The organism is Pseudomonas poae (assembly GCA_028869255.1).
GTDB classification, from domain to species: domain Bacteria; phylum Pseudomonadota; class Gammaproteobacteria; order Pseudomonadales; family Pseudomonadaceae; genus Aquipseudomonas; species Aquipseudomonas poae_C.
The window spans coordinates 1,096,681-1,154,351 of sequence record CP110972.1 but is presented as its reverse complement, the minus strand read 5'-3'; the positions used below and the strand labels follow the sequence as shown (position 1 = coordinate 1,154,351).

The 57,671-nt window shown below is 59.6% G+C and carries 50 protein-coding genes, 8 tRNA genes and 4 pseudogenes (2 of these 62 only partly in view); 19 read left to right on the top strand and 43 right to left on the bottom strand.

Annotated features, from left to right (window positions below):
* From LRS56_05430 to LRS56_05420, 3 genes and pseudogenes are all read right to left on the bottom strand, one after another.
* Positions 1 to 718 carry the 5' portion of an ABC transporter permease gene (locus LRS56_05430; protein ID WDU63960.1) on the bottom strand. It extends 260 nt beyond the left edge of the window, so only the first 718 of its 978 coding nucleotides appear in the window; the start codon lies at positions 716 to 718; the stop codon falls past the left edge of the window.
* Positions 715 to 2,267: pseudogene (locus LRS56_05425) on the bottom strand (sugar ABC transporter ATP-binding protein). The gene LRS56_05430 and the pseudogene LRS56_05425 overlap by 4 nt, the downstream one beginning before the upstream one ends.
* Before the next feature lie 57 nt (positions 2,268 to 2,324).
* Positions 2,325 to 3,284, bottom strand: a complete 960-nt coding sequence (locus LRS56_05420) for a sugar ABC transporter substrate-binding protein (protein ID WDU63959.1) — start codon at positions 3,282 to 3,284, stop codon at positions 2,325 to 2,327.
* A 549-nt stretch (positions 3,285 to 3,833) separates the two neighbouring features.
* Between LRS56_05420 and LRS56_05415 the strand changes: the two genes are divergently transcribed.
* The 3 genes from LRS56_05415 (at position 3,834) to LRS56_05405 (ending at position 6,058) form a co-directional block, all read left to right on the top strand.
* Positions 3,834 to 4,922: an asparaginase gene (locus LRS56_05415; protein WDU63958.1), complete on the top strand. Its 1,089-nt coding sequence runs from the start codon at positions 3,834 to 3,836 to the stop codon at positions 4,920 to 4,922.
* A gap of 190 nt (positions 4,923 to 5,112) precedes the next feature.
* Complete coding sequence (locus LRS56_05410; GenBank protein WDU63957.1) at positions 5,113 to 5,364, top strand: DUF1654 domain-containing protein; 252 nt, start codon at positions 5,113 to 5,115, stop codon at positions 5,362 to 5,364.
* Between the two features lie 4 nt (positions 5,365 to 5,368).
* Positions 5,369 to 6,058: an endonuclease I family protein gene (locus tag LRS56_05405; protein ID WDU63956.1), complete on the top strand. Its 690-nt coding sequence runs from the start codon at positions 5,369 to 5,371 to the stop codon at positions 6,056 to 6,058.
* A gap of 31 nt (positions 6,059 to 6,089) precedes the next feature.
* On the opposite strand, the gene LRS56_05400 is transcribed toward LRS56_05405, so the two are convergent.
* Positions 6,090 to 6,455, bottom strand: coding sequence for an SPOR domain-containing protein (locus LRS56_05400; GenBank protein ID WDU65694.1), 366 nt, complete (start codon positions 6,453 to 6,455; stop codon positions 6,090 to 6,092).
* Between the two features lie 262 nt (positions 6,456 to 6,717).
* On the opposite strand from LRS56_05400, the gene csrA reads away from it, so the two are divergent.
* From csrA to LRS56_05385, 3 genes are all read left to right on the top strand, one after another.
* Positions 6,718 to 6,912, top strand: a complete 195-nt coding sequence (gene csrA / locus LRS56_05395) for a carbon storage regulator CsrA (protein WDU63955.1) — start codon at positions 6,718 to 6,720, stop codon at positions 6,910 to 6,912.
* A gap of 196 nt (positions 6,913 to 7,108) precedes the next feature.
* Positions 7,109 to 7,360: a hypothetical protein gene (locus LRS56_05390; GenBank protein WDU63954.1), complete on the top strand. Its 252-nt coding sequence runs from the start codon at positions 7,109 to 7,111 to the stop codon at positions 7,358 to 7,360.
* A 94-nt stretch (positions 7,361 to 7,454) separates the two neighbouring features.
* Positions 7,455 to 7,748: a hypothetical protein gene (locus tag LRS56_05385; protein ID WDU63953.1), complete on the top strand. Its 294-nt coding sequence runs from the start codon at positions 7,455 to 7,457 to the stop codon at positions 7,746 to 7,748.
* Between the two features lie 20 nt (positions 7,749 to 7,768).
* On the opposite strand, the gene LRS56_05380 is transcribed toward LRS56_05385, so the two are convergent.
* Positions 7,769 to 8,446, bottom strand: a complete 678-nt coding sequence (locus tag LRS56_05380; protein WDU63952.1) for an HAD family hydrolase — start codon at positions 8,444 to 8,446, stop codon at positions 7,769 to 7,771.
* A gap of 209 nt (positions 8,447 to 8,655) precedes the next feature.
* On the opposite strand from LRS56_05380, the gene LRS56_05375 reads away from it, so the two are divergent.
* From LRS56_05375 to LRS56_05355, 5 genes are all read left to right on the top strand, one after another.
* A complete protein-coding gene (locus LRS56_05375; protein WDU63951.1) occupies positions 8,656 to 9,426 on the top strand; it encodes an alpha/beta hydrolase in 771 nt (256 codons plus the stop codon).
* A 111-nt stretch (positions 9,427 to 9,537) separates the two neighbouring features.
* Positions 9,538 to 9,783 (top strand): DUF2790 domain-containing protein, encoded by a 246-nt coding sequence (locus tag LRS56_05370; GenBank protein ID WDU63950.1) that lies wholly within the window; start codon positions 9,538 to 9,540, stop codon positions 9,781 to 9,783.
* Between the two features lie 42 nt (positions 9,784 to 9,825).
* Positions 9,826 to 10,497, top strand: coding sequence for a heavy metal response regulator transcription factor (locus LRS56_05365; protein WDU63949.1), 672 nt, complete (start codon positions 9,826 to 9,828; stop codon positions 10,495 to 10,497).
* Entirely contained in the window at positions 10,494 to 11,894 is a 1,401-nt protein-coding gene (locus LRS56_05360; protein WDU63948.1) for a heavy metal sensor histidine kinase, read from the top strand. The genes LRS56_05365 and LRS56_05360 overlap by 4 nt, the downstream gene beginning before the upstream one ends.
* Positions 11,895 to 12,038: 144 nt before the next feature.
* Positions 12,039 to 12,263, top strand: a complete 225-nt coding sequence (locus tag LRS56_05355) for a hypothetical protein (protein ID WDU63947.1) — start codon at positions 12,039 to 12,041, stop codon at positions 12,261 to 12,263.
* 6 nt (positions 12,264 to 12,269) lie between these two features.
* Here LRS56_05355 and pcp read toward each other — a convergent pair whose 3' ends face one another.
* The 4 genes from pcp to LRS56_05335 form a co-directional block, all read right to left on the bottom strand.
* Entirely contained in the window at positions 12,270 to 12,911 is a 642-nt protein-coding gene (gene pcp, locus LRS56_05350) for a pyroglutamyl-peptidase I (GenBank protein ID WDU63946.1), read from the bottom strand.
* Positions 12,912 to 12,918: 7 nt separating this feature from the next.
* Complete coding sequence (locus LRS56_05345) at positions 12,919 to 13,869, bottom strand: DUF979 domain-containing protein (GenBank protein ID WDU63945.1); 951 nt, start codon at positions 13,867 to 13,869, stop codon at positions 12,919 to 12,921.
* Positions 13,866 to 14,582 (bottom strand): DUF969 domain-containing protein, encoded by a 717-nt coding sequence (locus tag LRS56_05340; GenBank protein WDU63944.1) that lies wholly within the window; start codon positions 14,580 to 14,582, stop codon positions 13,866 to 13,868. The genes LRS56_05345 and LRS56_05340 overlap by 4 nt, the downstream gene beginning before the upstream one ends.
* A 313-nt stretch (positions 14,583 to 14,895) precedes the next feature.
* Entirely contained in the window at positions 14,896 to 15,321 is a 426-nt protein-coding gene (locus tag LRS56_05335) for a GNAT family N-acetyltransferase (protein ID WDU65693.1), read from the bottom strand.
* A 130-nt stretch (positions 15,322 to 15,451) separates the two neighbouring features.
* Here LRS56_05335 and LRS56_05330 point away from each other — a divergent pair, with 130 nt between their 5' ends.
* A complete protein-coding gene (locus tag LRS56_05330; GenBank protein ID WDU63943.1) occupies positions 15,452 to 16,879 on the top strand; it encodes a DHA2 family efflux MFS transporter permease subunit in 1,428 nt (475 codons plus the stop codon).
* 27 nt (positions 16,880 to 16,906) lie between these two features.
* On the opposite strand, the gene LRS56_05325 is transcribed toward LRS56_05330, so the two are convergent.
* The gene (locus LRS56_05325) at positions 16,907 to 17,341 is read right to left on the bottom strand and encodes a hypothetical protein (protein WDU63942.1); all 435 of its coding nucleotides are present in this window, start codon (positions 17,339 to 17,341) and stop codon (positions 16,907 to 16,909) included.
* Between the two features lie 213 nt (positions 17,342 to 17,554).
* Between LRS56_05325 and LRS56_05320 the strand changes: the two genes are divergently transcribed.
* The 4 genes from LRS56_05320 (at position 17,555) to LRS56_05305 (ending at position 22,024) form a co-directional block, all read left to right on the top strand.
* Positions 17,555 to 18,736, top strand: a complete 1,182-nt coding sequence (locus tag LRS56_05320) for a hypothetical protein (protein ID WDU63941.1) — start codon at positions 17,555 to 17,557, stop codon at positions 18,734 to 18,736.
* A gap of 247 nt (positions 18,737 to 18,983) precedes the next feature.
* A complete protein-coding gene (cysC, locus tag LRS56_05315) occupies positions 18,984 to 19,589 on the top strand; it encodes an adenylyl-sulfate kinase (GenBank protein ID WDU63940.1) in 606 nt (201 codons plus the stop codon).
* Between the two features lie 78 nt (positions 19,590 to 19,667).
* Positions 19,668 to 20,915 carry a hypothetical protein gene (locus LRS56_05310; GenBank protein ID WDU63939.1) on the top strand — a complete coding sequence of 416 codons (1,248 nt, stop codon included), beginning with the start codon at positions 19,668 to 19,670 and terminating at the stop codon, positions 20,913 to 20,915.
* On the top strand, positions 20,912 to 22,024 hold the full coding sequence (locus LRS56_05305; GenBank protein WDU63938.1) for a glycosyltransferase family 2 protein: 1,113 nt from the start codon (positions 20,912 to 20,914) through the stop codon (positions 22,022 to 22,024). The genes LRS56_05310 and LRS56_05305 overlap by 4 nt, the downstream gene beginning before the upstream one ends.
* Positions 22,025 to 22,309: 285 nt before the next feature.
* Here the strand turns inward: LRS56_05305 and LRS56_05300 are convergent.
* A tRNA-Val gene (locus tag LRS56_05300) sits at positions 22,310 to 22,386 on the bottom strand.
* Between the two features lie 184 nt (positions 22,387 to 22,570).
* Between LRS56_05300 and LRS56_05295 the strand changes: the two genes are divergently transcribed.
* On the top strand, positions 22,571 to 23,854 hold the full coding sequence (locus LRS56_05295; GenBank protein ID WDU63937.1) for an FAD-binding oxidoreductase: 1,284 nt from the start codon (positions 22,571 to 22,573) through the stop codon (positions 23,852 to 23,854).
* A gap of 157 nt (positions 23,855 to 24,011) precedes the next feature.
* On the opposite strand, the gene LRS56_05290 is transcribed toward LRS56_05295, so the two are convergent.
* The 19 genes and pseudogenes from LRS56_05290 to leuC all read right to left on the bottom strand — a co-directional run bounded on the left by LRS56_05290 (position 24,012) and on the right by leuC (position 42,997).
* Positions 24,012 to 24,088, bottom strand: a tRNA-Asp gene (locus LRS56_05290).
* A 105-nt stretch (positions 24,089 to 24,193) separates the two neighbouring features.
* Positions 24,194 to 24,270, bottom strand: a tRNA-Asp gene (locus tag LRS56_05285).
* Positions 24,271 to 24,325: 55 nt separating this feature from the next.
* Positions 24,326 to 24,401, bottom strand: a tRNA-Val gene (locus LRS56_05280).
* A 107-nt stretch (positions 24,402 to 24,508) separates the two neighbouring features.
* The gene (locus LRS56_05275; protein WDU63936.1) at positions 24,509 to 25,273 is read right to left on the bottom strand and encodes an SDR family oxidoreductase; all 765 of its coding nucleotides are present in this window, start codon (positions 25,271 to 25,273) and stop codon (positions 24,509 to 24,511) included.
* 11 nt (positions 25,274 to 25,284) lie between these two features.
* Positions 25,285 to 26,496, bottom strand: coding sequence for an O-succinylhomoserine sulfhydrylase (locus LRS56_05270; protein ID WDU63935.1), 1,212 nt, complete (start codon positions 26,494 to 26,496; stop codon positions 25,285 to 25,287).
* A gap of 65 nt (positions 26,497 to 26,561) precedes the next feature.
* A complete protein-coding gene (purF, locus tag LRS56_05265) occupies positions 26,562 to 28,067 on the bottom strand; it encodes an amidophosphoribosyltransferase (GenBank protein WDU63934.1) in 1,506 nt (501 codons plus the stop codon).
* Between the two features lie 41 nt (positions 28,068 to 28,108).
* Positions 28,109 to 28,666: a CvpA family protein gene (locus tag LRS56_05260; protein WDU63933.1), complete on the bottom strand. Its 558-nt coding sequence runs from the start codon at positions 28,664 to 28,666 to the stop codon at positions 28,109 to 28,111.
* A 251-nt stretch (positions 28,667 to 28,917) separates the two neighbouring features.
* Positions 28,918 to 29,576 (bottom strand): annotated as a pseudogene (locus tag LRS56_05255) (SPOR domain-containing protein).
* A complete protein-coding gene (folC, locus tag LRS56_05250; GenBank protein ID WDU63932.1) occupies positions 29,560 to 30,867 on the bottom strand; it encodes a bifunctional tetrahydrofolate synthase/dihydrofolate synthase in 1,308 nt (435 codons plus the stop codon). Before folC ends, LRS56_05255 begins: the two are co-directional and overlap by 17 nt.
* On the bottom strand, positions 30,864 to 31,784 hold the full coding sequence (gene accD, locus LRS56_05245) for an acetyl-CoA carboxylase, carboxyltransferase subunit beta (GenBank protein WDU63931.1): 921 nt from the start codon (positions 31,782 to 31,784) through the stop codon (positions 30,864 to 30,866). The genes folC and accD overlap by 4 nt, the downstream gene beginning before the upstream one ends.
* Positions 31,785 to 32,029: 245 nt before the next feature.
* Positions 32,030 to 32,662, bottom strand: a complete 633-nt coding sequence (locus tag LRS56_05240) for a phosphoribosylanthranilate isomerase (protein ID WDU63930.1) — start codon at positions 32,660 to 32,662, stop codon at positions 32,030 to 32,032.
* A 64-nt stretch (positions 32,663 to 32,726) separates the two neighbouring features.
* Positions 32,727 to 33,551 carry a tRNA pseudouridine(38-40) synthase TruA gene (truA, locus tag LRS56_05235; protein ID WDU65692.1) on the bottom strand — a complete coding sequence of 275 codons (825 nt, stop codon included), beginning with the start codon at positions 33,549 to 33,551 and terminating at the stop codon, positions 32,727 to 32,729.
* A 183-nt stretch (positions 33,552 to 33,734) separates the two neighbouring features.
* Positions 33,735 to 36,290, bottom strand: coding sequence for a peptidoglycan-binding protein (locus LRS56_05230; GenBank protein WDU63929.1), 2,556 nt, complete (start codon positions 36,288 to 36,290; stop codon positions 33,735 to 33,737).
* A 161-nt stretch (positions 36,291 to 36,451) separates the two neighbouring features.
* Positions 36,452 to 37,462 (bottom strand): aspartate-semialdehyde dehydrogenase, encoded by a 1,011-nt coding sequence (locus tag LRS56_05225; GenBank protein ID WDU63928.1) that lies wholly within the window; start codon positions 37,460 to 37,462, stop codon positions 36,452 to 36,454.
* A 238-nt stretch (positions 37,463 to 37,700) separates the two neighbouring features.
* Positions 37,701 to 38,813 (bottom strand): aspartate-semialdehyde dehydrogenase, encoded by a 1,113-nt coding sequence (gene asd / locus LRS56_05220; protein ID WDU63927.1) that lies wholly within the window; start codon positions 38,811 to 38,813, stop codon positions 37,701 to 37,703.
* Positions 38,814 to 38,877: 64 nt separating this feature from the next.
* Positions 38,878 to 39,960, bottom strand: a complete 1,083-nt coding sequence (gene leuB / locus LRS56_05215) for a 3-isopropylmalate dehydrogenase (protein WDU63926.1) — start codon at positions 39,958 to 39,960, stop codon at positions 38,878 to 38,880.
* A gap of 53 nt (positions 39,961 to 40,013) precedes the next feature.
* Positions 40,014 to 40,778: a class I SAM-dependent methyltransferase gene (locus LRS56_05210; GenBank protein WDU63925.1), complete on the bottom strand. Its 765-nt coding sequence runs from the start codon at positions 40,776 to 40,778 to the stop codon at positions 40,014 to 40,016.
* Positions 40,779 to 40,922: 144 nt separating this feature from the next.
* A pseudogene (gene leuD / locus LRS56_05205) lies at positions 40,923 to 41,568 on the bottom strand (3-isopropylmalate dehydratase small subunit).
* 10 nt (positions 41,569 to 41,578) lie between these two features.
* Positions 41,579 to 42,997, bottom strand: coding sequence for a 3-isopropylmalate dehydratase large subunit (gene leuC / locus LRS56_05200; protein WDU63924.1), 1,419 nt, complete (start codon positions 42,995 to 42,997; stop codon positions 41,579 to 41,581).
* A gap of 147 nt (positions 42,998 to 43,144) precedes the next feature.
* On the opposite strand from leuC, the gene LRS56_05195 reads away from it, so the two are divergent.
* Together LRS56_05195 and LRS56_05190 are read left to right on the top strand one after the other, a co-directional pair.
* Positions 43,145 to 44,035 carry a LysR family transcriptional regulator gene (locus tag LRS56_05195; protein ID WDU63923.1) on the top strand — a complete coding sequence of 297 codons (891 nt, stop codon included), beginning with the start codon at positions 43,145 to 43,147 and terminating at the stop codon, positions 44,033 to 44,035.
* Positions 44,036 to 44,101: 66 nt separating this feature from the next.
* On the top strand, positions 44,102 to 47,380 hold the full coding sequence (locus LRS56_05190; GenBank protein ID WDU63922.1) for an EAL domain-containing protein: 3,279 nt from the start codon (positions 44,102 to 44,104) through the stop codon (positions 47,378 to 47,380).
* On the opposite strand, the gene LRS56_05185 is transcribed toward LRS56_05190, so the two are convergent.
* From LRS56_05185 to uvrB, 13 genes and pseudogenes are all read right to left on the bottom strand, one after another.
* Positions 47,361 to 48,800 carry a hypothetical protein gene (locus tag LRS56_05185; protein ID WDU63921.1) on the bottom strand — a complete coding sequence of 480 codons (1,440 nt, stop codon included), beginning with the start codon at positions 48,798 to 48,800 and terminating at the stop codon, positions 47,361 to 47,363. The two genes, LRS56_05190 and LRS56_05185, sit on opposite strands and share 20 nt — an antisense overlap.
* A 128-nt stretch (positions 48,801 to 48,928) precedes the next feature.
* Positions 48,929 to 49,669: a hypothetical protein gene (locus LRS56_05180; protein ID WDU63920.1), complete on the bottom strand. Its 741-nt coding sequence runs from the start codon at positions 49,667 to 49,669 to the stop codon at positions 48,929 to 48,931.
* 349 nt (positions 49,670 to 50,018) lie between these two features.
* A complete protein-coding gene (locus LRS56_05175) occupies positions 50,019 to 51,278 on the bottom strand; it encodes a hypothetical protein (protein WDU63919.1) in 1,260 nt (419 codons plus the stop codon).
* A gap of 549 nt (positions 51,279 to 51,827) precedes the next feature.
* Positions 51,828 to 52,799 (bottom strand): tRNA-dihydrouridine synthase, encoded by a 972-nt coding sequence (locus LRS56_05170; GenBank protein ID WDU63918.1) that lies wholly within the window; start codon positions 52,797 to 52,799, stop codon positions 51,828 to 51,830.
* Positions 52,800 to 52,854: 55 nt separating this feature from the next.
* Complete coding sequence (locus LRS56_05165; GenBank protein WDU63917.1) at positions 52,855 to 53,289, bottom strand: thioesterase family protein; 435 nt, start codon at positions 53,287 to 53,289, stop codon at positions 52,855 to 52,857.
* A gap of 40 nt (positions 53,290 to 53,329) precedes the next feature.
* Positions 53,330 to 54,163 (bottom strand): alpha/beta fold hydrolase, encoded by an 834-nt coding sequence (locus tag LRS56_05160; GenBank protein WDU63916.1) that lies wholly within the window; start codon positions 54,161 to 54,163, stop codon positions 53,330 to 53,332.
* A 16-nt stretch (positions 54,164 to 54,179) separates the two neighbouring features.
* A complete protein-coding gene (locus tag LRS56_05155) occupies positions 54,180 to 54,719 on the bottom strand; it encodes a TetR/AcrR family transcriptional regulator (protein WDU63915.1) in 540 nt (179 codons plus the stop codon).
* Between the two features lie 182 nt (positions 54,720 to 54,901).
* A tRNA-Glu gene (locus LRS56_05150) sits at positions 54,902 to 54,977 on the bottom strand.
* A gap of 88 nt (positions 54,978 to 55,065) precedes the next feature.
* Positions 55,066 to 55,141 (bottom strand) — tRNA-Ala (locus LRS56_05145).
* A 49-nt stretch (positions 55,142 to 55,190) separates the two neighbouring features.
* Positions 55,191 to 55,266 (bottom strand) — tRNA-Glu (locus LRS56_05140).
* Between the two features lie 78 nt (positions 55,267 to 55,344).
* Positions 55,345 to 55,420, bottom strand: a tRNA-Ala gene (locus tag LRS56_05135).
* A gap of 147 nt (positions 55,421 to 55,567) precedes the next feature.
* Positions 55,568 to 57,049, bottom strand: coding sequence for a glutamate--tRNA ligase (gltX, locus tag LRS56_05130; protein WDU63914.1), 1,482 nt, complete (start codon positions 57,047 to 57,049; stop codon positions 55,568 to 55,570).
* A gap of 188 nt (positions 57,050 to 57,237) precedes the next feature.
* Positions 57,238 to 57,671, bottom strand: a pseudogene (gene uvrB / locus LRS56_05125) (excinuclease ABC subunit UvrB) (it continues 1,581 nt past the right edge of the window).

Below are 57,671 nucleotides of genomic sequence, written 5' to 3'. Positions count from 1 at the left end.
CCAGGCGCGAAATCTGGAACAGTGCCGCCACGCCGGCCAGCAGGCCCATCAGGCTGAACACCAGGATCTTGTAGGGTTTTGGATTGATCCCCGCCAGGCGCACGGCCTCTTCGTTGGTACCGATACCGATCAGGTAACGGCCGAACACCGTGCGGGTCAATACCAACTGCGCGGCGATGATCACCAGCAGCGCAATGATAAACGACGGTGAAATACCGAAGGCAATCGGGTTGGACAGCCAGGCGAACGAATCACCGATGTAGGCCGTGCGCGAGCCGGTCATCTGATACGCCACGCCACGGGCCATTTCCAGCACGCCCAGGGACACGATAAACGACGGGATCCGCCAGGCCACAGTGATCGAGCCGGTAAGGGTGCCGGCCAGTGCCGCGCAGCCCATGCCGAGCAAGGCCGCCGGCAACACGCTCCAGCCCCAGCCGAGAATCGCCACGCTGACGGCGGAAGCGGCCAACGCCAGCACCGACCCTACCGACAGGTCGATGCCGCCGATGATCAGGATAAAGGTCATGCCCACCGCCAGCACCATCAGGTCCGGGATCTGGTTGGCCAGGGTGCTGAAGGTGTCGTAGGACAGGAAGTGATCGCTGAGCACCGAGAACAGCGCAATCATCGCCAGCAACGCGCCCGCCAGCCCGAGGTAGGTACCCAGGCCATAGAAGTTGCCGCCAGTTTTACCGGGGGAAGTTGTGGTTTTCATGGGGTATCCCTAAGCACTGCGTCATTGAGCAGCGCATCACGTTTCTGATAGCCGGCAAAGGCGGCGGCGAGCAATTCGTCCTGGGTCCAGCTGTCGCGCTCGAAGGTCTCGATCAGCTTCCCGGCGGACAGCACGCCGATACGGTCGCAGATCAGCATGAGTTCACGCAGATCGCTGGACACCACCACCAGCGCTTTGCCCTGGCGGGTCAATTCGCCCAGCAAGGCATAAATGTCGAACTTGGCACCGACGTCGATGCCACGGGTCGGCTCGTCGAACAGCATCACTGAGCAGTCGCGCTCCAGCCAGCGGCCGATCACCACTTTCTGCTGGTTGCCGCCCGACAGCTCCGACACCAATTGGGCCGGGCTGGAACTGCGAATACGCATGGCATCGATCTGGCGCTTGGCCAAGGCGGTTTCGTCGCGGCTGTTGACCACGCCGCCGCCGGAGATTTCCGGCATGTTGCCCAAGGCGATATTGGCGCTGATGGACTGGGTCAGCAGCAAGCCTTCGCCCTTACGGTCCTCGGTAATCAGCGCGATGCCATGCCCCACCGCGTCCACCGGCGAGCGAATGCTCACCACTTGGGCGGGCGAGCCCAAGGCAACGGTACCGCTGTCGGCCAGGTCGGCGCCGAAGATCAGGCGCAACAACTCCGTTCGGCCAGCACCGATCAGGCCGGAAATGCCGTAGATCTCACCGGCGCGCACTTCAAAGGACACGTCGCGGACCTTGTCCGAGCGGGTCAAGCCTTTACCGTCAGGGCCGGGCCGCCGATGGTGCGCGGGCCCAGGTCGATCTGTTCGCCCAGCTCGCGGCCGACCATCAAGGTCACCAGTTGCTCGCTGTTGTAGTTGGCCATCGGCTCGACACACACCAGCTTGCCGTCACGCAATACCGCAATGCGTTGGGCCACGCGAGCCAGCTCTTCAAGCCGATGCGAAATATAAATGATCGCCACGCCCCGGGCCTGCAGGCGGGTGATTTGCTCAAACAGCATCTCGACTTCGCGGGCGGTGAGCATGGCCGTGGGTTCGTCGAGGATCAGTACATGACAATCGCCGATCAGGTTGCGGGCAATTTCGACCATCTGCTGATGGCCGATGCCCAGGCTGCCGACCAGGGTGTCCGGGTCGATCGCATCCAGGCCGACCTGGGCCATGGCCTCGATCGCGGCCTTGCGCAGCTGCTTGCGGTTGATCCAGCCACAGTTTCTGGGCAGGTTATCCAGGAACAGGTTTTCGGCCACGGTCAGCGTTGGCAGCAGGTTGAGTTCCTGCATGACCATCCGCACGCCCAGCTCTTCTGCCTGGGTGCGGCTGCCTGGGCGGTAGTCCTGACCGTTGAACTGCATATGCCCGGCAGTCGGCGGGACCAGCCCGCCGATGATCTTCGACAAGGTGCTTTTGCCTGCGCCGTTTTCGCCGGTCAGCGCCAGCACTTCCCCGCGATTGAGCGTCAGGGTGATGTCCGACAGAACCGGTTGGGCATAGGTCTTGCCGATACCGCTGACCGAGAGGACAGCGTTCGGGGCGGAAGATGACATAGGAAAATCTCCAGGCGCCCGCCCAGGACGAGCGAGCGCTGTTGGGTGCTGCCAGGATTACTTCTTGAGGACGAGTTCGACCGGGGTTTCGATCACGCCGTCTTTGGCATCGACTTTTTCACCCTTGACCAGCTTGAGCGCGTTCTGGATACCGAACACGGCTTGCTGGGCGGCGGCCTGGTCGGCGGTCGCCAGGATACGGCCGTCTTTCAACATCGGCTTGATGGCTTCAATGTTGTCGTAGCCCACCACCAACACTTTGCCGGCCTTGCCTGCCGCACGCACGGCAGAGACAGCGCCCAGGGCCATGTTGTCGTTACCGGCCAGCAGAGCCTTGAGGTCCGGGTATTCACTCAACATGGCGGAGGCAACTTTCTGGCCCTGGTCGATTTCCCAGTTGCCGGATTGAGTGGAGACGATTTTCATGCCGGCAGCGTCCATCGCGTCCTTGAAGCCAGCGGTGCGCTGCTGGGCGTTGGTGGTGGTCGGTACGCCTTCGATGATGCCGACCTTGTCACCCGACGCCAGTTGCTTGGCCAGGTAATCGCCCACCAGCTTGGAGCCTTTGCGGTTGTCGGGGCCGACGAAGGGGATATTCAGGTTTTTGCTTTTCAGTACGTCCGGGTCCAGGCGGTTGTCGATGTTGACGACTTTGATTCCGGCATCGGAGGCTTTCTTCAACACGGTGACCAGCGCCTTGGAGTCGGCAGGTGCGATGACGATAGCGTTGACCTTGGCGAGGATCATCTGATTGACGATATCGATTTGCGCGCTGGTATCGGTTTCGTTCTTGATACCGTTGGTGATCATGTCGAAATCGGCGGCGTGGTCTTTCTGATAAGCCTTGGCGCCGTCCTGCATGGTGACGAAAAATTCATTGGCAAGGGATTTCATGACCAGGCCGACCTTGGGTTTGGCGGCGGCATCATCAGCGAATGCAGAAGAAAGAGGTAAAGCGACGGATGCGGCAGCAAGCACAGCGACAGCAAGAAGACGTCCAGCGAATGGCAGCTTCATGGGTTCACTCCGATCTTATGATTATTGTGAGCAACGCTTGCACCGAAGAGTGCTTCGGCAGCCGTCCCACCCGGGTGGCTGATACGAGCGGTCACGACACTCCAGGAGAATGTCGAGAAACATCTCGCAAACGTTTGCGTTATTCAAACTATGAGAACCTTGTCGAGATTTGTCAACGGTAGAAAACAGCCTTTCAGCCAAGCCATGCCCCCCCTTGCCGTCAACGTGATTAAACATTGCCCTCGCCCGGTCGTTCTCTAAAACGACAGGTGTTGCGCGCGTTTCATACCCCCCGGTAATAATCTCGTCAGAGTTTTCGGACAACCGAACGCAAAAGTACTCATCTGTTCGGAAAGCCGGACAGACGCTTACACGAACACTTTATAACCTCGGCAGAAATTGTTTTAAATCAACACGTTAATTTATAAACACGAGCATTATCGGCTTGGTACAAATCCTGCTCTTTCTCAGCACCTCGAGCGTTCAGAACCGCCCGGGTGTTCTAGATGAACCTGCTACAGCACTCATCAAAAACCAGAGAGAAAAATAATGAAATCTGCACTGAAAACTATTGTTCCGGGCGCTTTGGCCCTCCTGCTGTTGTTCCCCGTTGCCGCTCAGGCAAAAGACGTTGAAACCAAGACCAAGCTGTCCAACGTGGTGATCCTCGCCACCGGCGGCACCATTGCCGGCGCTGGCGCCAGCGCGGCCAACAGTGCTACTTACCAGGCCGCTAAAGTCGGCATCGAGCAATTGATCGCTGGTGTTCCTGAGCTTAGCCAGATCGCGAATGTGCGCGGCGAGCAAGTGATGCAAATTGCGTCCGAAAGCATCAACAACGAAAACCTGCTGCAACTGGGTCGCCGCGTCGCCGAACTGGCCGACAGCAAGGATGTGGACGGCATCGTGATCACCCACGGCACCGACACCCTGGAAGAAACCGCCTACTTCCTGAACCTGGTGGAGAAAACCGACAAGCCAATCGTTGTCGTCGGCTCCATGCGCCCAGGCACCGCGATGTCGGCCGACGGCATGCTCAATCTGTACAACGCGGTGGCCGTAGCCGGCAGCAAAGATGCGCGTGGCAAAGGCGTGCTGGTGACCATGAACGACGAGATCCAGTCGGGTCGCGACGTCAGCAAGATGATCAATATCAAGACCGAAGCGTTCAAGAGCCCATGGGGCCCGCTGGGCATGGTGGTTGAAGGCAAATCCTACTGGTTCCGCCTGCCTGCCAAGCGCCACACCATGGATTCCGAGTTCGACATCAAGAACATCAAGAGCCTGCCGGATGTTGAAATTGCCTACGGTTACGGCAACGTGAGCGACACCGCCTACAAGGCCCTGGCCCAGGCAGGCGCAAAAGCCATCATCCATGCCGGCACCGGCAATGGTTCGGTGTCATCCAAGGTAGTCCCTGCCCTGGTGGAGTTGCGCAAGCAAGGCGTGCAGATCATTCGCTCTTCCCACGTGAATGCCGGCGGCATGGTCCTGCGCAATGCCGAACAGCCTGACGACAAGTACGACTGGGTCGCTGCCCTCGACCTGAACCCACAGAAAGCCCGCATCCTGGCAATGGTCGCCCTGACCAAAACCCAGGACAGCAAAGAGCTGCAACGGATGTTCTGGGAATATTGATTGCTGGTAACACCTCGGCAGGGGCGGCTAATGCCGCCCTGCCCTCCCCGCAAAACCTGCGATACAAACACCTTTGCCCTACGCCGAACTACCCAAACAGCTGTCAGACGAACTTCTTGAAATTTAAGCAGTTGCGAAATCGCCCGCAGTTAAATACTGTATGTGCGTACAGCTTATTAAGGAATACTCCGTGGCAAAGTCCTCTTCCGCAGTGCAAGCCCCTCCTGGTGCCTACGAACGCCTGGCCGTTCGTGTGCAAAAGATCATCAATTCGAGCAACGCTCAAAAAGCCAAGGCAGCCTTGATCTTCCGTTTACCGGATGAGCCGGAGGATGAATGGGCGCGTTTGCTTGAAGAAATTGCGGAGAACGACAACGTCACCCTCGCCTATCGGGACGACGGTGGTGTGCAGATTTTCTGGGTTGTGCCGAAGGAAGATTGATTCAATGAGTGTCCGTTTAATCGCGGTCTGCTGCCTGTTTTTTGCCGTTGCCGCCCATGCCCAGGCGCCTCGCACGTTCAGCGAAGCCAAGAAAGTTGCGTGGAAGCTCTACGCCCCGCAATCCACGGAGTTCTACTGCGGCTGCAAATACACCGGCAACCGCGTGGACCTTAAAGCCTGCGGCTACATCCCGCGCAAAAACGCCAATCGCGCTGCGCGTATCGAGTGGGAGCACATTGTTCCGGCCTGGCAGATCGGGCATCAGCGCCAGTGCTGGCAGAACGGTGGGCGCAAAAACTGCACGCGCCATGATGACGTATTCAAGCGCGCCGAAGCGGACCTGCATAACCTGGTGCCGAGCATCGGCGAGGTCAATGGTGACCGTAACAACTTCAGTTTCGGTTGGCTGCCTGTGCAAAGCGGGCAGTACGGCTCATGCCTGACCCAGGTGGACTTCAAGGCCAAGAAGGTCATGCCACGCCCGTCCATTCGTGGAATGATCGCGCGCACCTATTTCTACATGAGCAAGCAGTACGGTTTGCGCCTGTCGAAACAGGATCGCCAGCTGTATGAAGCCTGGAGCAAGACCTACCCGGTGCAACCCTGGGAGCGCCAGCGAAACCAGACGGTGGCCTGCGTGATGGGGCGTGGAAATGAGTTTGTCGGCCCGGTAAACCTTAAAGCCTGCGGCTGAATATGGGCGGGACTCCCGCCCAATCGGCCCATTACTGCGCGGCGTTATGCTCGATGATCTCCGACACTGTGTCGGTTTTCTTGGCCCGTGCCATTTTCTCGTTAAGCAATGCCTGCTTGGCCTCGGCTTCAGCCTTGGTTGCAAACGGTCCCAACAGCACGTCGTCCTTGCCGTCCACCTTCACGATATAAAAATTGAAACCATGTTCCAGCAACCAGGCCGTGAGGTCGGTGATCGCCTGCAATTTGTGGTCCGGCGGGCCTACCCGCACATCCCACTCTTGAGCGGCAATCGCGCCTGTTTGTGGCTGGCTTTGGGTGGTGACAGGCTTGGCCTTGGGGGCATCGACGCTTTTGCCTTCGCCGCAACCGGCCAATGCCAACACCGCAATTGCCATCGCTACTTTACGCACTGCCCTGCTCCTTTGAGGATAAAGAGGCAACTTTATCATTCACTGTCTATTCTGGCCGTCATAAACGTTGGCTTAAACAATGCGAATGATGTATCGCAGACCTGTATGATGCCGCCATGGGAATTAATGCCGCCTCTATGCGTCCTAAAAGAGGCAGTCACAGGGAAGCGCTTAGCAGTAAGCTACACACATCCGACATCTGCCCTGTCTGAAACATGTGTCCTTAAAAGTAATCAAGGAGAAGTCCATGCTTATACTCACCCGCAAAGTCGGTGAAAGCATAAACATCGGTGATGACATCACGATCACCATCCTGGGCGTCAGCGGCCAGCAAGTACGAATCGGCATCAACGCACCCAAGGATGTTGCCGTGCATCGCGAGGAGATCTACCAGCGCATCCAGGCCGGCCTGACTGCCCCGGATAAAAACCAGACGCCTTGAAGCACCTCAGTAGCCAGCCCTTTCGTTCACTGTAACGGCTGGCGAAGACCCCTTCGAACTGCTCTTGCCCTGGTGGCGTGATCGCTCATCTTAGCCCCAAGATGAAACTGTCTTCACGCCCGGAACTTGTGGCGCCCTTCACAGCCGAATCACCTGACTGAACCCTTGCCATCCGTGTGCGCTCAGGAGCACGTCGATGAGGCCTACCACCGCGCAGCCATATGCCTCCGTTTCCTGGGTGATCGCCCTGTTGATCGGGCTGGCCTTTGTGGGTCTGGAATATGGTTTGAGGCTTGAGATCCAGGGCGCCGACTCCTCCAAGTCCCATTCCTGGCTGGACCTGGCGCTGTTGCTGTGTACCTACCTCTTCATGTTCTGCCTCAAGCCGATTCAGAAGGCCGTGCAGCGTAAAATGTGTCGACAAACTGCGCACAAGACAGCCCGCTGATGGCCCGCTAATCGCTATCGGATCGCCGGCATTTACAGCCGTGCTACACGGCCTATGCTTGGATCTGCACGGTTACTGAAAGGCCCGCAAGCTGATGGACACACTGTCTAAATCCCAAATCGAATCTGCGCTGGCAGCGCGCCTGCCCAGCTATAAGATCACCTGCACACTGCACGCCGACGGTACGCTTTCGGCCGTACTCAGCGGCCCGGAAACCGACCATTTCGCAATTACCGGAATCGTGCGGGCGCAGTATCGCGGCGCCGAAGCGATTGCCCGGCTGGCCAATGAAATTCTCAGGGAGATGGTGCTGTCACGCCAGGCGATGAGGAATGATCGAATGCAGCCGCCTGCCGCCGCCACCTGCGAACAAGGCCGAGACCGATAGAGGGCTCGGCCTTTTTACTGTCAGCCCGCGTCATTGTGCAAATACAACAAACCGTCGTCTGCGCGCTGCACCCGTACCTGTTCATACCCGCCTATCGAAGGATGCTCTGTGACCATCGGCTTGAGGTGTGTCGCCGTCACGACCATCACATCCGCCCCGGCGGCCTCGCCCGCACGAATGCCCACCGTCGCATCTTCAAATACCAGGCAATCCTGCACCGGCACGCCCAGGCGCTGCGCGCCCAGCACATAACAGGCCGGGTCTGGCTTGCCGACGGCGACGTCTTCGGCCGTGACCAGCACCGCCGGCGGCGCAATGCCGGCCGCTTGCAGGCGACGCAACGCCAGCTCCCTGGGCGCAGACGTGACCTGCGCCCATTGATCGCTCGGCAGGCTGTTCAAAAACGCGACCGCACCGGGAATCGCTATCACACCGTCGACATCATTGATCTCAGCCTCGGTGATCCACTGCGCCTCAGCCTCAGGATCGACGCCCGGCAATGCCTGGCGGGCGATGGTATCGATCGCACGGGCGCCATGAATGGTCGCCAGAAAAGCCGCCACATCCAGCCCGTGGCGTTCAGCCCAGATGCTCCACACCCGCTCGGCGGCGGCGATAGAGTTGAGCAGGGTCCCGTCCATATCGAACAGAAAGGCGCGGTAACGGCGGGCAAATACAGCTGAACCTCGGATGGACACTGCGTGGTTTCCTCGTGGGCTGTTACAAATAATCGGCCCGATGCAATCTACGGATCACCTTTGTGCTTGTAAACGCCACCTGATCAATCGATTGCATTACAGGTTTGTAATCAAGCTGTAAGTCTGCACAACCCCCTCACTTCATACAGTGGAGTCGTCAGTCACCCACAGCGGTTGACGCTACTTCCTACTGATGAAAAGGGTCCTCCATGAAACCTGCAAGCAAACTCTGCCTGATCGCCGCGAGCCTGTTGATGCTCGGCACCGGCACCGCCATGGCCGACACTGTCGCTCCGGTCAAAGCCAATAACGTGGTGCTGGTGCACGGCTCATGGGCCGACGGTTCAAGCTGGTCCGAAGTGATCACCCGCCTCCAGGCTGCCGGCCTGCATGTGACCGCGGTACAAAACCCACTGACCTCGGTAGCCGATGACGTCGCCGCCACCAACCGCGTGCTGGACCAACAGGATGGCCCTACCGTGCTGGTTGGCCATTCCTACGCCGGCACCGTGGTGAGCGACGCCGGGGCAAACCCGAAAGTCAGCTCACTGGTGTACGTGGCGGCCCGTGCGCCGGACGCCAACGAAGATTTCGTCGCCCTCTCCGCCAAGTTTCCGACCACCCCCGTGCGCGAAGGCGTGGTGGAACACGACGGTTACCTCAGCCTCAACCAGGACGCGTTCCTCAAGTATTTCGCCGCCGACGTACCAAGAGCCAAAGCCCTGGAGCTGTACGCCGTGCAACAACCGATCGCCAAGAGCCTGTTCAGCGGCCGCACCGTGAACGCCGCCTGGCACACCAAGCCATCCTGGTACGCCGTGTCGAGCAACGACCAGACCATCAACCCGGATTTCGAACGCTTCCTCGCCAAGCGCATGAATGCCACCACGATCGAGCTGCCGTCGAGCCACTTGTCGCTGGTGTCGCACGCCAAGGAAATCACGGACCTGATCCTCGAAGCCTCCGGCCGCCAGCCTTAAACCCTTCATTACAAACTTGTCATCAACCTGTTGGTTGGCTGTTCGGGGCGCCTGGTTACCGTGAATGCACTGCCATGACCTGGCAGCCACCCCTTAAAGAGAGATACCGCCATGAAACTGTTTATCCTTGGTTTTACCGCATTGCTGGCCACCGGCTCAGTGTTCGCCGCCGAACCCGTTATTCACGATAAAACCGGCTTTTTCGTACATCTGGATGTGGACAAAGTAGTGTCGAGCACCGACACCTACGGCCAATGCGGCATCGTGCCAGCCCGCCTCGACTACCTGGACAGCCAGGGCCGTGAACACGTGCTGGACTATCAAGTCCAGGCCATCGGTTGCCCGAGCGACAATTGATCGGACTACACTTGCGCCACGCATTAAGACAGGACACTTCCCATGAACATCCTCGTAGTCGAAGACGAACCCAAGGCCGGCAATTACCTGCTTAACGGCCTGCAGGAACTGGGCTACTCCGTGAGCCTCGCCCGTGACGGCGTGGACGGTTTGCACCTGGCCCTGGAAACGCCTTTCGACGTGATCGTGCTGGATGTGATGATGCCGAAAATGGACGGTTGGGAAGTCCTGCGCCGCCTGCGCAAGGAAGCCGACACACCGGTACTTTTTCTGACCGCTCGCGACGACATTTCCGACCGCATCAAGGGCCTGGAACTGGGCGCCGATGATTACCTGATCAAGCCCTTCTCCTTCGCCGAACTGGTGGCACGCTTGCGCACCCTGACCCGTCGCGGACCCAGTCGTGAAGAAGAGCAGCTGCAGATTGCCGACTTGCAGATCGACGTGCTGAAACGCCGCGTTACCCGGGCCGGTACCCGCATCACCCTGACCAACAAAGAGTTCGCGCTGCTGCACCTGTTCGCCACGCACCAGGACCAGGTGCTGTCCCGTTCGCTGATCGCGTCGCGGGTGTGGGACATGAATTTCGACAGTGATACCAATGTGGTGGACGTAGCCGTGCGGCGCCTGCGCCTGAAAATCGACGACCCGTTCCAGCTCAAATTGATCCACAGCGTGCGGGGCATTGGCTACCGCTTCGATACCCAGCCATGAATAATCGCCGCCACTATTCGCTGACACTGCGCCTGGCACTGATCTTCGCGCTGCTGGCCTTTGCCCTGCTGGCGACCCTGGGCGTGGCGCTGTACCGCGAGCTGGAGCGCGAATTGGTCATGCGCGACGACGCCGCGTTGATCTATCGCGTCGATCAACTGCGCAACCTGCTCAATGACAGCAACACCCTGGACCTGATCAAGACCAAGCCGGAACTGTTCCAGAATATGCTGGGCAACCGCGAGTCGGTCCTGAGCATCGCCGCGCCCGGGCAGACGCCGTTGCTGCTGGTAAACCCGGGCAATATCGACTTGCCGGCGATACCACCCGTGCCGAAAAACCATGAACTGGCGTTTGCCGACGTGCACCACTTTCCCGGCAGCAACGGCGTGCCCTTCGCCAGCGTAGCGGCCTCCATCGATTCCGGCGACCTGGGCAGCCTGCAAGTCACCACCGGGCGCCTGATGACCGAACGCACCGCCGTACTCGCCAGCTATCGCTTGAGCGTTTATATCCTGGCAAGCATCGCCGCGATCACCCTGGCACTGGTCGGCTACCTGCTGGTGCATCGCGGCCTGCTGCCGTTGCGGCGCCTGGCCCGGCATGCCCAGGGCATCGGTGTCGGCAACCTCGCCGAACGCCTTGACAGCCACGGTGCGCCAAAAGAGCTGCTACCGATGATCAACGCCTTCAACACCATGCTTGAACGCCTGGCAAAGGGGTTTGTGCAACTGGGCCAAGTGTCCACCGATATGGCCCACGAACTGCGCACGCCAATCAACAACCTGCTGGGCGAAACCCAGGTTGCCCTGCAACAGCACCGCAGCATCGAGAGCTATCAGCAACTGCTGGCATCCAATGTCGAAGAGCTGGAACGCCTGGCGCGGATGCTCGACAACATGCTGTTCCTGGCCCGCACCGACCCTGCCAGCGCCCTGCGCCAACGCCAGGAACTCAGTGCGGCGCAAGAAGTGGAACGCATCGCCGACTACTTTGAAGGCCTGGCCGGTGATGTGGAAATCAGCATTTATGCCAAGGGGCAAGGCGTGATCTGGGCTGAACCGATGCTGCTGCGTCGGGCGCTGGCGAACCTGTGCGCCAACGCCATCAAATATGGCGCGCCGCGCTCCCAGCTGACGATCCAGGCGATCCCGGAGGCCGACGGTATCAACCTGCGGGTGAGCAACCAGGGCGAAACCATCGCGGCCGAGCATCTGCCGCGGCTGTTCGAACGGTTTTACCGGGTGGATGAATCACGCGAGCGGTCGGCCCAGTCCAATGGGCTGGGCTTGTCGATTGTGGCGACCATCATGCAACTGCATAACGGGCGATACAGCGTGAGCAGTGAGGCGGGGGTAACGTGTTTCGAGTTGTTTTTCCCGAGGCGCGAGGACTGAGCGGCAGGCGCTCAGTGTTATTTTGCAAAGGTTTGCCTCTCCCCCTGGGCCCAACTCGCACTAATCTCGGTTTCCCAGCGTTTGAGCACGCTGAATATCCCGGCTCAAGGCAGAGACGGCGCAAGCAATCAAGGAGATTCGGGCATGGAAATACGATTGGGCGTACTGGAAAAGAGGCTGGCGGAGATGAAAGAAAAACTGATCACCGTTTCGAGCAAGGCAGACTCCATGGAAAAGCACTTTGCTTCCAGGGCGGACCTCGCAACCACTGAACTGAATCTCATCAAATGGTACGTGGCAACAGCCTTTGCCATGACCGGCCTGGCCTGCGCCATCACCTTCGGGCTCACCCGGCTGTTTGCGACCTGAGGCAGGTCAACTGACCTGCCCACCGGCTTGTGTTACATCGACGGCTGTTTGCCACGCCGTCAGTACAGCCACCTGCAACCCCTCGACCAACGTGTCCAGCGGCATCGACGGCTGACCCGAAACAACTGCCTGTTCCGGCAGCAACGGCACGTGGATAAACCCACTGCGTACGGTGGTTGCGGCGAGTGCATGCTGCAGCAGATAAAACACCTGGTTACACACAAAGGTCCCCGCCGTCTGCGAAACAGACGCAGCGCCCCCCGCGTCGCGTACAGCCTTGACCATCGCCTTGATCGGCAGCGTCGTGAAATAGGCCGCCGGGCCATCCACCACAACCGGCGTATCAATTGGCTGCTCGCCCAGGTTGTCTGGGATGCGCGCATCATTCACGTTGATTGCCACGCGCTCCACGGAAATAGTACTGCGCCCAGGCCCCAGGCCGACGGCAATGACCATCGCCGGCTGCCATTCGTCGATCAGTTGCGTCAGGCACTTTCCCGCCGTGGCAAATGCACAAGGCAATCGACGCGCAACAATTTGCACATCGGCGCCCAGTTGCAGGCCATCCAACCGGCTCACAGCTTCCCAGGATGGGTTTATGGCATCTTGATCAAAGGGCTCGAAGCCCGTTAGCAACAGCGTTTGCATCGTGGCCTCACATCAACAGGTAAAGCAGGACAATATTGACCACCAGCATCATCAACGCAGTGGGCAGTTGGGCCTTGATGACTGCGTTTTTGTCGGGCAACTCCAGCAACGCCGCCGGCACGATGTTGAAGTTGGCGGCCATCGGTGTCATGAGCGTACCGCAGTAACCGGAGAACATGCCGATCGCCGCCATGACCGCCGGGTTGCCGCCGTAGATCCCCACGAGCACGGGCACGCCGACACCGCCGGTCATCACCGGGAATGCCGCAAAGCCATTGCCCATGATCACCGTGAATAACGCCATGCCCAGCACATAGACCATCACCGCCACCAACTTGAAATCCAGGTTGATATAGGTGGTGGTGACGTGGGCGACCGCCGTGCCGACCCCGGCCTCGTTGAACAGCAGCCCCAACATCGCCAGCATCTGCGGCAACACCATGGCCCAGCCCAGGGCTTCGGTCAGGCGTCGGGATTCGCGCAAGGCTTGCACCGGGGTATCACGGGTCAACCAGCACGCCAGGCCCAGCGCTATCAGGCAGCCGATGCCGAGGGAAACGAAGGTGGTATTTTTTGGGTCCAGCAGCGGTACACCGCCGATCTCGGTGTGCTTGAGCAATACCGAGCCAATCACGGTTGTCAGTGGAATAGCCAGCGCAGGGATAAACAGCTTATGCCCGAGGCGGCCGGCACTGGCGCGGGAAGCCTTGTCATGCAACTCGGCATGCGTACCACGGCCAACGCCGCCCAAGCCTGCGATCAACGCCATCACCACCACACCCGCGCCGATGGCTACTGAAGGCAAGCGCTCGCCCACCAGGAAGGGGATAGCGAATAACAGCCAGAACAAGGCACTCGACCAGCGCTTGGGATGAGTCCGATCCAACAGGATCATACCGGCGGTGATCAGCAGCAAAACCCCGGCCAGCCAGTACAGGTATTGAATGGAGATAATCATCGCGCGGCCTCCACGCCAGTGACGGCAGGCGTCATCTCGCGGGTCAGCCTGCGGTCAAACCGATGCAAGCGAATGGCATGGATGATGAAGGCACAGATCGCCGTAGGAATACCCCACACCGCAATGTGCAACGGCTCCACGTCAATGCCCGACCCGAGCAGGAAGGTGTGCATCAGCGCGATCGCACCAAAGGCGACGAAAATATCCTCACCAAAAAACAGGCCGACGTTGTCCGTCGCCGCGCACATGGCCAGCACCTTGTGGCGCAGCTTGTCCGGCAGTTTGCCGTAGCGCTTTTCCGCCGCGCCCTCGGCCATGGGCGCCAGCAGCGGGCGCACCATCTGCGGATGCCCGCCCAGACTGGTCAAGCCCATGGCAGCCGTGGACTCACGCACAAACAGATAGATGATCAACAAGCGCCCGACCGTAGCGCGCTCAAACCGCGCAATCCAGTTCTGCGCATGCAGGCGCAACCCATGGCGCTCCAGCAAGCCGATGACCGCCAGGGGCAGCAACAGAATCAATTGCAGAGCACGGGTCTGAAGGAAGCCATCACCCATGGTGGAGAGGATTTTTTCCAATGGGAAATGGGCAGCCAGCCCGGTAGCGATAGCTGCAGCGGTAACCACCAACAGCGGATTGAAGCGCAAAACAAAGCCAACCACGATCACAAGTACGCCGATCAACGGCCATAAGTTCACAACAGTTTGCATGGCGGTGAGGTCCTTTAGTGCGCGCTGCGGCGCCATTACGGCAGGATGTGAACAAAGGGTTCACAGCAGGAAGTGGCGTGCAGTCGGCTCGGTTTTTTATTGTTGACCCGGAAGGTCGAGCGTCAGTGGCGGCAACTTTGCTGCTTGGGGCAGGGAGGTGTCCAACAAGAAAAATTGTTGCTGCAAACCAATAAATCTTGTGGGTGTTTGAGGGGCACAGCTAACAAGATGTGGGCAGGCAATAAGGGATTTGCCCGATATCAAGAACGCCAACGCCAAGTGAGCTCCCCACTGGCGATGGCGCCCTCACGTGTCATCCCAAGTGTTTCTGGAAAAAATGCCGCTGGTGGCCTGGAGGGTAATCGGCGATATGGCCGAACTCAGTGAAACCCAGCTTTCGGTAAAACCCCGGCGCCTGGAAGCTGAACGTATCCAGCCAGATCCCCGTGCAACTCCTTTGCCTAGCCAAGTCTTCGGCCGCCTGCATCAAGCGGGTGCCTGCGCCTTGGGTGCGCAGCGAGTCCGGGACGCTCAGCAGCTCAATGAACATCCATCGGTAGGAAATCTTTCCATAGAGACCGCCGACCACTGCTTGGGTGACGGGGTCACGCAGCAAAATGCCGACGCTTTCATAGGGCATTTCTCCGGTGTGGCTGCGGTTATAGGCTACCAAGGGTTTGAGGATTGCCTCGCGATCCTCCAAGGACACGTTGAGCGAAACTTCCATTGTGACTTCCAATTCCATCTCCCTGATTTAAGTTAATCGGCGCTCAGTATGGCGAAAAAAATCAGCCTCAACGAGTGTAGGTTCCAGCCTGACCGGGTATCGTCAAAGCCCTACGACCTTCACTGAACAAGGGGCAGCACCGGTGACCTCTCCCACCCTACCCACCGCCGAAACCGGTCTCAGCGTGCAAACCCGCCTGATCGCCCTGGTGGTCGCTGTCACCTTCTTTATGGAAAACCTCGACGCCACGGTCATCGCCACAGCACTGCCGACCATGGCCACAGCGTTTGGGGTAACGCCGGTCGACATGAACATCGGCATCACCGCCTATATCCTGGCCGTAGCGATCTTCATCCCGCTGTCCAGCTGGGTGGCCGATCGCTTTGGTGCGCGCCGGGTATTTGCCGGTGCAATCATCGTCTTCACCCTCGCCTCCTTGCTCTGCGGGCTGAGCCAAAGTATCGAAATGTTCGTGTTCGCCCGGGTCTTGCAGGGCATCGGTGGCGCGCTGATGGTACCCGTGGGGCGCTTGGCGGTGCTGCGCAATACGGATAAGAAAGACCTGGTAAAAATGATCGCAATCATTACCTGGCCCGGCCTGGTGGCGCCGATTCTGGGGCCATTGGCCGGTGGGTTGATCGTGACTCATGCCTCGTGGCCATGGATCTTTTACGTGAACCTGCCGCTGGGCCTGTTGGCGTTGATCGCCGCACTGTGGCTGGTGCCGGAAGGCCGCGAAGCGAGCGTGCGCAAGTTCGATGCAAAGGGCTTTGTACTGCTGGCCGGCGCCTGCGTGGCACTGCTCGGCGGGTTGGAATGGCTGGGCAACCAAACTGGCGAAATGCTCATCCCGGGGTTCGGGCTGGTCGCTGCCGGCATCGTGCTGGCGGTGTGGGCCGTGGCGCATTGTCGCCACTCCACCGACCCGCTGCTGCCGCTGCAGACCCTGTCCATCAATACCTTCCGCGTAAGCATCTACGGCGGGTCGCTGTTTCGGCTGGCCATCAGCGCCCTGCCGTTCCTGCTGCCCCTGCTGTTTCAGGTCGCCTTTGGTTTATCCCCTGTGGATGCCGGCCTGCTGGTGCTGGCGGTGTTTGCCGGCAACCTGGCGATGAAGCCCTTTACCACCGCCATCATGCAGCGGTACGGGTTTCGGCAGGTACTGCTGGTGAATGGGGTGATCGGCGTGGTGTCGATTGCGGCCTGTGCATTTTTTACCGCACAGACGCCGTTTGCGCTGATTGCGGCGGTGCTGTTTGTGGGCGGGTTGTCACGCTCGATGCAATTTACCTGCTACAACTCGATCGGCTTCGCGGACGTCCCCAAAGCCCGCATGAGCGAAGCGTCGGCGCTGTTCAGCATGGCATTCCAGCTGGCCATGGGGATGGGGGTGACGGTAGCCGCCCTGCTGTTACGTGCGTCGATGACCGTGCAAGGGCATGAACTCCAGGCGCAGGTCGGGGATTTTCGGGTAGCGTTTATCGGGGTGGCGTTACTTGGGTTGTTAGCGCTGGTGGATGTGTATCGGCTGCCGGCGCAGGCCGGTGAAAGCGTGTTGATGCGGCGCTAGGCGCAACGCATCAACACAGCGCCTAGCTCAAGCGGAGGTGCTGACGATTGAGCCCGAACTGCTGCCCCCCTCGGAGGTGACTGCCTGCAAGAGAGCGGCCGTCACTGTCTGCAATGCCGCTGCCGTGTTCGTAATCTGCGATTGAGCGGCCGCGACTGCCGCCGCTTTAGCATCTGCGCTTTGGTTGCTGGACTGGGCTTTTTGCAACGCTTGCTGCTGGTCTTGAAGCTGCTGTTGCAATTGCGCGATCTGCTTTTTCAACTCCTTGACCCGATCGGACTCTTTCGTAACGGATGAGGCTGGTTCCCCGCCGCCTACGCCGGCCGCACCTTTCGCGTCAGCCTTCGAGTCAGCGGCCACGCTGCTTGTGCTGCTTGTGCTGTCCGGGGTCGTGGTATCGACCGAACTGGCAACGCTTGGAGTGCTGAGCACAGGGGCCGGATTGCTGATGTTGATAAGCATGCCAAATATCCGATTAAGAGAAGGTAACGACTGTATCGGCCTGGCGGACCATTACTTGAGCGTGATTCGGTGACAAATCCAAGACAACAAAAAAGCGCCGTTTTTTCGGTGAGCCTCTGCTGACCGCCCGGCAATTCGATGCTCACAAATGCTTGACTAATTTTTTTACTAGCATACATTTCTAAATAAAAACACGGATTGGAATATAGGCATTTGATTTTCTTACATATTCATAGGACGGGCGGATCAACCCTTTGGCATACATTATCAAATGCTGCCACTCGTCAAAACCATCAAGTAATCGATCTCTATTATGAATCATGGGCGGCCTTCCAGAACCCGTTCAGTACGGTTGACGCAATTGAAAAAATGAATGCTGATGGCCGTCAAATTAACTGGAATGATGACGCTCTACTCATTCATCATCATACGAGACAAAACATAGGCAATTCACTTCCAAGTGAAGCGCTCTATTACGCCACGATCATTCGAGATCCTGTAGACCGCTTCATTTCCGAAGTGTTCCACATCCGAAAATTACTGATGGAAGGTGCCGAGCTTACTGAGGAATTCTCATTTTATGGCGGCGAGTTCACCTGGTATCGCGAGGTGCTGGGAGAGTCGCTTTACACTATGTTCATGCAAGAAACTGTAGACCCTGATGAGTTATTAATCGCGGCTTCCAAGTGCCCGTACTACCAGAATTTCTACTTCAATGTATTTTGGTCTGCCTTGATCAATGATCAGAGCACATTCACCCCAACTTACCGCCCAAGTAATATTACTGAAGGCCAGAGACACAAACTCGTCACCGCTGTCCGAGAGAAGTTCGCTTACATCGGAAGATACCCTCAGCTAAAACGCGCTATCTCGGCTGTCGCTTATTTGAGTGGACTCAGCATTAATCCAGACGCCGATCTGGTTCACGTTAAAAATGCAAGTAACAAGCCTGACATCCGCCCCGAGACTTTAGCAATACTGCGCAAAGCCAATGAAGACGAATATTTGCTCCTTGAGATGCTCGAGGCACCCAGCGCACGCGAACGCGTATTAGAGCGCAGGGGTCATGAGGAACAGTCCAAGCGGGAAATCATCAGCCAAGATTTTGAGCATCTGCAACGCGAATTCAATGCTGTTCAGCAGGCATTACAGCATACGAGCGATGAACTGCAAAACGTTCAAAGCCATGCCGAAAAACTGCACTTGGAATTGAATCAAGCTCAAACGCTTGCTGAAACATTGCAGATAAAATCAAGCCAGGCTCAAACGCTGGCTGAAACACTGCAGATAAAATTGACTCACGCTCAAGATCACATCGAACAACTTCATCACTCCAAATCCTGGCGAGTTACAGCCCCCTTTCGGTCAATCCTTAGACTTGTTCGGCAGCGGTAGCTTTTCAAAAAAACGCCCTGCTGGTCCCGTAACCTCCCGCTTAGTTAATGGCGGGAGGACTACGGTATAAAGGCTCAGAAGGCGCGCAGGACCTCGCCACCCTGAATGCGATCCACAGCATTCAGGCTATTCAATAGTGCAAATTAGCTATGGTATGTTGCCGATTTTTTTGTTAATCCGGATCTAATTAGCAGCGCCGAACCGCACGTCGGGATCGAACTCAATCCTTAAGCACCAAAGGCCTATAATGCACAATGGCAACCTAACCCACGTCCCCCATGCCCTAACCAAGAGCGACCGCAAAGCTCATTACGGCCATAGCGGTGCCGTTCTTTGGTTAACCGGCTTGTCAGCTTCAGGAAAATCCACGCTGTCCATGGGGCTGGAAGCGGCGCTGACTCGCCTGGGCTTTAGTTGCTATGTGCTGGATGGTGACAACGTCCGCAAAGGTTTAAACTCCAATCTTGGTTTTAGCGCAGCAGACCGGACTGAAAACATTCGCCGCGTCGCTGAGGTGGCAGCGCTTTTCAGTGATGCCGGGTTGATTTGCATCACGGCCTTTATTTCGCCCTATCGCAAGGATCGCGCCAAGGCGCGGCATTTGATCGGCAGCGAGTTCCATGAAGTCTACGTCGCAGCTGACCTCGCTTGCTGCGAAGCACGCGACCCCAAGGGGCTTTATAAGAAAGCAAGATCTGGCGATTTACACGATTTTACCGGTATAAGCGCGCCCTACGAGCGCCCTGAGAGTCCGGAGTTAACGCTGAATACCGGTGGAGAATCGTACGAGGACAGTCTGAATGTACTGCTCGACTACGTGCTGACTCAACTTCCCCTCAAGAAAACACGCTGAGACTGATCAGCATAGAGCCATACTTATGGCTCGCTTATTCTAACTTGTAGTCAATAAGACTGAACGGTTCAACAAATAATGAAATCAATTATCCCGGTAGAAAAAAATCCTTTTTATATCGTCACCCCGCCTTATACCAGGGTCTCTGCAGGCGTAACCACCCTGCATTTGCTTTGCCATTACCTGAACCTGGCGGGCGAATCGGCGTATATAGTGCAGTACCCTGCTGCACAAGTGCCTATCAGGAGCCTGCCTGGCTACGTCACGCTGCAAGGGCAATCAGAATTCCCTGGCGGGATGATAGTCCCGCCACTGACCCAAGACATAGTCGACCACTATCATCAGCGTAAGCTGACACCTATCGTGGTGTACCCTGAAGTATTTGATAACCCGCTTAAAGCCAGCTTCTTCGGCCGGTTCATCTTGAACTACCCGGGAAAATTAAATACCAAATACACAGAGAAAGCAGATTTCGGTGTCGCTTATGCAAAAACGCTTGCAGCGTTCTGCACAACTGAGTACCCGGATCATCGGCGCATCGACGACGTTCTTTTTGTACCCACTGTCGACCTGAGCTTCTGGCGGCTTCCTGACACTCAGCCAAAGCGTGAAGGCAGTTGCTACTACGCTGGCAAACTGAAAGGGATTCACGGAGAAACGCCTGAGAATGTCCCTGCGGGGGCAACTGAAATCTTGCGAAGTGACAAAATGACTACTGCCGAAGTCCGGGATTTATTCTGGCGCTCGGAGGTATTTTATTGCTATGAAGATACCGCACTTGCCATAGAAGCCATCCTGTGCGGATGCCCTACAGTCTTTGTGAAAAATAAATATTTCGCCGGGCCTCCCTTAGCCGCAAACGAAACGGGGCAGTTTGGCTGGTGCATGCTCGGTGAGGATGGCGGCGTCGAACGCGCCCGTGCAACTGTTGGTCAGTTCTCCGAACACATCGCCAGCTACCTGAACAGCATACCGTCGCAGATCGCAGCACTCGGAGCACAATGGCGAACGCAGGCCAGCGCCGAGCCGTACGCCGGCACAATCAATTTGCCGCTAAAACCGCGAATCATGCTTTTTGACCAACCGCTGCCGTCAGCGGCATCGACGAGTGGGTATGATGAATTCACTATGCATGTCACACCTCCCCCAATAACCGAAAGATCCAGAAAATTGGCCGAACTTCCGCGAGTATTGTTTATTGATACGTTACGTGCGCGAGGCATGGGAGGCGTGATTTACCGCGTTGCGCGAGGACTTAAAAATCATGGCATTACCGGGTGTGTACGTATTCTCTCCGGTACTTCGCCGAAAGGGCGGGGATTATGACTTCCAAGATCACCCTTCTAATCCCTAATTATAATCGCGCTGAAGCACTGGCGCGATTGCTCGAAAGTGCTTTTGCTTCAATCGAGAAAGCACGAGCGGCTGACCAATGCAGCATACTGGTTGTTGACGATTTTTCGACAGACGACTTGTCGGAGATCACCAACAAATATGCCAAACACCCAAATTTCAAATTCGCACTGCAAAGTAAAAAATGTGGGAACGCAGAAACAGCCTTCCTGAATGCTTTGTCGTGCGTGGACAGCGAATACTTCTGGCTTCTGGGAAATGACGACCAGATAGCAGAAGATGGTGTTGCGCACATCCTGAACCTCATCAGTGACTCAACAGTAGGCTTCATACTACTCAACCCTAAAATCAACAAAGAAAAAACCTCACAAAGCTTTGTGCCCTTGCAAACCACAAGCCCGACCGTCTATTACGAACGGGGAGAAGATCTGTTTTATGACTTCGGGTTTGTAACGTCTACGACCACCTTCCCATGCCTGCTCGGGAAAACTGCGCCTTTAGCAAACTACCATCAGCGCCATGACCTTAATCAATTCGCGAGGGTGTACTCCCATAGCTTCACGCTGTTCGGTGCTTTCAAGGATTTGCCTGCGCTCTTCGTAAACACCCCGATAGTCAGTTTCACACTGAACGAACGGCATGAAGAGTTTCACAAGCTGTTGAAACAAGCTCCGGCGGGTATTGCCTTCTATCACCAATCCCTGGGTTTGGTGAGATTGATACGTGAATCGGCCAGGGCAACGGGCGCGACAATCGCTGAGATAGGGGCAGCGATAGAAGATGAAGTGGATAAAGATCACATGAAAGTGTACACAACGTACCTGTCACACTTTGTCGGCTTCTTCTTCATCGAACAACTGTGCAGGGAACAGCAAAATATCCTGAGACCTCGCCCAGAGTTTGGGCATTTGGTTCGTTCAGAGCTAAATGAAATAATGGAAGTCATTGAAGCCTTCGAAGATCCCGAACTGCACTCCGCCTGCGCTAAAGCACTTTCAGTGTTCAACTGGCAAAACCCACCGGCGACCTGGAAATATGGATTTTTGCGGACGACTCAAGCAGAGCTTAGGGGCTGGCTTTAAATAAACTTAAAGACCATGAAATCAAACTTTCGAATAGCGCCCCAAGAAAGATAGCAGTGGGAATCCAAACAGCTTCAAAACTACGAGGCGTCAGTGCTTCGCATGATGGTAAATCAATGTAACTAGCGCCTAGCATTCAGCCTGCACAAAGAGCCCGCCACTGAGCGGGCTCTTCTATTCTGGCACCGCCGTTCATTTCTTTGCGCCCCATAGAAAACCAGCACAACAAAAAGGGCCCACCTTTCGGTGAGCCCTTTTAGACCGCCCAGCAGAGCGGATTTTGTTTGGTAGGCGCGATTGGACTCGAACCAACGACCCCCACCATGTCAAGGTGGTGCTCTAACCAACTGAGCTACGTGCCTGCTGTGAGGCGGCATTCTACGGAATTCCGGAGGGGTGTCAACATCTTTTTTGCAGCTAACCCTATGAATATGCGAATTATTTATTTGCGGTCAGCCCACCTGCAGTTTGCGGGTGGCTGGCAGGCAATTTTCAACTCAGGTAGGATCGGGGCACTCGTAAAAAATATAAAACAGAGGTTCCAGGATGGCGAACACCCCCTACCCCCAGTCGTATTACGCCGCATCTGCGAATGCAGTTCCGCCGCGCCCCGTACTGCAGGGCGAGGTCGAAACCGATGTGTGCGTGATTGGCGCCGGCTATACCGGCCTTTCCAGCGCGCTGTTCCTGCTGGAGAACGGTTTTCGTGTGACGGTGCTGGAAGCCGCCAAGGTCGGCTTTGGCGCCTCTGGCCGCAATGGCGGGCAGATCGTCAACAGCTATAGCCGCGATATCGATGTAATCGAGCGCAGCGTTGGGCCCAAGCAGGCGCAGTTGCTGGGGGAGATGGCGTTCGAGGGCGGCAGGATCATTCGTGAACGGGTCGCCAAATATCAGATCCAATGCGACCTGAAGGACGGCGGCGTGTTCGCCGCGCTCAACAGCAAGCATATGGGCCACCTGGAATCGCAGAAGCGCCTCTGGGAGCGTTATGGCCATACGCAGCTGGAGTTGCTCGACGAGCGCCGTATCCGCGAGGTGGTGGCGTGTGACAACTACGTGGGCGGCCTGCTGGACATGAGTGGCGGCCATATCCACCCGCTCAACCTGGCGCTGGGCGAAGCGGCGGCGGTGGAGTCCCTGGGCGGCACTATCTATGAGCAGTCGGCGGCGGTGCGCATCGAGCGCGGCGCCAACCCGGTGGTGCACACCGCCGAGGGCAAAGTCAGGGCCAAGTTCATCATCGTCGCGGGCAACGCGTACCTGAGCAACCTGGTGCCGGAGCTCGCGGCCAAATCGATGCCATGCGGCACCCAGGTCATCACCACCGCCCCGCTGGGGGATGAACTGGCGAAGTCGCTGCTGCCGCAGGATTACTGCGTCGAAGACTGCAACTACCTGCTGGACTACTACCGCCTCACCAGCGACAAGCGTCTGATCTTCGGCGGCGGCGTGGTGTATGGCGCGCGCGACCCGGCCAATATCGAGGCGATTATCCGGCCGAAGATGCTCAAGGCGTTCCCGCAGCTCAAGGATGTGAAAATCGACTACGCCTGGACCGGAAACTTCCTGCTGACCTTGTCGCGTCTGCCGCAGGTGGGTCGCCTCGGCGACAATATCTATTACTCACAGGGCTGCAGCGGCCATGGCGTGACGTACACGCACCTGGCGGGCAAAGTACTGGCGGAGGCGTTAAGAGGCCAGGCTGAGCGTTTTGATGCGTTTGCCGACCTGCCGCACTATCCGTTCCCTGGCGGGCAACTGCTGCGCACGCCGTTTGCGGCGCTGGGGGCCTGGTATTACGGGCTGCGGGATAAGTTGGGATTCTGACAACGCACTGAGAGCCGGCTCGCCGGCTCTTCCAACCACTTGCCAAATCGCAGACACAAAAAACCCCGGTCTTTCGACCAGGGTCTTTGCTATCGGATCAAAGTAGCCAGTGGCTTTCTTTGTGCTCCAAGGCGTTCAGTGGGCCTTGAGGCAGATATGGCGCAGCGGACGGGACTCGAACCCGCGACCCCCGGCGTGACAGGCCGGTATTCTAACCGACTGAACTACCGCTGCGTATCGCTTGACCGGCTGAGCCTAAACTCTCAACCGCCTTTAAACATCTGATCAACCAGCCTTGGCTGTTCGATCTCAGGCCCGACGAATCGAACCTGGAAAATATGGCGCAGCGGACGGGACTCGAACCCGCGACCCCCGGCGTGACAGGCCGGTATTCTAACCGACTGAACTACCGCTGCGCGTCGGTGCAACCTTTAACGTTGCGTCTTGCCCCAAGGCAAAACTCTCAAGAAGTGGTGGGTGATGACGGGATCGAACCGCCGACCCTCTGCTTGTAAGGCAGATGCTCTCCCAGCTGAGCTAATCACCCTTTGCTTCGTTGAGGCCGCGAAATTTACGCAGGTAGCGGACCTAAGTCAATAGCCTGCTTGAAGTTTTTCTGAAAAAGACAAAATTGCTTCAAGTCGCCGGCCCGCCCTACTCGCTGTAAATCATCTTCTTGCTCATGCCGCCGTCCACCACGAACTCCTGCCCGGTGACAAACCCGGCCTGGCGCGACAGCAACCACGCCACCATCGCTGCCACGTCCTCCACCGTACCCACCCGGCCCGCCGGGTGCTGGGCATGATCGGCATCGGTCAGTGGCTCGGCACGCCGCGCAGCAGGGTCACGCGCATCGATCCAGCCTGGGCTCACGGCATTGACCCGCACCTCCGGCCCAAGGCTGATCGCCAACGCGTGAGTCAGGGCCAGCAAACCGCCCTTACTCGCCGCATAGGCTTCGGTGTCAGGCTCCGATTGTCGGGCCCGGGTCGACGCCAGGTTGACGATCGCCCCACCGTGGGCGCGCAAGTACGGCGCACAGTGCTTGGCCAGCAACATCGGCCCGCTGAGGTTCACCGCCAACACACGATTCCAGTAAGCCAGGTCGAGGCTTTCTAGGGTGATATTGCGCGGGTCGGCCACCGCCGCGTTGCACACCAACGCATCCAGGCGGCCAAATTGCCCCAATACCTCGGCAACGCCTTGGGCGACTTGCTTCTCGTCCGCCACATCCATGGTGATAAACCAGGCGTTGTCACCCAGCACCTTGGACACCTTGGAGCCGCGCTCGCGGTCCAGGTCGGTCAACACCACTTGCCAGCCTTCGCTGATCAACCACGCAGCAATCCCGAGGCCAATGCCCCGGGCCGCGCCCGTCACCAACGCGACACGCCCGTTACTGGCGGCCGCCGCTTCCATGGACCACTCGATCACAAGGCTGCCAACCCGCGAGCCAGGTCAGCTTGCAAGTCGGCGACATCTTCCAGGCCCACTGCGATGCGGATCAGGCTGTCGCGAATGCCCGCGGCTTCACGCTCCTGTGGCGCCAGGCGCCCGTGGGAGGTGGTGCTCGGATGCGTGATGGTGGTCTTGCTGTCACCCAGGTTGGCAGTGATCGAAATCAGCCGCGTCGCGTCGATAAAGCGCCACGCGCCCTCCTTGCCGCCCTTCACTTCAAAGCTCACCACGGCGCCGAAACCCCGTTGCTGGCGCTGGGCCAATTCGTGCTGCGGATGGCTCTTGAGACCGGCGTAGTGCACCTTCTCGATACCCTCCTGCTGCTCCAGCCACTCAGCCAACGCCTGGGCGTTGGCGCAGTGGGCCTTCATGCGCAGGCTCAGGGTTTCCAGGCCCTTGAGGAAGATCCACGCGTTGAACGGGCTTAGGGTCGGGCCGGCGGTGCGCAGGAAACCCACCACTTCTTTCATTTGCTCGCTACGGCCAGCAACCACGCCGCCCATGCAACGGCCCTGGCCGTCGATGAACTTGGTCGCCGAGTGCACAACGATGTCTGCCCCCAGCTTCAACGGCTGCTGCAGCGCAGGCGTGCAGAAGCAGTTGTCGACCACCAGCATCGCGCCCTTGGCGTGGGCCACTTCGGACAATGCGGCGATATCCACCAGCTCGGCCAGCGGGTTGGACGGCGACTCGACAAACAGCAACCGGGTATTGGCCTTGATCGCCGCATCCCAGCCGGAGAGGTCCGCCAGCGGCACATAGTCCACTTCGATACCAAAACGCTTGAAGTACTTCTCGAACAGGCTAATGGTGGAACCGAACACACTGCGCGACACCAGCACATGGTCGCCGGCGCTGCACAGGCTCATCACCACTGCCAGGATCGCCGCCATGCCCGTGGCCGTGGCCACGGCCTGCTCAGCGCCTTCAAGAGCCGCAATACGCTCTTCAAACGCACGCACGGTCGGGTTGGTGTAGCGCGAATACACGTTGCCCGGCACCTCACCGGCAAAACGCGCAGCGGCGTCGGCGGCGGTGCGGAACACATAGCTGGAGGTGAAGAACATCGGGTCACCGTGTTCGCCTTCCGGCGTGCGGTGCTGGCCGGCGCGCACAGCCAGGGTATCGAAAGCTACGCCATCGAGGTCGCTGTCCAACCGACCGGCATCCCATTCCTGACTCATGCTGCGACTCCTTACTCAATTCTTTATTTAAGATACAAAACCGGCCCCTCAGGGCCGGTGTTTACTCAGTTGTTGTACAGATCGATGATCGCGCTGACCGCCTGGGTCTTGATCTTCGACGAGTCGTTACGCGCCTGCTCGATCTTGTTCAGGTAGGCCTCGTCGACGTCACCGGTCACGTACTTGCCGTCGAACACGGCGCAGTCGAACTGGTCGATCTTGATCTTGCCGCCGCCGACCGCTTCGATCAGGTCCGGCAGGTCCTGATAGATCAGCCAGTCGGCGCCGATCAGGTCGGCCACGTCCTGGGTCGTGCGGTTGTGGGCGATCAGTTCGTGGGCGCTCGGCATGTCGATACCGTACACGTTCGGGTAACGTACGGCAGGTGCGGCGGAGCAGAAGTACACGTTCTTCGCACCGGCTTCACGGGCCATCTGGATGATCTGCTTGCAGGTGGTGCCGCGCACGATGGAGTCATCCACCAGCATCACGTTCTTGCCGCGAAATTCCAGCTCGATGGCGTTGAGCTTCTGGCGCACCGACTTCTTGCGCGCCGCCTGGCCCGGCATGATGAAGGTACGGCCGATGTAGCGGTTCTTCACGAAGCCTTCGCGGAACTTGACGCCCAAGTGGTTGGCCAGCTCCAGCGCAGCGGTACGGCTGGTGTCCGGGATCGGGATCACCACGTCGATATCGTGCTCAGGACGCTCGCGCAGGATCTTCTCGGCCAGCTTCTCGCCCATGCGCAGGCGCGCCTTGTACACCGAAACACCGTCGATGATCGAATCCGGACGCGCCAGGTAGACGTGTTCGAAGATGCACGGGGTGAGTTTCGGCGCCACGGCGCACTGACGGGTGTGCAGCTTGCCGTCTTCGGTGATGTACACCGCTTCGCCCGGCGCGAGGTCGCGGATCAGGGTGAAGCCCAGCACGTCCAGGGACACGCTTTCGGACGCGATCATGTACTCGACGCCTTCGTCGGTATGACGCTGGCCGAACACGATCGGACGAATGCCGTGCGGGTCGCGGAAACCGACGATGCCATAACCGGTGACCATGGCCACGACCGCGTAACCACCGACGCAACGGTTGTGCACGTCAGTCACGGCAGCAAACACGTCTTCTTCGGTTGGCTGCAACTTGCCGCGCTGGGCCAGTTCGTGGGCGAACACGTTGAGCAGCACTTCCGAGTCGGAGCTGGTGTTGACGTGGCGCAGGTCAGATTCGTAAATCTCCTTGGCCAGCTGTTCAACGTTGGTCAGGTTGCCGTTGTGCGCCAGGGTGATGCCGTAAGGCGAGTTGACGTAAAACGGTTGAGCTTCGGCCGAAGTCGAGCTACCGGCAGTCGGGTAACGCACATGGCCAATGCCCATGTGCCCGACGAGGCGCTGCATGTGACGCTGATGGAACACGTCACGCACCAGGCCATTGTCCTTGCGCAGGAATAACCGGCCGTCATGGCTGGTCACAATACCGGCAGCGTCCTGGCCGCGGTGCTGGAGGACGGTTAGCGCGTCATACAGCGCCTGATTGACGTTCGACTTACCGACGATACCGACGATGCCACACATGCGACGCAACCCCTACTTAATGAATCTTGACTGAACACAGCTTACTGAGGCGTTTTGGCCGGCAAGAGGTGTTCCTTGAACGGAAGATCAGCGGGTACGCTGATTCCGCTGGCCAGCCACTGACTGCTCCACCCCAAAATGAGGTTTTTGGACCAATCTGCAACTAATAGAAATTTTGGCACGAGTATCGACTCCTGCCACCACGAATCCTGCTGTACCGGCCCCAGGCTCAACAGCCCGACCGCCACGACCACCAGCAACGCACCCCGTGCGGCGCCAAAGGCCATGCCGAGAAATCGATCGGTCCCGGAGAGGCCGGTGACACGTATCAATTCGCCAATAAGATAATTGACCATTGCCCCCACCAGCAGCGTGGCGATGAACATGATGGCGCAGCCCGCGATGACGCGAGCCGAAGGTGTCTCGATGTATCCGGCCAGGTAGACAGACAGTGAACCACCGAACATCCAGGCTACGACTCCTGCGATGATCCAGGTCAGCAACGACAGTGCTTCTTTTACGAAGCCGCGGCTAAGACTGATCAAAGCGGAGATGGCGACGATTGCAACAATCGCCCAATCAACCCAGGTAAATGGCACGTTTGAGCCTACGGACGGATAAGGCGGCGCATTTTAGCAGAGCGTCGGGCTATCGGTAAGCTGTGATTGACGGCGCTTTGCAAATCAATAGTTTGTGGCGAGCCAAGCTGATTTCAAGAGCGCTCTAAAACGAATGTGGGAGCTGGCTTGCCTGCGATGGGCCAGCAACATAACTGTTGACTGAACCACCGTCATCGCAGGCACGCCAGCTCCCACACTTGACTCGCATTCCAACCAGAGACTGACGCTAATCAGCCGCGCTCAGGCTGGAACCGGGTCACGAACCCCTTGAGGTTCTGCTGTCGATCCAGCAGATCGCGCAGGCGATCCGCCTCGGCACGCTCGATCAGCGGTCCGATAAACACCCGGTTCTTGCCGTCGGCGCTACGGATATAGGCGTTATACCCCTGGCTACGCAGCTTTTTCTGCAAAGCGTCGGCACCTTCGCGATTGCCCAGGCTGGCCACCTGGATCGACCAACTGATCGGCAGACCGTTCGGGTCGATACGGCTTTGACCTACGTCCGGCTTGCCAGGTGCAGCGGGTTGCGGCGCTACCGGCTTGGGCGCAGGCGCAGGTGCGGCAGGCTTGACCGCTACGGCAGGCGCCGGAGCGGGCTTGACCACCGGTACGCTCGGCTGCACCGGCATTGACGGCGCCTGCTGCGCAGCCACCTCGTCATCTGTCGGCACAGGCTCTTCTTCCGGCAAGGCCTGCGGCTCGGGCACCACCACCGGCTCAACCTGAACCTGAGGCACCGCCGGTGCCTGGGGGCTGCCGGTGCCTCAACAACAACCTGGCGCTGTTCGTCCTGGCGAGAGAACAGCATCGGCAGGAAAATCACCGCCAACGCCACCAGAACCAGGGCTCCAACCATTCGCTGCTTGTATGCGCTATCCAGTAATGCCATGTGCAGCTTCCTCCGTGGAGCGCCGGGCCAACCATTCAAGCGCCTCGGCAACACAATAAAATGATCCGAACAACAGAATCTCGTCCTCGGCCGTTGCCACTGCACACTGCGCCTCAAGGGCCTCGGTCACGCTTGCATACGACGCCACGGGCGCACCAAGGTTCTGCAAGGCGGCTGCCAACTCAGCAGCCGGACGGCTGCGCGGCGAGTCCAGCGGCGCAACCGCCCACGCCTGGACGCTTCCCAGCAACGGCGCAACCACCCCGCCCAGGTCTTTATCGGCCAACAAACCGAAGACGGCGAGCCGACGACCAACCGGCGGCGTACGCGCCAGCCGCTGCGCCAGATACTCGGCCGCATGCGGGTTGTGCCCCACATCCAGCAGCAGGTTCAGGCGCTTGCCCTGCCATTCGAACGCACGACGGTCCAGGCGCCCCACCACGCGGGTAGCCAGCAAGGTCGCGGCAATCTGCTCGGCCTGCCACGGCAGGTCAAGCAGCAGATACGCTTGCAGCGCGAGCGCGGCATTTTCCATCGGCAGGTTCAACAGCGGCAGGTCGCGCAGCGCCACAGCCTGGCCACGCGCATCACGCCCGCGCCATTGCCAGTGCTGGTCACCGATTTCCAGATTGAAGTCGCGCCCGCGCAGGAAAAACGGGCAATCCAGCTCGCGCACCTTGTCCAGCAAGGGTTGCGGCGGGTCCAGATCCCCACAGAGTGCAGGCTTGCCCTGACGGAAAATCCCGGCCTTTTCATAGGCCACGGATTCACGGGTGTCACCCAGGTAGTCGGCGTGGTCCACGCCGATGCTGGTCACCAGCGCCAGGTCGGCATCCACCACGTTGACCGTGTCCAGGCGCCCGCCCAGGCCCACTTCCAGAACGACCACATCCAGCTGCGCACGCTCGAACAGCCAGAACGCCGCCAGGGTGCCCATCTCGAAGTAAGTCAGGGAAATCTCGCCCCGGCCGGTATCCAGTGCGGCGAAGGCTTCGCAGAGCTGCTCATCAGTGGCTTCGACGCCATTGAGCTGCACCCGCTCGTTGTAGCGCAGCAAGTGCGGGGAATTGTAGACGCCGACTTTCAGCCCTTGGGCCTGCAGCAGCGCCGCGACAAAGGCACAGGTAGAGCCTTTGCCGTTGGTACCGGTCACCGTGATCACACGCAGTGCCGGCCGGCCCAACCCAAGGCGGGCCGCTACCTGTTGCGAGCGCTCCAGGCCCATGTCGATGGCTGACGGATGCAACTGCTCAAGGTAGGCGAGCCATTCGCCAAGGGTTCGTTGGGTCATAGGTTTGCAGGCACCGGCGGCACGATGATCGGCTCAACCTTAGGCGCGACGTACACAGGGGTCGGCAGGCCCATCATTTGCGCCAGCAGGCTACCCAGCCGTGGGCGCAACTCGCCACGCGGGATGATCAGGTCGATTGCGCCGTGCTCCAGCAGGAACTCGCTGCGCTGGAAGCCTTCCGGCAGTTTTTCGCGCACGGTCTGCTCGATCACACGCGGGCCGGCAAAGCCGATCAGGGCCTTGGGCTCGCCGACGATCACATCACCCAGCATCGCCAGGCTGGCGGAAACGCCGCCGTAGACCGGGTCGGTCAGCACGGAGATGAACGGGATGCCTTCTTCACGCAGACGCGCCAGCACCGCAGAGGTCTTGGCCATTTGCATCAGGGAAATCAGCGCTTCCTGCATACGCGCACCACCGGAGGCGGCGAAGCAGATCATCGGGCAACGGTTTTCCAGGGCGTAGTTGGCGGCACGCACGAAGCGCTCGCCGACGATGGCACCCATGGAGCCGCCCATGAAGGAGAACTCAAACGCCGACACCACCACCGGCATGCCCAGCAGCTTGCCGCTGACGGAAATCAGCGCGTCCTTCTCACCGGTCTGCTTCTGGGCAGCGGTCAGGCGGTCCTTGTACTTCTTGCCATCGCGGAACTTGAGACGGTCAACCGGCTCAAGATCAGCACCCAGTTCATTGCGGCCGTCGGCATCCAGGAAGATATCGATGCGGGCGCGGGCGCCGATGCGCATGTGGTGGTTGCACTTGGGGCAAACATCCAGGGTCTTTTCCAGCTCGGGGCGGTAGAGCACCGCGTCGCAGGATGGGCACTTGTGCCACAGACCTTCAGGAACCGAGCTTTTTTTCACCTCGGAACGCATGATCGAAGGGATCAGTTTGTCTACTAACCAGTTGCTCATGCTTTCTTTCTCCAGTACCGGTGGCTTGAACTCAGCCCCGCGTATGCCCTTGAGCTAAATTCATATGTGGCGATGACGCATGCTGGACGGGGTCAGACGTTCGACCGGCCTTTTCCCGCATGCCTCCTCAGCCTTCCAGACAACCTGCCAGTGCAGGGTTGCCACTTCATTTCCGGGCCTCCCGCAGGCGGCGCCGGTGCTGTTTTACACAGTGGTAGTTATGGACGGCGGCAGACTGCCAGCCGTCACATCCCGCCACTGCTGTTACGCACAGCCTGCATGAATGCGCGAATCTTGCCGTGATCCTTGATGCCCTTGCCCTGTTCCACCCCGCCACTGACATCCACTGCGTACGGCCGAACCTGCTGGATGGCCGCCGCAACATTAACGGGGTTGAGCCCCCCGGCCAGGATGATCGGCTTGCTCAGCCCCTCGGGAATCAGCGACCAGTCGAATGCTTCGCCAGTCCCGCCGGGTACACCTTCGACATAGGTGTCCAGCAGGATCCCGCGTGCGCCGGTGTAGGCAGCGCAGGCGCCGGCGATGTCGTCGCCGGCCTTGACCCGCAGCGCCTTGATATACGGGCGCTGGTAGCTTTCGCACTCATCCGGGGTTTCATCGCCGTGAAACTGCAGCACATCCAGGGGTACGGCATCCAGGGTCTCGTTGAGTTCGCAACGGCTGGCATTGACGAACAGACCCACAGTGGTCACGAACGGCGGCAACGCGGCAATGATCGCCCGCGCCTGCAACACGTTCACCGCTCGCGGGCTCCTGGCATAAAACACAAAACCGATGGCGTCCGCCCCCGCCTCGACTGCCGCCAGCGCGTCTTCTATGCGGGTAATCCCGCAAATCTTGCTGCGAACGGCAGACATATCGTAGAAACCTCAGGGGTTGAACCGAGAAAGTCCCGGATGGTAACAAAAGCTTTTCCAGGCGTCAGCCGCCAAGTTCGCTGAAACCTGTGAGGAAATGTGGACCCATGAAGCGATCCGGCAATTCGAACTCGTCGCGGTACTCCACATCCACCAGGTACAACCCGAACGGATGCGCCGTGACACCGCCGGTGCGGCGAATACGGCTTTCGAGCACTTCCCTGGCCCATTCCACCGGGCGCTCACCGGTGCCGATGGTCATCAGCACGCCTGCAATATTGCGCACCATATGGTGCAGGAACGCCCCGGCGCGGATATCCAGCACGATCATCTTGCCGTGACGGGTCACCCGCAGGTGATGGACCTCCTTGATCGGCGACTTGGCCTGGCACTGGCCGGCACGGAACGCGCTGAAATCATGCACGCCCACCAGGTGCTGCGCGGCCTCGGCCATACGCTCCGCGTCCAGCGGACGATGATTCCAGGTGATTTCCTGGTTAAGGTGCGCGGGGCGGATCTGATCGTTGTAGATCACGTAGCGATAGCGCCGGGCGATGGCCTTGAAGCGCGCATGAAAATGCGCAGGCATGACTTTGGCCCAGGTGACGCTGACGTCATGGGGCAAATTGATGTTGGCGCCCATCACCCAGGCCTTCATGGTGCGCTCGGCCTGAGTGTCGAAATGCACCACCTGGCCACAGGCGTGCACACCGGCGTCGGTACGCCCGGCGCACATCAGCGACACCGGTGAGTCGGCGACCTTCGACAAAGCGTTTTCCAGGGTTTCCTGCACCGTCAGCACACCGGACGCCTGACGCTGCCAGCCGCGATAGCGCGAGCCTTTGTATTCCACGCCGAGGGCGATGCGGTAAAAGCCTGCGGCCGCCATTTCGGCGGCCGCGTTATCTATATTTGCCAAGAACTGAGAGCCTGATGAGTTGCGCAAAGGCGGCCATTATGCCGGTTTGTGTGGGCGCTGGCTTGCCTGCGATAGCATCAACTCGATTTACCCGCAGACCGAGTCGCCTGCATCGCGGGCAAGCCCGACGCCCACAAAAGGTCGCCGCGGCGCTCACAAGCGCCCGAGCATTTCCTTGGCCTCACCGCGCTGCCCCTCGTCACCTTCGGTCAGCACTTCGGAAAGAATGTCCCGCGCCCCATCCATGTCGCCCATGTCGATGTAAGCCTGGGCCAGATCGAGCTTGGTGGCGACCTCATCGGTGCCGGACAAAAAGTCGAATTCCGGCTCATCAGCGCCCAGCGCCGCGTCTTCAGCGGTGAAGGACGGCTCGATGGGCGGGTGCTCCAGGCTCTGGGACAGACGGTCCAGTTCGGCATTCACGTCATCCAGCTCGGACGCAAAGGCGTCAGGCTGGACGGCGGCCTCGGGCTCATCGGCCAGGGACAAGTCGAAATCCTCCGGCAGCTCGAAATCTTCCGGCGCCGCAGGGGTCAGGGTCGGTGGCTCGACCGCCGGCACATCCTTCATCTGGTCTTCAAGGCCCGAGAGAAAGTCATCGTCAGATTGCGTGGAAGCAGGCGCGTCCAACTGCAAGTCCAGGTCGAAGTCCGACACGTCACCCGGGCTCGCATTGGCTTCAGTCTGCTGCTGCAAAAGCGACTCGAACGTTTGCTGATCGTCCTTGACCACGGCGGGTGACGCGGCTTCCAGATCGTCCAGGCTCAAATCGAAATCCGTGTCGAAGGCTTCCGGCTCGGCTGCGGCCGGCTTGTCTTCGAGCAAATCCTTGACGTATTGAGCGTCCAGCGCCGCCGCGGCAACGGCGGCACTGACGCCCGCCGCCAGCACGGCCATGGCCGGGAAGCGAGCCTTGAGCTGTTCGACCTGGGCGTGGTTTTCACCAGTGGCCACCAGTTGACGCTCCTGTGTGACGAAGCCGTCCTTGTCATTTTGCAGGCCGTAGACTTCCATCAGCTTCAAACGCAGGTCGCTGCGCTTGGGCTCATGCTTGATCGCCTGCTCCAGCACGTCGGCGGCCTGGTTCAGGTGGCCACGGTCGATATGGGACTGGGCTTGCGCCAGGGCATCGTTGGCGTTTTGTGGGGCCACGGCGACTGCCAGCGGCGCAAGCACAGAGGCGACAGTCGGCACCACCACGACCGGTTCAACCACTGGAGCCGGTGCGGGAGCGGCGGCCAGCTTGACGCTCGGCGGTGGTACTTCCAGCCCTTCGAAGCTGTCCGGCGGCAGGTCGTGGTCGATGTTCGAGCTGAACTCCGGCTCTTCAGCCAGGGCCCGCGCCATGCGCAGGTGTTTTTCCTCCTCCAGGCGGGCGTTGCGATGACGCGCCCACAACAGCAGGAGCAACAGCACCAGCAGCCCAGCCGCACCGCCGACCACACCCAGTATGATCGGGTTGGTCAGCAGGTCGTTGAATTTGCCTTCGGTAGTGGCAGGCGCGGCATCCGGCTTGATCGGCTCGGGCTCAGGCGCGGCGGCGGTCGGCGTAGCATCCGGCGCAGGGGCAGGCGCAGTGCTCGCAGGCTCAGCGGCCAGTTGGGCGGGCATCGCGGCCGTCGCCGTCGCCGGCGCAGTCGGGTCAGCCTTTTCCGCCTGCAGGCGGGCCAGTTGATCGTTTTTCAGTTGAATCAGTTTTTGCAGTTTGTCCAACTGGCTCTGCAAATCCGCCGCACGGCTTTTCAGCTCGGCGTTGTCGCGACGGGTGGTGTCCAGTTGTTCCTGGGTCATCGCCAGCTTGTCGCCCAATGCCTGGCCGTCTCCAGCCTTGCCCTTGCCACCCTTCTTGGCCGCCTCAGCGGAGACCAGGCTCAGGTTGTCTTTGGCATTGGTGCTCGCCGGTGCATTGCCGGCCTGGGTACGCTTGGTGGCGTCCAGCTGTTGCTTGCCCGCCGGCTGATTGGCCGCCGTACGCCGGCCCTGGCGCCAGGCGGCGTTTTGCGCGGTGACTTCGGCAATCGCCTGGGGTTGCGGCAGGCTGGTCGCCTGCACGCGATCCGGCAGGCGCAGAACCTGGCCGGTTTTCAAGCGGTTGATATTGCCATCGATAAAGGCGTCGGGGTTGAGCGCCTGAATTGCCAGCATGGTTTGCTGAACCGACGCACCGTTGCGATTCTTTTCGGCAATTTCCCACAACGTATCGCGAGAAGTTGTGGTGTGCTGTGCGGGCTTGCTGACAGCTGGCGCGGTACCGGCAGGTGCGCTCAAACGCGGCGCTGGCGCGCTGGCGGTCGGCGCCGGCTGTTCGAACTTGGCCGGGTCGAGCAACACACTGTAATCACGCATCAGGCGGCCGTTGGGCCATTGCACCTGCAGCAGGAAACGTACGTAGGAATCGGGCAGTGGCTTGCTGGAGGTGACACGCACCACACTGCGGCCGCTGGGGTTGACCACTGGCGTAAATGTCAGGTCATTGAGGAAGGCCTGGCGATCCACGCCTGCGTCTACAAACGCCTGGTCGGACGCCAGGCTCGGCGTGATCTCGGAAGCCGTGAGGCCACCCACGTCAAGCAACTCGATTTCCACCGACAACGGCTGGTTCAACTTCGACTTGAGGGTCATTTCCCCCAGCTGCAGCGCCTGCGCCATACCGGAGGTCAGCGCCGAGGCGGCCGCTATTGCTAACACCAGTTTGCGAACTTGAACCATAGCCTCATCCTTTGTCTGAACACTCCCCGACCTGCGAGAAGGTTGGTAACCGCTGCCATAAGGCATGGCGAGCCGATAGGTCACCGACACGCTTCTGTTTCGCTTCGGGCCAAGCATAGCGCCTGGCTAGAATCAATCTACAAATTGCCGCCAAGTATCTTTTACGCAAGGCCTTTTATCAACAACTGCGCCAGCTGCACAGCATTCAGTGCTGCACCCTTGCGTACGTTATCTGACGTCAGCCACAAATTTAGTTCCGCCGGGTCGTCCACGCCCGCACGCACTCGGCCGACGTAGACCACATCCTGGCCGACCGCATCGCCCACCGCAGTGGGGTAGTCACCCTCTTCCACCAGCTCGATACCCGGCGCTGCGTCAAGTGCGCGGTTGACGGCGGCCAGGTCGACCGCCGCGCCCAATTGCAATGACACAGTCAGGCTATCGCCAAAAAACACCGGGGCTTGAACGCAAGTTGCGGAAATCTTTAGTAAAGGTGTTTCCAGCACTGCACGCAGCTCGTGTACGAGACGTTTCTCCAGGACTGTATGACCCTGGGTATCCGGCGTGCCGACTTGGGCCAACAGATTGAAGGCCATCTGCCGATCAAAAAATTGCGGCTCCAGCGGGCGCACATTCAACAGCTCGGCGGTTTGCCGGGCCAGCTCGCTGACGGCTTCACGGCCCTGGGCAGACACGGCCAGGTTGGCGGTGACGCTGACGCGCTGGATATCCAGCAGGTTGCGCAATGGCGCCAGAACGACGGCCAGGTTGGTAGCGGAGGGGCTTGGGCTGCTGAGCTGGAAAGGGTTTTTCAGCCCCTTGAGCACGTGCGCGTTGGCTTCCGGCACCACGCGAGGTGCCTGCTCGGCAGGCAAGGCGCCCGACAAGTCGATCACTGAACACCCTGCCGCCGTGGCGCGTGGCGCGAAGCTCAAGGTCACCGCCGGGCCGGCCGCGAAGAACGCCAGCTGCACTTTGCTGAAGTCGAATTCGTCGACTTCCTTGACCCGTACGTTCTTGCCGCGAAAGGGTACTGAAGCACCGGCTGAATTGTTACCGGCCAACAGGTACAGAGTGCCCACCGGAAAACTCAGCTCTTCGAGGATCTGCACCAGGGTTTCACCGACGGTGCCGGTGGCGCCGATCACGGCGATTTCAAAGGTCTGGGTCATGGGGGCTGCCTCGGGCATTGCGGGGGGAGCGGCACTTTACCGGGTGGTTGGGGGTGAGGCAATTGGGCTGGGCCCTGGGGTGAGGCTGATGGCCCCATCGCGGGCAAGCCCGGCTCCCACATTTTGATTTGTGAACACAGCCAAATGTGGGAGCTGGCTTGCCTGCGATGAGGCCCTCAAGAGCAACAAAAAACCCGCGCCTGTCACCAGAGCGCGGGTTTCATCCTACCAGCAGCGATCAACGCTCCAGCAGAATCCGCAGCATGCGACGCAACGGCTCAGCCGCGCCCCACAGCAGCTGGTCGCCAACCGTGAACGCGCCGAGGAACTGGCTGCCCATGTTCAGCTTGCGCAGACGACCAACCGGCACATTCAGGGTGCCGGTGACCTTGGTCGGGCTCAGCTCCTGCATGCTGATATCACGGTTGTTCGGCACCAGCTTGACCCAAGGGTTGTGCTGGCTGATCAGCCCTTCGATATCAGCGATCGGCACGTCTTTGTTCAATTTGATGGTCAGCGCCTGGCTGTGGCAACGCATGGCGCCGATGCGCACGCAAATGCCGTCCACCGGGATCGGGCTCTTGAAGCGACCGAGGATCTTGTTGGTCTCAGCCTGGGCCTTCCACTCTTCGCGGCTCTGGCCGTTCGGCAGCTCTTTGTCGATCCACGGGATCAGGCTGCCGGCCAATGGCACACCGAAGTTCTCGGTCGGGTACGCATCGCTGCGCATGGCTTCGGCCACACGGCGGTCGATGTCGAGGATCGCGCTGGCAGGGTCCGCCAGTTGATCGGCAACCGCGGCATGGGTCGCGCCCATCTGCTTGATCAGTTCACGCATGTTCTGCGCGCCGGCGCCGGAGGCCGCCTGATAGGTCATGGCGCTCATCCACTCGACCAGGCCCGCTTCGAACAGGCCGCCCAGGCCCATCAGCATCAGGCTGACGGTGCAGTTGCCGCCGACGTAGTTCTTGGTGCCGGCATCCAACTGCTGGTCGATGACCTTGCGGTTGACCGGGTCGAGGATGATCACCGCGTCGTCCTGCATGCGCAGGCTCGAGGCGGCATCGATCCAGTAACCCTGCCAGCCGGCTTCGCGCAGCTTGGGGAAGACTTCGCTGGTGTAGTCGCCACCCTGGCAGGTCAGAATCACATCGAGGGTTTTCAGCTCTTCAATGCTGTAGGCGTCCTTGAGCGGAGCAATATCCTTGCCCACGGACGGCCCTTGGCCACCCACGTTCGAGGTGGTGAAAAACACCGGCTCAATAAGATCGAAATCCTGCTCTTCCAGCATCCGCTGCATGAGCACGGAACCGACCATACCGCGCCAACCGATCAGACCTACACGTTTCATCGCAACTACACCTTGTTAAAAAGTGGGCCGCCTTGCAGCAACATCTGCAAGCGGGCCCGAGAGATTACAGATTCCGCAGCGCGGCGACTACTGCGTCGCCCATTTCTTGCGTACCGACTTTGGTGCAACCTTGTGACCAGATGTCACCGGTGCGCAGGCCCTGGTCCAGCACCAGGCTTACGGCCTTCTCGATCGCGTCCGCCGCATCGCTCAGGTTGAAGCTGTAACGCAGCATCATCGAGACCGACAGGATGGTCGCCAGCGGGTTGGCAATGCCCTGGCCCGCGATGTCCGGCGCCGAACCGTGGCACGGCTCGTACATGCCCTTGTTATTGGTGTCCAGCGACGCCGACGGCAGCATGCCGATGGAACCGGTGAGCATCGAGGCCTGGTCTGACAGGATGTCGCCGAACAGGTTGTCGGTGACGATCACGTCGAACTGCTTGGGCGCACGCACCAGCTGCATGGCGGCGTTGTCGACGTACATGTGGCTCAGTTCGACGTCCGGGTAGTCCTTGGCCACTTCTTCAACGATTTCGCGCCACAGTTGGCTGGAGGCCAGTACGTTGGCCTTGTCCACCGAGCAGACCTTTTTGCCGCGCACACGGGCCATGTCGAAACCGACCCGGGCGATACGGCGGATTTCGCTCTCGCTGTACGGCAAGGTGTCGTAGGCCTGACGTTCGCCATTCTCCAACTCGCGCACGCCACGTGGCGAGCCGAAATAGATACCGCCGGTCAGTTCACGCACGATCAGGATATCCAGGCCCGCGACCACTTCCGGCTTGAGGCTCGAAGCGTCAGCCAGTTGCGGGTAGAGGATCGCCGGGCGCAGGTTGCCGAACAGGCCCAGTTGCGCACGGATTTTCAGCAGGCCGCGCTCAGGGCGGATGTCACGTTCGATCTTGTCCCATTTCGGACCGCCCACGGCGCCGAGCAGCACGGCGTCGGCTGCGCGGGCGCGGTCCAGGGTTTCGTCGGCCAGCGGCACGCCGTGCTTGTCGATGGCGGCGCCGCCGATCACGTCGTGGCTCAATTCGAAGCCCAGGCTGTACTTGGTGTTGGCCAACTCCAGGACCTTGACCGCTTCGGCCATGATTTCCGGACCAATACCGTCGCCAGGGAGAATCAGAATCTGCTTGCTCATGCGTTCCTCATTTCATCAAGCGACCCGCCCGTGGGCAGGTCGGGAAAAATCAATCAGCGCTCGGCGAACACCACCAGCACGTCGGTGCTGAAGGTGCCGTCGGCTTGAATTTCGTAGTAATCGCGTACTTCCTGGCCCATCGCCTTTTGCAGCTCAAGGATTGCGGCGCGCAAAGCCTGCGGCGTGCGCATGCGCTCGACCCACGAGGTGTATTCCAGGCGCAGGCGCTGGCGACTGCTGGTGCGCACATGCAAACCGGACTCGCTGAGCTGCTGCATCCACTCGGCGGCAGAATAATCGCGCACGTGGCTGGTGTCGCGCAGCACTTCGACGGTTTGCAGGTAAGTGTCCAACAGCGGGCTGCCCGGTGACAATACATCGACGAACGCCGCCACGCCGCCCGGCTTGAGCACCCGGCGCACTTCACGCAGGGCCAGGCCCAGGTCGCTCCAGTGGTGGGCCGAGTAGCGGCTGAACACGAAGTCGAATTCGCCATCGGCAAACGGCAGGCGCTCGGCAGCGCCCTGTACGGTGCGGATGTTGCCCAGGGCACGGTCGCTGGCGGCGGCCGCCACCACGTCGAGCATCTGCTGGGACAGGTCGTAGGCCACCACTTCTTTTACCAGCGACGCCACATGGAAGCTGACATGACCTGCACCGCAACCCAGGTCCAGCAGCCGTGCGCTGCCCTGCCCGGCCAGTTCGGCCTGCAGCAGCGCGAATTCGGTGCCTTGGGCGTGCACGGCACTGCTCAGGTAGGCCGAGGCTTGCTCGCCGAATTGTTTTTGCACGACTTGGGTGTGGGCGGTGGTGGCCATGGTGGGCTCCTTGGGTGTTGTGTTGTTAACACTGGCCTCATCGGGGGCAAGCCCCTCCCACATTTGATTGCATTTCAACTGAAGAAACTCGGTCGAATGTGGGAGCGGGCTTGCTCGCGAAGGGTCAATCCGGTCTACATAGAGTCAGGCGTCGCGAAACAACCAAGGCTGGCTAGCGCGGTGCTTGGCTTCAAAGGCGGCAATCGCGTCGCCGTCCTGCAAGGTCAGGCCGATATCGTCCAGGCCGTTGATCAGGCAGTGCTTGCGGAAGGCGTCCACTTCAAAGTGGTACACCTTGCCATCCGGACGGGTCACGGTTTGCGCGGCCAGGTCGACGGTCAGCTGGTAGCCCTCTTCGGCTTCCACTTGCTTGAACAGTTCGTCGACTTCTTCGTCGGTCAAGATGATCGGCAGCAGGCCGTTCTTGAAGCTGTTGTTGAAGAAAATGTCGGCGTAGCTCGGCGCGATGATGCTGCGAAAGCCATATTCTTCCAGGGCCCACGGCGCGTGTTCACGGCTGGAGCCGCAGCCGAAGTTCTCGCGGGCCAGCAGCACGCTGGCACCCTGGTAGCGTTCGGCGTTGAGCACGAAATCCTTGTTCAAGGGGCGCTTGGAGTTGTCCTAGTAGGCGTAGCCCACGTCCAGAGTAGCGCCACTCATCGAACAGGTTCGGGCCGAAACCGGTGCGCTTGATCGACTTCAAGAACTGCTTGGGGATGATCTGGTCGGTGTCCACGTTGGCACGGTCCAACGGCGCGACAAGACCGGTGTGTTGGGTAAAAGCTCTCATCGGGTATTCCTCAGATCAATTCGCGAACGTCGATGAAACGACCGTTGACGGCAGCGGCGGCGGCCATGGCCGGGCTGACCAGGTGGGTACGGCCACCGGCGCCCTGACGCCCTTCGAAGTTACGGTTGGAGGTGGACGCGCAATGCTCGCCCGACTCCAAACGGTCCGGGTTCATCGCCAGGCACATCGAGCAGCCCGGCTCACGCCATTCAAAACCGGCTTCGAGGAAGATCTTGTCCAGGCCTTCGGCTTCGGCTTGCGCTTTGACCAGGCCCGAACCTGGCACCACGATGGCTTGCTTGATGGTCGAGGCGACTTTGCGGCCCTTGGCGATCACCGCCGCGGCGCGCAGGTCTTCGATCCGCGAGTTGGTGCAAGAGCCGATAAACACACGGTCCAACTGGATGTCGGTGATCGCCTGGTTGGCCTGCAAGCCCATGTACTTCAGGGCACGCTCGATGGAGCCGCGCTTGACCAGGTCGGTTTCCTTGGCCGGGTCCGGCACGTTCTGATCGACGGCCAGGACCATTTCCGGCGAGGTGCCCCAACTGACTTGCGGCTTGATCTGCGCGGCGTCGAGCTCAACCACCGTGTCGAACACGGCATCGGCGTCGGAGACCAGGTCTTTCCAGGCTTCTACCGCGGCATCCCAATCGGCGCCTGCCGGTGCGAATGGACGACCTTTGACGTATTCGACAGTTTTTTCGTCCGCCGCCACCATGCCCACACGGGCACCGGCCTCAATGGACATGTTGCAGATGGTCATGCGGCCTTCGATGGACAGGTCGCGAATCGCGCTGCCGGCAAACTCGATAGCATGCCCGTTACCGCCTGCGGTGCCGATCTTGCCGATCACCGCGAGCACGATGTCCTTGGCGGTTACGCCGAACGGCAACTGGCCTTCGACCTTGACCAACATGTTCTTCATCTTTTTGGCGACCAGGCACTGGGTGGCGAACACATGTTCCACCTCGGAGGTGCCGATGCCATGGGCCAAGGCGCCGAACGCACCGTGGGTGGAGGTGTGGGAGTCGCCGCAGACCACGGTCATGCCGGGCAAGGTCGCCCCTTGCTCCGGGCCGATCACGTGCACGATGCCTTGACGCACGTCATTCATCTTGAATTCGGTGATGCCATATTCGTCGCAGTAGTCGTCGAGGGTCTGCACCTGAAGGCGCGATACGGTGTCGACGATGGCGTCAATGCCACCCTTGCGCTCCGGGGTGGTCGGTACGTTGTGGTCCGGGGTGGCGATGATCGAGTCGACGCGCCAAGGCTTGCGCCCGGCCAGCCGCAGCCCTTCGAACGCTTGGGGCGAGGTCACTTCATGGATGATGTGACGGTCGATATAGATCAGCGACGAGCCATCGTCGCGCCGTTTCACTTCATGGGAATCCCAAAGCTTGTCGTAAAGCGTTTTGCCGGCCATCAGTCGGTCCTCATCATCGGTCTTTCTATGCCCCGGGTCTTGAGACATTCAATAACCCTTTGGCTTGTGAGGCTGATGGTATGGCGCTACATTAAATAACTCAAATTCATATTTTTTATGCTTTGGATTACCAACTGGAATACCTAAATGGATCTGGCCAACCTCAATGCCTTTATTGCCATCGCCGAGACCGGCAGCTTCTCCGGCGCCGGTGAGCGCCTGCACCTGACTCAGCCGGCCATCAGCAAACGCATTGCCGGCCTGGAGCAACAACTGAAGGTACGCCTGTTCGACCGACTGGGCCGCGAAGTGGGCCTGACCGAGGCCGGCCGGGCCCTGCTGCCACGCGCCTATCAGATTCTGAATGTGCTGGACGACACCCGTCGCGCCCTGACCAACCTCACCGGCGAAGTCAGCGGGCGCCTGACTCTGGCCACCAGCCACCACATCGGCCTGCACCGCCTGCCGCCGATCCTGCGCACCTTTACCCGGGAATACCCGAACGTGGCGCTGGATATTCAGTTTCTCGATTCGGAAGTGGCCTACGAAGAAATCCTCCATGGCCGCGCCGAAGTGGCGGTAATCACCCTGGCACCCGACCCGCACAACCTGGTGCGTGCGACCCCGGTATGGGATGACCCGCTGGATTTCGTGGTGGCACCCGAACACAGCCTGACCAGCAACGGCACGGTCAACCTGGCCGATATTGCCAGGCACCCGGCGGTTTTCCCGGGAGGCAACACCTTTACACACCATATTGTCAGCCGACTGTTCGAGGCCCAGGGCCTCACACCGAACATCGCAATGAGCACTAACTATCTGGAAACTATAAAAATGATGGTGTCGATCGGCCTGGCATGGAGCGTATTGCCACGCACCATGCTCGATGACCAGGTGGCAAGTATCGCTTTGCCGGGCATACAACTCAGTCGCCAGCTAGGCTATATCGTGCACACCGAAAGGACGCTGTCGAATGCTGCGCGGGCTTTCATGAGCCTATTGGATGCACAGGTCGATCTGCCAGGGATACCGGCATGAAGCTGTGCGGCCTCAAGGTCTGAACTGAACCGCGCCGAACGCCCATTGAGCCAAGGCCCTTTGATAATGCGCAACCCCGTCGATTCCGTGCCACCCCTGCCCCGTATTTACGCCCTTGACCCGCAAGAGGCGGAGCAAAGCTGGGACAGCGCCCCGCAGTTGCTGGCAGCCCTCAATGCTGCCCGCCTGGGCGCGTGGTGCTGGGAAATCGATACCGGGCGCATCAGTTGGTCGCGGGGCACCCAGGCGCTGTTCGGCTTCGACCCCCGCCAACCGCTGCCCAAGGACCTGGATTACCTTGACCTGCTGGCGCAGCAGGATCGCGCCCGCGTAGTGCGGGCCTTTCACGCGGTGCTGGCGGGTGAACCGTTCGAGCAGGCCATGCATCACCATATCCAATGGCCGGATGGCAGCCATCACTGGCTGGAAATCAATGGCAGCCTGGCCCCGGACAAGGCCGGCCGGCGCCGCATGATCGGAGTGATCCGCGAGACCACCCGCCAGCGCGAACGCGAGCACGCCCTGAGCCACTCCGAAAAACGCTTCGCCACGCTGTTTCACCTGTGCCCCAACATGGTGTTGCTGACCCGCCAGGCCGACGGCCTGATCAGTGAGGCCAACCAGTATTTCGAGATGCTGTTCGGCTGGCCGCTGGCCGACGCCATCGGCCGCACCACCCTGGACCTTGGCCTGTGGCGCCACCCCGAGCAACGCGCAGAGCTGGTCAAAGCCACCCAGCGCAAAGGCGAGCCCATCACCATGGAGGTACAGTTTTGCGCCAGTAACGGCCAAATCCACGATGGCACCCTCAGCGCGCAAAAGGTCGAGCTGGAGGGTGAGGCGTATTTGCTCAGCACTTTCCTTGACACCACCGAACGTAAAAACGCCGAGCAAGCCCTCAAGGACAGTCAGGAGCGCCTAGACCTGGCCCTGGATTCGGCGCAACTGGGCACTTGGGACTGGCACATCCCCAGCGGCATGCTCTACGGCTCGGCCCGCGCCGCCCAGTTGCATGGCCTGCCGGCCGAGCCCTTCCACGAATCTTTCGACGCGTTCTTCGAGGGCATGCCCGATGAAGAACGCGAAAACATGCGCAACGCCTATCGCACCCTGCGCGAAGGCCCCGCCGGCAACTACCAGCTGACTTACCGCGTGCAAATAGAGGACGGCAGTTCGCGCTACCTGGAAAGCCGCGCCCGCCTCTACCGCGACGAACAGGGCGCGCCGCTGCGCATGGCCGGCACCCTGCTGGATATCACCGACCAGGTAGAGCGCGAACTTCGCCTGACCGCCTCCGAAGAGAAATTCGCCAGCCTGTTCCAGGCCAGCCCGGACCCGATCTGCGTGACCTGCCTGGATAGCGGGGAATTCATCGAGATCAACCCGGCGTTTACCCAGACCTTCGGTTGGACAGCGGCCGAAGTGATCGACAAAAGCGTCGAGCAGATCGGCCTGTGGGAAGAATCCAGCAAGCGCCTGCAACGCATCGAACGGGTGATTCGCGAACAGGCGCTGAGCAATGTGGCCATCCTGGTGCACCACAAGAACGGCCAGGCCCTGACCTGCGTGATTTCCAGCCGGTTGATCAAGGTCGGCGACCAGCCGTGCATCGTCACCACTCTGCGCGATATCACCCAGCAGCAACGCTCGGAGGCCGCGCTCAAAGCCAGTGAAGAGAAATTTGCCAAGGCTTTCCATTCCAGCCCCGACGCGATTTCCATCACCGAGCGCGACACCGGGCGTTATGTGGAGGTCAACGACGGTTTTTGCCGCCTGACCGGCTACCGGGCCGAAGAAGCCATTGGCCTGACGCTGTACCAGATCGGTATCTGGGCCGATGAGAACCAGCGTTCGGCGCTGCTGGCCGAGCTGCAGATCAAGGGGCGCATTCATCACCTGGAAATGCTCTGGCACAACAAACGTGGCGAATTGCTGGCGGTGGAAGTGTCGGTCGAGCCGATCACCCTCAATGAAACCCCTTGCCTGCTGCTGACCGCCCGGGATGTGAGCCTGCTGAAGAACGCCCAGGCGCAGATCCGTCACCTGGCCTATCACGACCCGCTGACCAACCTGCCCAATCGGGCACTGCTGATGGACCGCCTGAGCCAGCAGATCGCCCTGCTCAAGCGCCATAACCTGCGCGGCGCCCTGCTGTTTCTCGACCTCGACCACTTCAAGCACATCAACGACTCCCTCGGGCACCCGGTGGGCGACACGGTGTTGAAAATCGTCACTGCGCGCCTGGAAGCCAGTGTGCGCATGGAGGACACGGTGGCACGTCTGGGCGGCGACGAGTTCGTGGTACTGCTCAGCGGCCTGGAAGGCTCACGCGCACAGGTCAGCGCCCAAGTGCAGGAACTGGCCGACACCCTGCGCGAATTGCTTTCGGAGCCAATGTTCCTCGACGGCCACCGGCTGCAGGTAACACCAAGCATTGGCGTGGCGTTGATTCCCGACCATGGCTCAACCCCGGCAGACCTGCTCAAGCGTGCCGACATCGCGCTGTACCGCGCCAAGGATTCGGGGCGCAACACCACACAGATGTTCCACAACAGCATGCAAAAAACTGCCAGCGAACGCTTGCGCATGGAGACCGACCTGCGCCTGGCCTTGTCTCGCGGCGAGTTCAGTGTGCATTACCAACCGCAGGTCGATGCACGCGGCAACAAGATCGTCGGCGCCGAAGCCCTGGTGCGCTGGCAGCACCCGCAGCTGGGCGCGCAGTCGCCGACTGAATTTATCAAGGTGCTGGAAGACAGCGGGCTGATTCTGGAAGTGGGCACCTGGATTCTCGATGAAGCCTGCGCCACCTTCGCCCAACTGATCGCCGAGGGCCTGGTGGACCCGCTGAATTTCAGCCTGTGCGTGAATATCAGCCCCCGGCAGTTTCGCCAGAACGACTTTGTCGAGCGGGTGGAACGCAGCCTGCGCGCGCACAAACTGCCCTTCAGCCTGCTGAAGCTGGAAATCACCGAAGGCATCGTGATTCAAAACCTCGACGACACCATCAGCAAAATGCGTCGCCTTAAAAAGCTCGGGATCAGCTTCGCCATGGACGATTTCGGCACCGGCTATTCGTCACTGACCTATCTCAAGCGCCTGCCGGTGGATGCGCTGAAAATAGACCAGTCATTTGTGCGTGATGCCACCCACGACCCGAACGACGCGGAAATCATCCGTGCCATTGTGGCCATGGCCCGCAGCCTGAACCTGAAAGTGATTGCCGAAGGCGTGGAAACCCTCGAACAGCTGGCCTTTTTGCAGGGGCTTGGCTGCCATTTGTATCAAGGGTATCTGCACAGCCGCCCCTTACCGGTGGAAGGCTTCAGGCGACTGCTGGTGTAACCTCCCCCACAAGCTTTATCGCCCGGTAGCCGGAGTTGTTCCACTCCGACGACGCCAGCGGCAACTTGGAGCCATACAGGTCCAGGCTGCCACTTACTACGGCCACCGAGTGCCGATAGCTGGCCAGGGTTCCCAGTGCGCCCTCGGCTAACTCCTTGGCGGTACTTGGCCGCGTGTAGGCATACAGCCCCAGGCGTCGAAAGGCTTCCCCCGGATGCTCACCATCATTGAGCGTCTGCATTGCCACCTCAAAACTCTCGCCGGCGCGGGATTCGTGGTTTTCCAGCATGGCTCGCTTTGCACTCACTGCGTAGAGGAAGTTAGCGTCCTTAAGCAGCGCTTCGTCAGGCCCTTTGAGGTTTGAACCTTGTTCGGCCTTTTTCAGCTCATCAAAGGTCAGACTGAGTGAGTAACCATCGCGCATGGTCACGGCATAGCCGTCGCTGGTCGCACTGATATTTTTGTAGATACCGGTCGGGTTCTGGCCGAACTTCATCATCGCAGCCTTGATCGCCGATACCGTCACACAGTTGCCCTCGGCGCCCTGATAGAAACCACTCCAGATATCGCCAGGTTTTACGCCTACCGGTACGCTGGAAACGCTGACGCTGCCCTGCTCAATCGAGCGATCATCGTCTGCAGCATCATCGCCCACCAGCATGTAACCGTAAGTACGCCCAACCGGCGCCTGCCGCTGATGATCATACTGCCGCCCCTCCAGCACCAACCCTGCGCCGAAGTAGTGGGTGTCGGCCACGCCAACCGCGCCTTTGCTGTGCATCTGGTCCGTGGGGACATGCTGCATAAAACCCACCATGCCCATACCCTTGAGGGCTCGCAGCGGCGTTTCACCTTCAAGGGTCTTGGTCAGGGCTGCATCAAAGCCGTTGCTCATTGACGCGTAAGGCCCTTCCATCTGCTTGCGTTTGACGAACGCTGCAAAGATAAAATTGGCATCCTTTATCGCCCCTGGATCATCCCCGGCGAACCGTGAAGCCCCCGCAGCACGTTGCAACTCATCTTGAGTCAGATGCAGCTCGAAACCATCCTTCATCTTCACAGCGTAGCCACCCGATGCGGGCGTTACTGGGTCAAATACACTTTCCGGGCTTTGGCCAAACTTGAGCATCATCATCTTGATGACCGCAGCGTGGGTACTGACATCAAAATACTCACCAAAGTGACGCTCGGTGGCGTTAAAAGCGTTAATAATGTCTTCGGGCTTTTCGCCTTTTTTCTTGGTTGAAACATAAGCCTCTGCCCCCACCGGCGCCTCGTTTACGCGCTTACCGGAGCCGCCCCAAGCGCCAACAGAGTGGTGAGTGGGCGAAAAACCCTTATGACTTATTGGCGAAGGAACAACTAAAGGCGTGCGATTTATTTCCCAAACAGGCACGGAACCGCGTGAAACCAAGTTCATTATTATTCACCTTCTTAATGTTAAAATTAACAAGCGAGCCACTGCAAACAACAAAGTTCAAACAGCCATCAATGCATCAACCCCGGATGAAAAAGTTGCTGACTGGCTCGAGACTTAACCGGCAACTATTACTTCAGCGCTACTGCATACCCCCCTGTCGGAGGCCACCCTTTTTTTCCATACAACTCTTCAACACCATTGATCACGGCCGCCGAATGCCCCCGCCGATTGACCATACCGAGCACACCACTCGCCAGCTCACTGACAGGCACACGCTTGATGTGCTGCCTTAACCCCAATCGCAGCAAACCTTCACCGGGACCCTGTTCATCTTCACCATCATTGAGGCTGTGTATCGCGGCCCTGAAGCCCATACCTGCATAGCCATCGTTGTTTTCCAACTGGGCCCTTTTAGCGCTTACCGCGAACAAAAAATGAGCATCTTTGAGTGCTTCTTTATCGCGGCCGACAAACTTCGAGCGTTGCGCCGCCGTGTCCAACTCGGCCTTGCTCAATTGAAGAACATACCCATCGCGCATCACCACCCGATAGCCATCTCCCTCTTTTTGAACGTCTTCAAAGATATCCGTCGGGCTCTGCCCAAATTTCACCATCGCCACCTTGATGGCCGAGACCGTCACGCAATTTCCACCAGGCCCCTGACGGAAACCGCCCCAGATATCATCGGACTGGGCCCCATTACGCTTGCTTGATAGATCGGGAAGATCGCCCCCGATCGACGCTGTCGCCAGCGGCTGAGGCGGCAGCTGGGACACGAGGGGGGCGGCAATCATGGCGCGATGACGCAGGTGCCCGAGCAGTTGTTTTAGATGGATAGCCTGCGGTCTGATGTTTCGCATCAGGCTCATAAGCACTGTCGGGAGGTCCTCGCCGGTGGCGTAACCCACGTTCTTTTTGTGGCTTCGGATTAAAGGGGTGTGGGTTAAAGAATCAAAAGCCCCCTGTACGCCCCTCACGGTAACTGCGGCGCGCGAGTCAATCGGTGGACAGCCTTGCCAGATGACGGACTTATTATTAATTGCTATTGCGGACATACACTCACCTTTCTAAGGCGCCCCCCTTGCTACCCACAGCCCAGGGGACGACTTCATCAGTTTCCAGCCTAAAAAGACCGGCCTAACTTACGCACGCCTTTAGCGAGCGGCCGTTCTGCTCCAGAAGTTGTCGAATCGGTTGCGGTTACGACTCTGGAACACATCAACCAAGGTGCTCATCGGCTGGCCCGGGAGCTGTCGCAGTCAATCGGGATTGGGTGTCCGGTGTGAGCTCGGGCAGGGGAACTACCGAAGGCTGAGCTTCGGCCTTGGGCGTGAGGGGAGTATTTGGCCCCACCGGGGTTTCGCCATCAGCCTTTGGCGTGACCGGCGTGTTCGGCACCACCGGGCTCTCGCCGCCAGACTTTGGCGTGACCGGCGTGCTCGGCACCACCGGGCTCTCGCCGTCAGACTTTGGCGTGACCGGCGTGCTCGGCACCACCGGGCTCTGGCCGTCAGACTTTGGCGTGACCGGCGTGTTCGGCACCACCGGGCTCTGGCCGTCAGACTTTGGCGTGACCGGCGTGTTCGGCACCACCGGGCTCTCGCCGTCAGACTTTGGCGTGACCGGCGTGTTCGGCACCACCGGGCTCTGGCCGTCCGACTTTGGCGTGACCGGCGTGTTCGGCACCACCGGGATTTGGCGGTCGAACTTTGATTTATTCGAGATAGTACTCATCTCATGCTGATGGAAGCCGCAGTTGATGATCTGAACCGTCACGTTGACATCAGACGCCTGCTTATTCTCCTGAGCCTTATCCCGCTGTACCGCTGTCGCTTCGCCAGGCACTATTTTTGTGATCAGGCCCGCCTCCGACCGCATCTTGAGGTCGCTGACAGCATTCGCCGGTGATTGGGATTTGCCCTCTGCCCGCACCTTTGGCAGGCCATCTGCCTGCGGCCCGGCTTTCTCCAAAGGCGGCTCTACAGGCAACTTCGAATCGGATTTGCCCTCCGCCCGCACTGTTGGCAGGCCATCCACCTGCGTCCCGGCTTTCTCCAAAGGCGGTTTTACAGGCAACTTCGAATCGGATTTGCCCTCTGAAGAAAGCTTCGGCTTCGCGGCCACGTCCGGACTCATCTTCGATGCAATATCTTTGAGTAACTTCTCCTTAAGGTCGACTTCTGGCTGGGCTTTCGGTAGCAACCCCTCAGGCATCGGCTTGGGCAGGCCGTGGCCCGACAACATGCTTCGTATAGCCCGGAAGGCCGACTCAAACATGTCAAACAAACGCTCCAGGGCGTCCCTGCTTACCATAACGGTAGCGTCGTTTCGCCCCGCTCCATTATCAAGAACCAATGGATTTTCAAATGTTTTGGACAGCAACTGATTAGGCATTTTATCAACTACCGGCCTCTCCCGGTCTTGCGGAAGATAGTTATGATTCATCGACACGGAATTATTAATCGGCAGATTGGACATACACTTATCCTTGCTCAGCGCTCCTCTGAACCGATAAACGGCCCGAGAAACCTTCATCATCATTGGGATTTAAAAATACGCTCGAGTGTTCACACTCCCTACATTCGTGGGGCGCCTGACCTTTGAGTTCCGATTATTCCAGCTCATATCAGGAAACCAATCGGGCATCCGTGAGTTTTTCTTATGGACACCTACGAAAAAATCATGATCGGCCGTGCTTTCAATGACGAAAATCCGATACAAAGCGCAACAGTCAGCGCTTAGCGAAATTTGATGAAACCATCCGAACTTAATAGTAAGACGCGCTTATGTTAGTTACTGCGCGCACAAATAAACCTCTAGCCACGCGCAACGTAAAACACTAAAACCCTTGCAATATTAAATTCAAAACAACACTCTTTTTTACACACACAAAGAAACCCATCCCTTTGATCGCCACTCACCCTCACACTGACATTATTGGCGACACCGGTTAATCCAGACAACAAAAAGGGCGCCTAAGCGCCCTTGGAGGTAAACATTGAAACGTAGATATATATAAAGTTGATATTACAGCCCCGCTCCCTCAGGCGGCTTCTGGCTTACACCTAATAAACGTCCTACTTCCAGCAGATCGGTTTCCCGGCGCAGTGCGGTAAACAACTCCACCGCCTCAGGATAGTTGCGGGTCAGCATCGCCAACCATTGTTTCAACCGGCCCGGCGCCTGACGTTCAGTCAACTGCGCCACGCACTGGCGCCAGAACTCCTGGAACATGGGCTGCATCTGCGCCCAGGTCATCTCAACCACCTCCTCGCCAGCCCGCGCTGCGGCAATCTGCCGGGCCAGGTCCGGGCGGGCCACCAGGCCGCGACCGAGCATGATGTCTTCAACGCCGCTGATTTCCCGGCAGCGCCGCCAGTCCTCAACGCTCCAGATATCGCCGTTGGCGAACACCGGCACCTTGACCACATCCTGCACCCGCGGGATCCACTCCCAATGCGCCGGCGGCTTGTAGCCATCGGCTTTGGTGCGCGCATGCACCACGATATGCGCCGCGCCGCCTTCAGCCAGGGCAGTTGCGCAGACCAGCGCGCCGTCCGGGCTGTCAAAACCCAAGCGCATCTTGGCGGTGACCGGGATATGCGCCGGTACGGCGCGGCGTACGTGTTCGACGATCTGGTTGAGCAGCTCCGGCTCCTTGAGCAGCACCGCCCCGCCCCGGGACTTGTTGACGGTCTTGGCCGGGCAGCCAAAATTCAGGTCGATGACCTGGGAGCCCAGCTCGCAGGCCAGGGCGGCGTTTTCCGCCAGGCATACCGGGTCGGAGCCCAGCAACTGTACGCGCAGCGGTACGCCGGCGGCGGTGCGGGCACCGTGCAGCAGCTCCGGGGCCAGCTTGTGGAAGTAGGCAGGGGTGAGCAGACGGTCGTTGACGCGGATAAACTCGGTCACGCACCAGTCAATACCGCCCACACGGGTCAATACGTCCCGCAGGATGTTGTCGACCAACCCCTCCATGGGCGCCAAAGCAATTTGCATGGAAAACACTCAACAAAAATCGTGGCGCAGTTTACTGGGTTTCCTACAGCGACTGTTAACCCCCTGTCAGCGCAGGGCCGTAACCGTCGAGAAACTCCGCAGGCATGCGCTTGGGCTTGCCGGAGGACAGCTCGATGCAGACAAAGGTGGTTTGTGCGCGCAGCAAGGTCACGCCGTCACGCGGGCGTACCAGTTGGAAACGGCGGGTCATTTTCAGGCGCTGGTCCCAGTCCACGATCCAGGTGGCCAATTGCAGCTCGTCGCCCTCATAGCCCGCCGCCAGGTAGTCGATCTCGTGGCGCACCACGGCCATGGCACGATCCAGGCGGCGGTATTCGGTGAGGTCCAGCCCCAGGCGCTGGGAGTGACGCCAGGCGCAGCGTTCCAGCCAGGACACGTACACCGCGTTATTGGCGTGCCCCAGCCCGTCGATGTCTTCAGGGGCGACCTGCAGATCGATGATAAACGGCGTTGCCAAATCCCAGCCCATGCGGTGCTCCCAGTCGATTAATGTCGGCGGGGGCAGTGTATCAGGCGGTTTGCCGCTCCTGTAAACGCCGACCGGCCAACAGCGTCAGCACGCCGTCGATCACCCGGGGGTCAGCCAGCACTTTCTGATGGCCGCCCTGCTCCAGGCGCAGCAGCCGACTGTCGAACCAGGCTTCGTGGATGGCTTGGGAGGCTTTGACCGGAACGAAAGTGTCGTCTTCGGCGTGCACGATCAGCCCGGGCAGATTCATCTGGTAATGCGCGACATCCAAGTGTTTGAGCGGCATGCCGAACGTCAGCTCCACCTCCTGGATAAACGCCGACCGTGCCCGCGCCGGCAAACCGACCATGTGGGTAAACCCACGCAGCACATCCAGGAAACGCGAGGGCGCGGCGATGCTCACCAACGCCTCGGTACGCAGCCCCAACTGCACCGCCAGCATGGCGCTGGCGCCGCCCATGGAATGGCCGATCACCGCCTGCAGCGGCGGCAACTCGGCCGCCGCCTCGAGCATGGCCCGAGCGAACAGCAGCACATGCGCCTCACGCCCCGGCGAACGACCATGGGCGGGGCCATCCAGGGCAATCACCGAGTAACCGTTGTCCACCAAGGCGGTGATCAGACTGGCGAACTGGGTGGGCCGGCCTTCCCAGCCGTGCATCAACAACACTGCCGGGCCTTGGCCCCAGCGCAGGGCCGAGAGGCCGAACCGTAAGGTAATGCGCTCCGATTGCGCCAGCAGCGGCAATTCCCAGTCACGCGGCGGCAGGTCGCGTGGCGTCATAAAGGCACGACGCATCTTGTTGGCCACCGTTTGCGGTGCCAAGTGCCCCAGTGTGCCGTTGAAACGACGAAGCCAGGTTAACGTGCCCATCCTGCAGGCCCTCTTCCTATCGCACGGCCGACTTGGCAGCGCGCAGTACGCGGTCCGACAACTCACCCGGCCCCAAAGCGCGTGCCAGCGCCAGGCCACCGATCATCAGCGCCATATCGGCCAGGGCTTTATCGGTGTCTTCGGGGCTGGCGGCAAGTTGCGCGGCCATCAGCTCCACATGCTCGTTCAATGCTTCGCGGAACGCGTCCGGCAGGCGGGCCATCTCGCCCACGGTGGCCGGGATCGGGCACGCTTGCGCCGTTGAGTCGCGGTGCTTGCGCGACAGATAAAACGCCGCCACCAGCCCCCTGCGCTCTTCGCCGGTGAGCTGTGTATCCATATCGTCGATGGACGCACGACGCCGGGCCAGCAGCTGTGTGAAGGCTTCCAGCATCAGCGCGTCCTTGCTTTCAAAGTGCGCGTAGAACCCACCCACGGTCAGCCCTGCCGCACCCATGACTTCACCCACGCTCGGCTCGGCCGGGCCGCGCTGGATCAACGCGGCGCTGGCGGCTTGCAAAATGCGTTCGCGGGTTTGCGCTTTTTTATCGTTCATCGTTGCCTCCGACTTTCATGGGTTGAATATTATTACCATAATAATATTTCGCAAGCGACAGGCATGACCGCTGGTCAGGACAGGCGACGTGAAGTGAGGAGAGAATTGGCCAAACGCCAGACAAACAAAAGGGCCATTCAATAATTGAATGACCCTTAAAAATCCCGCAGAGCGGGTAATCGTGGCGTCCCCTAGGGGACTCGAACCCCTGTTACCGCCGTGAAAGGGCGGTGTCCTAAGCCACTAGACGAAGGGGACACAAACCTTCTGTACAACAGACCAAGCTGCTCTTGCGTTAGCTTGATCGATTCAAGGACGGTGTGGCCGGAACCTTGAACCTGTAAATTGGTGGAGCTAAACGGGATCGAACCGTTGACCTCTTGCATGCCATGCAAGCGCTCTCCCAGCTGAGCTATAGCCCCGATTTTTCGCCTGGCGGCGCAGCAGACCTTTCGAGCTGCTTGTTGAAACTGGCGTCCCCTAGGGGACTCGAACCCCTGTTACCGCCGTGAAAGGGCGGTGTCCTAGGCCACTAGACGAAGGGGACAAAACCTTCTGTACATCTGATCAGCGCTGAGACCTGATCAATTCAAGGACAGTGTGGCCAGACCTTGAACCTGTAAATTGGTGGAGCTAAACGGGATCGAACCGTTGACCTCTTGCATGCCATGCAAGCGCTCTCCCAGCTGAGCTATAGCCCCTCATCGGTGAGGACGGGGCGAATCTTAATGGCGGTTTGGAAGTGTGTCAAATTTATTTTCAACAAATTCCAAAATTTTTTGCCGGGATAACAATCACTTACCGGCGAAACCCCGGAAAACCGGGGTTTCGTCGTTTCAGCCGCTTGCTCAGGCGATAGCGCCCAACAGCTTTTCCCACTCTTTGTTTTCTTTCTTCGACACACCACCAAGCAAATCAAGGGCTTGGCGCAGACGGAAACGCGTGAGATCCGGGCCGAGAATTTCCATCGCATCCAGCACCGACACCGAACTGGCCTGCCCGGTGATCGCGGCAAACATCAGCGGCATAGCATCGCGCAACTTCAGTTCAAGGGACTCGACCACCGCCTGGATCGTCGCAGTAATCGCATCCTTCTCCCACTGGCGCAGGCTTTCGAGCTTCCACAGGATCAGCTGCATCAGTTGGCGAACCTGGTCGCCCGAGAGTTTCTTGGACTCAAACAGCTTGGCATCCGGGTTCACGCCACCGGCAAAAAAGAAGCTGGCCAACGGGGCGACCTGACTGAACGTCTCCACCCTGCCCTGCACCAGCGGCGCGATCTTCATCATGTACTCAGGGTTCAACGCCCACTGCTGCACACGGCTGGCGAATTCTTCCACCGGCAAGTCGCGCAGCCACTGGCCGTTGAGCCACGACAGCTTCTCGATATCGAAAATCGGCCCGCCCAGGGAGACGCGGGACAGGTCGAAGTTATCGACCATTTCCTGCAGCGAGAACTTCTCGCGCTCGTCCGGCATCGACCAGCCCATGCGGCCCAGGTAGTTGAGCATCGCTTCCGGCATAAAGCCCATGCGCTCGTAGAAGGTCACCGAGGTCGGGTTCTTGCGCTTGGACAGCTTGCTCTTGTCCGGGTTACGCAGCAGCGGCATGTAGCACAGCTGCGGCTGTTCCCAGCCGAAGTATTCGTACAGCAGGATCAGCTTGGGCGCCGACGGCAGCCATTCTTCGCCACGCAGTACGTGGGTGATGCCCATCAGGTGGTCATCGACCACGTTGGCCAGGAAGTACGTCGGCAGGCCGTCGGTCTTCATCAGCACTTGCATGTCCATGCGGTCCCACGGGATCTCGACGTCACCGCGCAGCATGTCCGGCACCACGCACACGCCTTCGCTCGGCACTTTCATGCGGATAACGTGCGGTTCGCCGGCGGCCAGGCGCTGGGCCACTTCTTCCTTGGACAGCAGCAGTGCGCGGCCGTCGTAGCGTGGGGTTTCGCCACGGGCCTGTTGCTCGGCGCGCATCTGGTCCAGCTCTTCGGCGGTGCAGAAGCACGGGAAGGCGTGCCCCATGTCGACCAATTGCTGGGTGTACTGCTTGTAGATGTCGCTGCGCTCGCTCTGGCGATACGGGCCATGCGGGCCGCCGACGTCCGGGCCTTCCGCCCAGGTAATGCCCAACCAGCGCAAGGCATCGAAAATCTGCTGTTCCGACTCACGGGTCGAACGCAGTTGGTCGGTGTCTTCGATCCGCAGGATGAATTCACCGCCGTGCTGCTTGGCAAAGCAGTAGTTGAACAAGGCGATGTAGGCAGTACCGACGTGGGGATCCCCAGTAGGCGATGGCGCGATGCGCGTGCGGACGGTGGTCATGGCAGGTCTCGAATGGGCGATATAACTGAAAATTCAAACAAGGGGCGAATGGTAACACCTGCGTGGGTGATTCTGGCAGACCGAGGTGCCGCCATCGCAGGCAAGCCAGCTCCCACCTGTTGACCGCTTTCACAAATCAAAGGTGGGAGCGGGCTTGTCCGCGATGAGACCAGCGCAGCCACCGCCAATCAAACAGCCAGCAACCGCTCACGCAATTTGCCAATCTCATCGCGCGTCTGCGCCGCCGCCTCGAACTCAAGATCACGCGCCAGCTGGTACATCTTCTCTTCCAGCTGCCGGATGCGCTTGGTGATCTCACTCGGCGAGCGCAATTCGTTCTCGTACTTGGCGCTTTCCTCGGCGGCCTTGGCCATGCCCTTGCGCTTTTGCTGCGCGAGCCCGGCACGGTGGCGCCTTCCATGATGTCGGCGACGTCCTTGAACACGCCCTTGGGCGTAATGCCGTTTTCCAGGTTGAAGGCGATCTGCTTGTCGCGACGACGCTGGGTCTCGCCAATCGCACGCTCCATGGAGCCGGTGATGCGATCCGCGTAGAGAATCGCCCGGCCATTGAGGTTACGGGCGGCCCGGCCGATCGTCTGGATCAGCGAGCGCTCGGAACG

Coding starts and splice junctions, on each gene's coding strand:
- LRS56_05420 (WDU63959.1), bottom strand. CDS start 3,284: ATGAAGCTGCCATTCGCTGGACGTCTTCTTGCTGTCGCTGTGCTTGCT.
- LRS56_05415 (WDU63958.1), top strand. CDS start 3,834: ATGAAATCTGCACTGAAAACTATTGTTCCGGGCGCTTTGGCCCTCCTG.
- LRS56_05405 (WDU63956.1), top strand. CDS start 5,369: ATGAGTGTCCGTTTAATCGCGGTCTGCTGCCTGTTTTTTGCCGTTGCC.
- LRS56_05400 (WDU65694.1), bottom strand. CDS start 6,455: ATGGCAATTGCGGTGTTGGCATTGGCCGGTTGCGGCGAAGGCAAAAGC.
- csrA (WDU63955.1), top strand. CDS start 6,718: ATGCTTATACTCACCCGCAAAGTCGGTGAAAGCATAAACATCGGTGAT.
- LRS56_05390 (WDU63954.1), top strand. CDS start 7,109: ATGAGGCCTACCACCGCGCAGCCATATGCCTCCGTTTCCTGGGTGATC.
- LRS56_05385 (WDU63953.1), top strand. CDS start 7,455: ATGGACACACTGTCTAAATCCCAAATCGAATCTGCGCTGGCAGCGCGC.
- LRS56_05375 (WDU63951.1), top strand. CDS start 8,656: ATGAAACCTGCAAGCAAACTCTGCCTGATCGCCGCGAGCCTGTTGATG.
- LRS56_05370 (WDU63950.1), top strand. CDS start 9,538: ATGAAACTGTTTATCCTTGGTTTTACCGCATTGCTGGCCACCGGCTCA.
- LRS56_05365 (WDU63949.1), top strand. CDS start 9,826: ATGAACATCCTCGTAGTCGAAGACGAACCCAAGGCCGGCAATTACCTG.
- LRS56_05360 (WDU63948.1), top strand. CDS start 10,494: ATGAATAATCGCCGCCACTATTCGCTGACACTGCGCCTGGCACTGATC.
- LRS56_05355 (WDU63947.1), top strand. CDS start 12,039: ATGGAAATACGATTGGGCGTACTGGAAAAGAGGCTGGCGGAGATGAAA.
- pcp (WDU63946.1), bottom strand. CDS start 12,911: ATGCAAACGCTGTTGCTAACGGGCTTCGAGCCCTTTGATCAAGATGCC.
- LRS56_05345 (WDU63945.1), bottom strand. CDS start 13,869: ATGATTATCTCCATTCAATACCTGTACTGGCTGGCCGGGGTTTTGCTG.
- LRS56_05340 (WDU63944.1), bottom strand. CDS start 14,582: ATGCAAACTGTTGTGAACTTATGGCCGTTGATCGGCGTACTTGTGATC.
- LRS56_05325 (WDU63942.1), bottom strand. CDS start 17,341: ATGCTTATCAACATCAGCAATCCGGCCCCTGTGCTCAGCACTCCAAGC.
- cysC (WDU63940.1), top strand. CDS start 18,984: ATGCACAATGGCAACCTAACCCACGTCCCCCATGCCCTAACCAAGAGC.
- LRS56_05310 (WDU63939.1), top strand. CDS start 19,668: ATGAAATCAATTATCCCGGTAGAAAAAAATCCTTTTTATATCGTCACC.
- LRS56_05305 (WDU63938.1), top strand. CDS start 20,912: ATGACTTCCAAGATCACCCTTCTAATCCCTAATTATAATCGCGCTGAA.
- LRS56_05295 (WDU63937.1), top strand. CDS start 22,571: ATGGCGAACACCCCCTACCCCCAGTCGTATTACGCCGCATCTGCGAAT.
- LRS56_05275 (WDU63936.1), bottom strand. CDS start 25,273: ATGGAAGCGGCGGCCGCCAGTAACGGGCGTGTCGCGTTGGTGACGGGC.
- LRS56_05270 (WDU63935.1), bottom strand. CDS start 26,496: ATGAGTCAGGAATGGGATGCCGGTCGGTTGGACAGCGACCTCGATGGC.
- purF (WDU63934.1), bottom strand. CDS start 28,067: ATGTGTGGCATCGTCGGTATCGTCGGTAAGTCGAACGTCAATCAGGCG.
- folC (WDU63932.1), bottom strand. CDS start 30,867: ATGACCCAACGAACCCTTGGCGAATGGCTCGCCTACCTTGAGCAGTTG.
- accD (WDU63931.1), bottom strand. CDS start 31,784: ATGAGCAACTGGTTAGTAGACAAACTGATCCCTTCGATCATGCGTTCC.
- LRS56_05240 (WDU63930.1), bottom strand. CDS start 32,662: ATGTCTGCCGTTCGCAGCAAGATTTGCGGGATTACCCGCATAGAAGAC.
- truA (WDU65692.1), bottom strand. CDS start 33,551: ATGGCGGCCGCAGGCTTTTACCGCATCGCCCTCGGCGTGGAATACAAA.
- LRS56_05230 (WDU63929.1), bottom strand. CDS start 36,290: ATGGTTCAAGTTCGCAAACTGGTGTTAGCAATAGCGGCCGCCTCGGCG.
- LRS56_05225 (WDU63928.1), bottom strand. CDS start 37,462: ATGACCCAGACCTTTGAAATCGCCGTGATCGGCGCCACCGGCACCGTC.
- asd (WDU63927.1), bottom strand. CDS start 38,813: ATGAAACGTGTAGGTCTGATCGGTTGGCGCGGTATGGTCGGTTCCGTG.
- leuB (WDU63926.1), bottom strand. CDS start 39,960: ATGAGCAAGCAGATTCTGATTCTCCCTGGCGACGGTATTGGTCCGGAA.
- LRS56_05210 (WDU63925.1), bottom strand. CDS start 40,778: ATGGCCACCACCGCCCACACCCAAGTCGTGCAAAAACAATTCGGCGAG.
- leuC (WDU63924.1), bottom strand. CDS start 42,997: ATGGCCGGCAAAACGCTTTACGACAAGCTTTGGGATTCCCATGAAGTG.
- LRS56_05195 (WDU63923.1), top strand. CDS start 43,145: ATGGATCTGGCCAACCTCAATGCCTTTATTGCCATCGCCGAGACCGGC.
- LRS56_05190 (WDU63922.1), top strand. CDS start 44,102: ATGCGCAACCCCGTCGATTCCGTGCCACCCCTGCCCCGTATTTACGCC.
- LRS56_05185 (WDU63921.1), bottom strand. CDS start 48,800: ATGAACTTGGTTTCACGCGGTTCCGTGCCTGTTTGGGAAATAAATCGC.
- LRS56_05180 (WDU63920.1), bottom strand. CDS start 49,669: ATGAGCCTGATGCGAAACATCAGACCGCAGGCTATCCATCTAAAACAA.
- LRS56_05175 (WDU63919.1), bottom strand. CDS start 51,278: ATGTCCAATCTGCCGATTAATAATTCCGTGTCGATGAATCATAACTAT.
- LRS56_05170 (WDU63918.1), bottom strand. CDS start 52,799: ATGCAAATTGCTTTGGCGCCCATGGAGGGGTTGGTCGACAACATCCTG.
- LRS56_05165 (WDU63917.1), bottom strand. CDS start 53,289: ATGGGCTGGGATTTGGCAACGCCGTTTATCATCGATCTGCAGGTCGCC.
- LRS56_05160 (WDU63916.1), bottom strand. CDS start 54,163: ATGGGCACGTTAACCTGGCTTCGTCGTTTCAACGGCACACTGGGGCAC.
- LRS56_05155 (WDU63915.1), bottom strand. CDS start 54,719: ATGAACGATAAAAAAGCGCAAACCCGCGAACGCATTTTGCAAGCCGCC.
- gltX (WDU63914.1), bottom strand. CDS start 57,049: ATGACCACCGTCCGCACGCGCATCGCGCCATCGCCTACTGGGGATCCC.